This is a genomic window from Pseudonocardia xinjiangensis, assembly GCF_012911925.1.
Lineage (GTDB): Bacteria > Actinomycetota > Actinomycetes > Mycobacteriales > Pseudonocardiaceae > Pseudonocardia > Pseudonocardia xinjiangensis.
In genome coordinates this window covers 1-56162 of record NZ_JAAXKY010000031.1, presented here as the reverse complement: position 1 = coordinate 56162, position 56162 = coordinate 1, and the positions used below count along the sequence as shown (strand labels likewise).

Below are 56162 nucleotides of genomic sequence, written 5' to 3'. Positions count from 1 at the left end.
CAGAAACTCAGCACGCACCAGTACGGCAGAAAGAAGCAGAAGCGCGTCTACAAGACGTACGAGGAGGCCGGGCGCGCCCTGGTCGGATGGGTGCTCCAGAAGCCCGGCCGGCACGAGGAGAAGGAGTTCGCGAACCAGCTGATGGACGATCCCGACCTCGCCGCGGACCTCGACAGCGCGCTCACCAAGGTGCGGGCCTGGATCACCACTCTCGGCAGTGACCCGAGCAAACTGCACGACCCCACGATGACCGTGAACCCCGGCAGGATCTTGTCCGAGCTGACCAGCGGTCAGGGTGTGCTCAACCGCAACCCGAAGGCATTCGGCCGGTACCAGGAACACTTCGACAGACCCACCTCACCCAATCCGACGAGGTTCCAGGGCAACTTCCTCGCAGTTCTCGACCACCCGGACCAGTACCCCGTCCGGGACAAGATCATTGTCCTGCACGACCTGACGGACTACTTCAAACCCGAGAACACCAGCAGGAGAGACGAGGCGGAAACCGGAGGCCGCGGCGTACTGCCCGACACTCCGGACAACTCCAGGCTCCTGAGCACCCAGGAGATGAATCCCGACGGCACCCGCAAGGTCGCAGGGTCGGATCGCGGTTCCAAGACGACGGTGCGTGACGAGAACGCGCCGTCCACCCGGATGGCTCGCGAGAACCGCATCCCCGTGACCGCCGGACAGTCGTTCACGGCCGCCCGCCTCCTCCACCTCGGGAACGAGGCAGGTGCGACCGCCGACGAGCTCAACGCGATGGCCCTGAGCATCTTCGCCCTGTGGCGTATCGACTACGACCACACCGTCGACCTCGCCGCCCACACCCTGCACGAGGTGCTCGACATCGCCTCCAACTTCGGGCTCGCGTACAACATGAAGGTTCCCCAACGTGCGTCGAACCAGTACCCGCAGGTGGTGGCCAAGCGGGCGAAGCGCACCAACGAGAAGCTGCGGGCCCAGCTCTCGCCGCTCCGCAACGCGGTCGCGAACATGAAGAGCGACATCGAGTCGCGCTTCCTGGGGTCCAGGCGACAGACCGGACGCAAACGGCTGGCCGACAACCTCCTCGGCGAGTACACGGCGGAGCTCGCCCGGAGCGACCAGGCGCGCGCCGACCTGGAGAACGCCGACGCGACCACCGCTCCTCAGGTGGTGGAACAGCTCAAGACCGACTACTACGCCGCGCTGAGGCGCACCATCCAGATCTACCAACAGCTCTGTGACGTGGTGAAGGCCAAGCGCATCGAGGATCGCCTGACCGAGGACGACCGCGACGCCGTCGGCGCCAGTCGCATCCCCCTGACACCTCCGGCACACCCGTAGTGATCGCCGTCTCAGTTCATCGTATGAACTCTGCGACGCGCCTGCTCCGTGTACGCGCTGTCGGTTCCGAATCACCGGAACCGCTCACGCAACGGAGAATCCCATGCTGCGCAAGACCGTTCTGTCCCTCGCCACCTTCGGTGCCGTGGGAGCCGCACTCCTCACCGGAATCGGTGTCGCTCAGGCGGCCCCCGCTCCGGCGGGCGCCAGTGCGATCCTGGACTCCGGAACCAACTTCTCCGAACCCGACGGGTCGCAGGGAATCAGCGGCATGCCGGGTGAATGCATTGCGGTGCATCTCGGCACCACGGGGTCGATTCAGTTCGTCACCGGAACCATGACGCTGTTCACCGGCGCGAACTGCGACACCGGCAAGTCCCTGGTAGTCGACCACGATGTGGCCGACCTGAACGCGCTCGGCTTCGGAAAGACCGTCTCGATCCTCATCGGCGGCGACGACGCAGCCACTCAGGGCACACCGATCCCGGCCACGCCGGCCCCGACCACGGCGTCCTGACCGCTGCACCACCCCATCGGGTTTCGCCCGCGCACTCTGGGATGAAGGGGAGATCACCCCAGGGCTCGGCGGGACCACAGCAACGGCCCCCCATCACTCACCGGATGGGGGGCCGTTTCCGTGCATCCACCGGGATCCGGTGACCCCTCCGCCCGGGAGTCACTCGTCACACGACGATCGGTCCAGGCGGACCGGCGGATGGCGGAAATCGTCCGGCTGCGCATGGTCGCGCAGCCGGCGGGCGAGTTCCTCGAACTCGGCGGCGGCAGGCTCCACCACGAGCGTCGACCCCGGAGCCGGGTACCGACGCAGTACGACGAGGCGGGTTGCCGTGTCGGCCGCATCCTCCAGGTCGCCGATCAGCTGCGACCACCCGGCGACGCTGCGGCGGATCGGGCCCGGCTCGAACTGGCTGAACCTCAACGAGGTGCGCAGCTGCTCGACGAGCTGGTACATCGTCCGCCGGGCCACCTCGATCTGTGCCGCGTCCTGCGGCTCCCGGAAGCCGAGCCGCAGGAACCGGGCGAGCCCGTCCGCACACGCGGCGAGCCGGGCCGGCGTCTGCGGCCGCCATGTTCCCGGCCACGCCAGATAACCCAGCACCAGGACGACGGCGCAGCCCAGCACCGTGTTGACCAGCCGTTGCACCACGATGCCGAGACCGGCCGGGCCGCCGAAGTCGAGCAGGAGCAGGACTATCGGCGTGACCAGGGTGCTGAACATGCCGTAGTTGCGCCGGACGGTGTACGGAATTCCGGCGGACAGGACGGCGATGACCGGCAGCACCGCGTAGCCGACGGGAACCATCAACACGGCCACTCCGAGGACCCCGCCGACAACCGTGCCGAGTCCTCTCTGCAGGACGCGGGGCAGCACGGGCTGGAAGTCGGGTTTCAAGGTCAGCGCCGCGGTGAGCAGGATCCAGTAGCCGTGGCCCAGCGGGTCGATCTGCCGGAGGATCTCGGCGACGCCCATGCAGAGCATGAGCCGCAGCGTGAACGACCAGGTCGTCGCCCTGCGCAGGACAACCGCGACGGGGTCGTGCACGCGCAGAGCGGGGCGCGCGACCTCCGGGCCCGTCTCGCCCACCCGGATCGCCCGCGCCACGGCCGCGACGGAGTCGAGAACGGCGGTCCGCAGGGCCGTCTCCGCATCACCGGCTCCCGGGTCGGCCACGGACACGCGCCAGTCGTGGTCGTGCCGGGCGATCGCCTCGGCCAGCCCGTCCAGGGACCCGGCGAGCTCGCCGGCTGCCCGTCGATGGTCGCGACTCGTGGCGAGCGCGACGACGGACGCGACCAGAGCCGGCATCTCCGCGAGGAGCGCGATCACCGCGTTGACCTCCCGGCGGCGCCACGCGGAGCGCGGGCGAGCAGCGAGAACGAGGTCGTAGGCGGCTTCGAGCGCCGCTTCGGCCCCTGCCGGGCGCTCCTCTCCCGCCGCACGCAGCATCTGCGCCGAGCGGCGAACAACGTCCACGACGCCGGCCCGGTACTGCCCGTCGGTGTGTTCGAGGCTGCTCTGCATCCACGCTCCGGCGATCGCCCACACCCCTCCGCCGACGTAGACGAGTACCACCTGCCCCAGTGCGACGTCGGTGTGCAGGCCGCCGGCGATCGACATCTGCACCAGCAACTGCATTCCGGCGAAGGACAGCAGCGGGTGGACGGCACACAACACGCCGGAGACCAGCGCGAACCCGAGCACGACCAGAAGAGGAACGACGCCGATGCCGTAGGTGTACCGGCCGAGCACCATCGCCACGGTGCCCACCGCCAACGCCCCGGAGATCCGGGCCAGCCGCTGACCCGACGTCCCGCTGCGTTCGGCCAGGACACCCAGCAACGCACCCAGCGAGCCGAACAACCCGAGGGTGGGGCTGTCGAGCGCGATGCCGATCCCCAGGGGCACCGGCACCGTCAGCCCCGAACGGATGACGTCGTTCCACGGCACCGCGGTGGGCGTAGGCACGAGCGTGCGGCGGAGCCAGTCAGGTATCTCGAGGCCCACTGCGGCCGTTCCCTCCGGTCACGTCAGGGCGCCGCCCGGCACCCGGCCGATGCTCGGCACGTCCTTCCGGACGGTAAGGGGAGCCGCCCGGCCCGCCCTCCGTCATTCGACTGGCCATCGCGACGTGCTCTCAGTCACCTCCGCGGAGGGGCAGGGCCGTGGTGCGCACCGTCCACCGGTCCGGACCGCCCCGCAGATCGGTGAGCGTCATCGGCGCCACGTCCACCCGCCAGAACGCCGAGGGCGGCGCGTCCAGCACCGAGACGACCGCGCCACGTACGAACGCCGGGTCGCACACGACCAGGGTGTGCCCGGCGGGCAGGGCCGCCAGCCACTGCCGGACGCGGGCCAGCAGCACGGTGAGCGCCTCGCCACCGTGGGGCGTGGCGGTCGGGTCGGTCAGCCAGGCCGACACGTCGTCGGGCCGGTCGGCGGCGAGGTCATCGAGCCTGCGACCCGCCCACCGCCCGACGTCCCAGCCGCGCAGCGACCGATCGACGTCGCCGGTCAGGCCGAGGATCTCGCAGGTCTGCCGGGCGGCCCGCTCCGGCGCGTGGCGGACCCGGTCGACCCGCGGGACGCGTCCGCGCCCGGCGGCGGCCCACGCCCGGCCCCGTGCGTCCAGCGGTTCGTCGGCGGAGAAGGCCGCCGACGCCGTCGCCGCGGTCGGGGCGGAGGTGAGCAGCGTGACACGACCGCTCACGTCGTCGTCACCTTGACACCTCCGGGTACGGACAGAACACTCACCTGAGCAGTTCATCAGATGTGCAGGTGTGTGGCCGAGGAGTGTTGATGTCGCAGGCAGCTGTCGAGTCCCCGATCGCCGGTATCGCTCCCACTCCGATCCCCCTGCGCGAGATCGCGCCATGGGCGGTCTTCGCCGGGGTCGTCCTGCTGGCCCTGCTGTACCTGGTGGGCATGGACCAGGGCGCCACCTCCGTGTTCTCGGGGGAGATGCTGCACGAGTTCGTCCACGACGGCCGGCACCTGCTCGGCTTCCCCTGCCACTGAGCGGGGCACCCACGATGGTGAGATCACTGCTGGTCCGCGGGATGATCGCCGGACTGGTCGCCGGCCTGGTCGCGTTCGTCTTCGCCCGGGTGTTCGGCGAGCCCGCCCTCGAAGGCGGCATCGCCTACGAGGACATGGTCTCGGCCGCCTCCGGTGAGACCGGTGGCCCCGCGCTGGTGAGCCGGGGCGTGCAGAGCAGCATCGGGCTCGCGGTGGGCTACCTGATCTACGGCGTCGCCGTCGGCGGCATCCTCGCGCTGGTCCACGCCACGGCGCAGGGCCGGCTCGGGCGGCTCGGGGTGCGCGGCACCGCTGTCGTCGTGGCACTCGTCGGGTTCACCTCCGCGGTGCTGGTGCCGTTCCTCAAGTACCCCGCCAACCCGCCGGCATCGAGCCTCGACGACACCATCGGCGAGCGCACCGGCCTCTTCGTCGTCATGATCGTGATCTCGGTGGCAGGGGCGGTGGCCGCCACCGCTCTGTGCCGGCGGCTGGCCGACCGGCTCGGCTGGTGGAACGCGGTGCTCAGCGCGGCGGGCGGCTACGTCGTGCTCGTCGGCCTGGCCGCCTTCCTGCTCCCCGCGATCTCCGAGACCCCCCGCGACTTCCCGGCCGCCGTGCTCTACGACTTCCGACTGGCCTCGCTCGGCGGTCACGTCGTGCTCTGGACCGCGCTGACGCTCGTGTTCGCCACCCTCGCCGACCGTGCCACCCGGCCGTCCGCCCTGGCCGGGGCGGTCCCCACCCGGGCGAGCTGACCGGCCTCGTGGGCCCGGCCGTGCGGGGAGCAGCCGGGCTCCTCCTGGCGCTGCTGTTCCTGCCGCTCGGCGCCGGGGTCGCGGCGGCCCACGGTGGAGGCGCCGCGGCGCCCGGCACCAGCATCCCCCGCGTCCTCGCCGTCGAGCCCGCCGTCCCGGGCCTCGCGCTCGTCGTTATCGAGGGCGGCACGAGGTTGCGGCTGGACAACCACACCGGGGAGACGGTGGCCGTCCTGCCGCCGCCGGACTCCCCCCGCGGTCAGGAGCCCCTCGTCCCCACCGGCAGCAGCGCCGCGTGGGCCGACTCCCGGCTGGCCGGAGCCCCGGCGGCACCACCCCGGGACGGCACGTCGGCCTGGCTGGTCCCGCTCCTCGTCGGAGACCAGCAGGTCGTGGTGCACGGCGACCGGACGTGGCCGGCCCCTCCCCTTGCGGTGCCGTGGTGGTCGGTCACGGTGGCCGCGGCCCTCGGCACCTTCAGCCTCGGCGCCGCCGCTGCGGAACGCGGCAGGCACAGCACGGCGGCGACCGCCGTGGCGGGCGTGACCGTCCTGGTGGTGGGGGCGCACGTGCTGCACGTGATCGGCTCGTCGCTGGTGCTGGACCGGCCCGCCTCCGTCGGCGTCGTCCTCGCCGCCGCGGGCATCGGCGTCCTCTGCTGGGCTCTCGGCGGGCTGGGGGTCGCCCTGACCCTCGCCAGGCACCCGATGGGGCCGGCCACCTGCGCGTCCGCCGGCACCCTCGCCGCACTCGTCACGGTCTTCGACGTCGCGGGCTTCCACAGCGCCGTGCTGACGTTCGGCTGGGCCTTCGACCTCGACCGCGCCACCACCGTCGTCACCGTCGGGGGCGGCGTCGGCCTGTTCCTCACCGGCTGCGCGGTGCTCTCCGCGACCGCACCGGCGCCCCTCGTTGCAGCAAAGCCACTTTCAGGCAACGACGTTGCGTGAAAGTGGCTTTGCTGCAACGTCGGTCGGGGCGGGACGGCTCGGCCGGACCAGGACGAACACCGCGGCCGCCCCCACCACGGCGATGACGCCGGCCACCGTGTAGCTGGTGTTGAGGGCGGTCGCGACGGACGCGGCGCTGCCGGTGACGCCGCCGGGCGCCGCGGACGAGAACACGGCACCGAGCACCGCCACTCCGACCGCCAGACCGAGCTGCCGGGCCGAGTTCAGCGCGCCGCCCGCCATTCCGGCCCGCTCGCCGGGCACCGCACCCATCACCGCGGACGAGAGCGGGGGGATGGACAGGCCCGCGCCGAGGCCGATGCACAACATCCCCGGGATCAGAACGGCCGCCGTGGAGTCGGCCTGCACCCTGGCCTGCAGGAACGAGCCTGCGGCGATGAACAGCAGCCCCACCGTCACCGAGTACCGCGGCGCGATCGCGTGCCCGAACCTCCCCATGACCAGCGGCACCACGAACGAGACGACGGACATCGGCATGATCACCAGCCCGGTGGCCACCGGTCCGAGGCCGAGCCGGCTCTGCATCCACAGCGACGCGTACGGGAACATCGACCAGGCCGCCAGCGACAGCAGCGCGCCACCGATCACCAGGCCCACGAACGTCCGGTGCCGGAAGAGCGCGAGATCCAGCATCGGCGACGCCGAGCGCCGCTCGATCACCACGAACGCCGCGAGAGCCACGGCGGCCACCGCCACCGGCCCCCAGACGCCCGGATCGCCCCAGGGAGCCTCCCCGCTGCGGATGAGGCCGTAGGTCAGGCCCGCGGCCGACACCGTGAACGCGACCATTCCCGGCAGGTCGAAGCGGCGGTAGCGGGACGCGTGGTCCGGCGCGATGGTGCGCCAGGTGATCACGACGGCGACGACCGCGACCGGCACGTTCACCGCGAAGATCCATTCCCAGCCGAGGTGCTGGGTGAGCAACCCGCCGATGATCGGCCCCGCCGCGGCGGCAGCGCCGTTGACCGATCCCCAGACGCCGAACGCCACGGCGCGGTCCCGGCCCTGGTAGGTGGTGCTGAGCAGCGCGAGCGTGGCCGCGAACATCGCCGCCGCCCCGACGCCCTGCACGGCCCGGCCGATGATCAGCAGCTCCGTCGACGGCGCCAGCGCGCAGCCGAGCGACGCCAGCCCGAACAGCGTGAGCCCACCGATGTAGACGCGGCGATGTCCGAACCGGTCGGCGATCGTCCCCGTGCCCAGCAGCAGCGCGGCCAGCGTCAATGCGTAGATGTCGACGACCCACTGCAGGCCGCTGAACGACGCGCCGAGGTCGGTGGCCATGTCCGGCAGCGCGACGTTGACGATCGTGACGTCGATGAGCAGCATGAACGCGCCCAGGCCGACCGCGACCAGTGGCCACCACCTACGCATCACATGCTCCCGAGAGGTCGACGGTCCCCGCCCCGCCGTGCACGGGCGTCCCGGCGATGGTGAGACATCTCGGGAGTTGCGGTGGAAGCGCACATCGGGGCGGCATCGGCCCTACGGCGCACCCCGTCATCCTGCCCCGCTTCCGCTCCGGCCGCGCCGCGTGGGGCCGCCCGGCACGCCTCAGCCGGCGAGGCGCGCCAGGTCGGCGACGATCCCCTCGAAGCCACCGACCACCAGTGACAGGTGACCCTCCTCGGGTGACAGGTGCGCCTCCGCGCCGGCCACGTGCTCGGCGAGCCACCGGCCGTGGGCGTAGGGCACCATGCGGTCCTCGCCGCCCTGCCAGACCGCGACCGGCACCCGGCCGTCGCCGAGCCCGAAACCCCAGCCCGTGACGAAGGCGAGGTCGTCGTCACGCCAGCCCCCGATGCCGGAACGCAACGCCGCACGGAACGACTCGGCCAGGTAGTCGGCGAACTCGCCGGTGAGCTGGGCCCGGTCGATCCCGGACACCAGGTCGCCGAGCGCGGCACCGAGCGCGGCGGCCTGCGCCGTGGCGAACGCGGGGCCCTGCTCGTTCAGGTAGGAGGTGAGCGCGGCCTCTCCCTCGAGCGCAGCGCCGAACTCCTCGAGGTTCTCGGTGCCCATGCCGCTGAGGAAGTCCAGTCCGGTGACGCCGTACGGCCCGACCCCCGCGATCAGGGCAGCGGCCCCGCACCGGTCCGGCAGCAACCGCGCACACGCCAGGGCGTGCGGACCCCCGCCCGACCAGCCGACCGTCACGAAGCGCCCGGCTCCCAGCGCGTCCAGCACGGCCGCGACGTCGCCTGCCGCGTCGGCGACGGTGCGCCCTGGCCGTGGGCTGGAGCCTGCGTACCCGGGGCGGGAGTACATCACGAGGCGGAACCCGTGCTTCGCCGCCGCCTCCGCCCAGGGCTCGAAGACCACCGCCGCCGAGGGCGTCCCGTGGTGCAACACCAGCGGAACCCCGTCGGCCGGGCCCACGGTGACGTACTCCAGCGTCCTACCGTCGGGCAGACCGACCTCCGTCATGATCGCGAACCTACCGCCCCGGTGACCCCACCCGTCACTTGCTGTTCACGGCGTCCAGGATGAATGCGGAGATCGTCTTCGGATGGGTGATGAACGAGAGATGTCCCGATGCGACCTCGATGGTCTTCGCCTTCATCCGCTTCGCGAGAAACCGCTGGAGCTCGGGGTTGGTCGTGCGGTCCTCGGTGGTGATCACGTATCTGGTCGGCTTCGACGTCCAGGCCGCCGCGGACGTCTTGGTGGTGAACAACGTCTGAGCGATGCGGCCCTGCGCCGCGTAGAGCACCCGGGCCCGCTCCGCCGGCACGCCATTGGCGAAGTCGTCCAGGAAGGCTTTCTCCGTGAGCTGCCCGAAGCCGTTCTCATACACCAGGCCGGCGTTCGCGGGCGGAGCGGGGAACTTCTTGGAAAGGGCCGCGTAGTCCTCACCCGCCTCGGGTGCGCGGGCCGACAGGTAGACCAGCGAGCGCACCTTGGGGTGGTCGCCCGCCTGGCTGATCACGGTGCCGCCGTACGAATGGGCCACGAGCACCGTGGGCCCGGTCTGCAGGTCGAGGATGCGGCGAACCGCAGCGACATCGTCGGCCACCGAGGTCAGCGGGTTCTGCACCGACGTGACCGTGACGCCGGCCGTCTGCAGGTGGGGGATGACGTCGGAGAAGCAGGAGCCGTCGGCGTAGGCGCCGTGCACCAGCACCACCCTGCGGCCGCCTTCCGACGCCCCGGCAGCGGCGTCGGTGGTGGCGGCAGCGGACCGACCGGTGGCAGCCGATGCCACGGAGGTCGATGCCGCCCCGATCGTCGCTGCCATCCCCGTGGACGCCACGATTTTTCCGAACGTACGTCGATTCAGCATGAAAAGAACACCTCGGGAGCGAGTGCCGGAGAACATGAACGGGGCGAAAGATCCGCCCGGCCGACGCTACCGAAGCCGACAGATCAGCTCCAACTTGATTCTCCACACACCAGATCCGTAAGGGATCCGTATGATCTCAGCGGTGCGTAGCGACGTGAATCCGGCAGGTGTCGCCCGCGGCCTGGATCTGCAGGTCCGAGAAGCTCCTCGATCCGGATTTCGGATCTGCCCGAAAAACACATGTCAGCAATTTTGCCTGATTCGTGCCGTCAGCGGGCGGCGATCCTCCGCAGCCAGCCGGCGAGGTCCTCGGTGCCGGTCTCCGGCGGATCGTCGCTGCGCCGCACGAGACCGACCTGGACCCTGATCAACGGACCCACCGCCGCCAGCGCCACGAGATCGGCGTCCACCGGGCCCGGACGCGTCGGCAGGAAGGTCGCGATCACGCCCAGACCGGCTGCGGCAGCGAGGAACCTGGTCTGCATACCCCCGACCTCGAGCACCGAACGCACCCGCGTCATGCCGAACTCGTGGAGGGCCGCACGGTAGAAGTTCTCCTCGTCGCCCGTCAGGGGCGCCGTGATGAGACCCGCTTCGGCGATCTCGTCACCCGTGACGGACTCCTGGTCGGCCAGTCGATGGGTGCGGGCCGCCAGGAAGGTCAGCTGCACCTCCTGGAGCGGCTCGAAGCGCGCTTCGGCCGGCAGGTGCCACCGGATCACGTAGGCGAGGTCCAGCTCGCGGTCCAGCACGGCCTGCGCCTCCCGCGCGCTGTGCCCGAAGCGCACCGCGAGCAACGTCTCCCCGTGGGACCGGCTGAACGGCGCGATCACCTCGTCGAAGAACCATCTCTGTTCGAACGCCATGCTGACGCCCAGCCGCACCCGGCCCTGGCGGCCCTGCCTGAGGTCCTCCAGCGAGTCCTGCAGGCGGTTCTGCTCCGTGAGCATCGCGATCGCGCTCAGGTAGACCTCCCGGCCCGCGGGGGTGAGGTGGACGGCCCTCTCGTGGTAGCGCAGGAGTTCGGTGCCGCAGGCCCGCTCCAGCTCGCTGACGTGATGGGACACCGTGGACTGGCTGAGGTTGAGCCGGCGGGCCGCCGCCGAGTACCCGTTGCGATCGACGACGGCGACGAAGACCGAGAGGCGGTACAGATCGAGGTTCACACGCCACACCCCTCATCGAGGCGAGTGCCTCTGCGACGGCGGCTCCCGTCGGGCTCAGCCCGACCGGCCGGTCAGACGAGGACGACGCCGTCGAACGTCGACTCGTTCCCGAGCCGCGGGTCCAGGAGGTCGTGGGCACTCATCCACCGCTGGGTGGTCTCGTACATCTCCCGAGTGTAGGGCTCGAACACGATCCGCTCGCCCGGGCCGAAGCGGCGGACGTCGACGAGGGCCGCGATGTCCTCCGGCATCTCGCGGTTCCAGTACCGCAGGTAGCTCTGCGGCTGGAGGTCGATGTCCCGCTGAGCCTTGCGCAGGGCCCGGAAGTACTTCTTCGTCTCCTCGGGATCGGCGCCCTCGGCAACCAGGAAGCCGACGGCGAAGGTGGCGTCGACCAGTTTGCGGTAGCCCAGTTGCTCCGCGACGTAGAACTGCTGGCCGAACAGCGTCGCGGCCTGCACATCGCCGCGGAGAAGCCGCCGCAGGCGGTCGTTCGGCAGCCCCTGGAACGTGAGTGTGAGCTGGTCGGATGGCAGGAAGGGCTCCAGCGCCTGGATCGTCGCGTAGTGGCTGCCCGAGTGGTAGCCCACGGCCACCTCGACCCCGGCGAGGTCCTCGGGGCGAGTCAGGTCGGAGCCGGGAGCGACGAAAACCGCGGCCGGAGTGATCGAGTAGGCGCTGCCCCACATCTTTCCAGCACCCGCCGCGGCCACCGCGTTCACCGCCCAGTGGCAGGCCGCCGAGATGTCACAGGACCGCTTGGCCGACATGTCCTCGAACGCCCCGGACCGGACCTCCTCCGGGACACTGTCCGCCGAGCGGACCGCCGATGTCGTGCGCGAGCCACCGGACAGGCCGTTGGCCTGGAATTCGTAGTCGAGGCCCTCGGCCGCAAAATAGCCGTGCTCCTCCGCCACCCACTCCTGAAGCCGCGTGTGGGGCTGGATCACATACTTCCCCATTGCCGATCTCCCGCCGGATCGTCCGAATTGTTTTCCGACCTCCACGCTATGTTCCACGAAAGACCCGGGCAACGGACCCCGATCGATGGCACCATCGCGCTTTCCTATGGGGCAAAAGGGAAAAGCCGCCGAGCCCGACCCCACGGGTGCACGGGGCTCGAACGACCCAGCCGACCCCAGCCGGGCCGCCCAGGTGCCGGTCAGCCCGGCGGCCGCTCGACCTGCCTCGTCAGCGTCATCGGTGCGCGGGCGCAGAAGCTCTCCGTGATCAGCTCCGCGACCTCGTTCCAGTCGATGTTCGGGCCGAGCACCATCCCGACCACTTCGGGCCCCCACGGCGGCCCGAAGAACGGCGGCCCCGAGCGACGCAGCACGTCGAGCTCAGGGCCCTCCGAGCGGAACGTCAGTATCGTGCACGGGCCCTCGGTGCCCGCCGCGCGCGCGAATGCCGCGGGCCGACCCCCCTCAACGGTCAGGACATGGGCGAAGGTCCGTGTGCGAACCCGCCAGCGGACGCCGACCCACGCCACCTCCTCGTACGCCTCCGGCAGCCCGAGGCAGATCCCCCGCAGCCGACCGAGCACACCAGCGGGAACGTCCACCGGCGCATTGAAGCCCCTACCAAAAGTTCAGGAAAGCCACTTTCAGGCCCTCTCAGGGCAGGAAAGTGGCTTTCCTGAACCCGCGGGGTCACCACCGGGTCGCGGGCCGTGCCAACCCGGTCAGACCTCGACCCACGCCCGGAAGGGCAGGCCGGTGCGGTCCGACTCCTCGAACACCAGGCGCACCAGCTCGACGATGCCCACGTAGTCGTCGACGTCGAGGACGAACTCCAGGTCCTCCGGCGGTTGCGCCGCGAACGTCCGGCGCTCGGCGAGGCGGGCACCGAGGCCGGTGAGGAGCCGGACGAGGGCGGCCAGCTCCTCGTGGTCGAGCGAGAAGTCGGGGTCGGAGTCGTAGGCGAAGTCGCCGGAGACCCGCCTGAGCTCGGCCGCGGACTGCGGGTCCAGCAGTGCGGCCTCGGCCACGACCAGCCGCCACTGCGGCGCGGGCAGGACGACGGCGCGCCCCGCGAGCCACGGCAGGTCGGTGACGGTCAGGGCGTCCTCGTCCGGCCCGGGCGCCACGAACACCTGCGTCGCGCCGGCCATCGCACACCTCCCGTGCCTGGGCATTCTTCCCCCCGCCGCCGCTCAGCCCTCCCCGGACTCGATCGCGGCGATGCGACGGCCGATGCCGGCGATGACCGCGTCGACCAGCTCGTCGCGCGTGACGTCGATGTGGTGACCTCTGGCCTTCGGTCCCGCAGGGGTCATCATCTCGATCGCGACATCGCTCGCGTCGACGCCACGCACCCGGAGACGGCGGAACTCGGCCAGCGGGATCGCTCCGTCGGAGCCGCTCCAGGAGACCTCGACGCCGACGATGTTCGCCAGCGTGGCCGGGTTCAGCCGCAGGTAGGACAGGTACGCCCGCAATGCCTCCGGGGACTCGGTCGGGATCTCGGAGAACAGCTTCGCGAGCTTGGCGCGGTCCGCTCCCGGCGCGAACGTCTTCGGGTTGGCCTTCGCGCTGACGTACCGGACCGGTCCGGAGTCGTCCAGGAACAGGAAGTCGAACTCGACGAGGTCACCGGTGCTCCCCGACCCGTTGACCAGGCGCGCCACCACGTTCTTCAGCACCTGCTCGCCGCGCTCCGTGGCCAGCCGCTCCATCACCGGAGCGGCCAGGCCCTCCAGCACGTCGCCGACGACGGCCGCCACCCAGCTCGCCTCGCGCGCGTACCGGTGGGGGTCCCGCTGGAACTTGATGCGGGTCTGCGGGGTCTTCACGAGCTGATGCCCGTGCCTGAGCACCTCGCGGTCGATGATCTCGAGCTGCTGCGCGGTCAGGGGAGGCGCCGCGTCGGCGTCGCCGGTGCCGGCGCGCACCGGACCTGCGCCCGGGGGGATCGACGCGGTGACGCCGGGCGGGCCGAGGCGAACGGCCGCCGTGGCGGTCACGCCCGTGGGCGCGGGGATCTCCGACGCAGCGCGGCCCCGCTCGACCAGGTACCAGCGGCCCGGGGTCCCGTCCGCCCGGGTGCCGAGGGAGACCCGGGCCGGCGCGGTGGCCGTCGCGGGGTGGACGAGCACCACGGCGTCTGCTCCCGCCACCGGCACGCCGAGGGTGGCGGCGAGGCTGCGCAGCGCCGCCTCGGTGTCCACGGCGATCTCGCACCCGCAGACGACCAGCCGGCCGGTCCCGTCCGTCCGGGAGTAGCGCCAGGCCGTGAACTCGGGGATGTCCGTCAGCAGCTGTGCGAGCTGGTCGTGGCCGATGCGGACGTCCGGGCCGGCTGCCGGGTAGCGGACCCCGCCGCGATCGGCGTGGGCGACCAGGGTGAAGTCACGCGGGTCGACCGGCAGGTCGAGCGCGTGCTCGCGCAGCGGGTCGGCAGGTGGGGCGAGGATGGCGCCGTGGCCGTCCGGGTGGACGGTCATCTCGGCCGCCACCCGACGCAGGTCCTCGCTGGTCGCCGGGCGGGACCCGGTGATCGGCGGGCCGTGGCGCGTGAAGAGCCGCGCCATCCGCCGCACGACGGCCGGTCCCGGCGAGGTCGGGTTCAGCTGGAGCCGGTTGATGTAGATCGGCGTGTCCCAGTCGATCGCCGATCCGGGGTCGTCCGCCCGCCTGATCAGCTCGTACCGCCGGTGGTTGCCCTGCAGGAGGATGCCCGGCGCGCTCGGATGGATCGCGAGGAACTGGCCGTCGGCCGGGGCGAACACCGACGTCAGCAGCTCCTCGTCCGAACGAGCCGAGGACCTCGTGACCTTGAACCCCCGTAGCGGGTTCCCCGGCGCCAGATCGACGAGATCGCCGACGACCGCGTTGGGCACCGGCGACGTGCCGGCGCTGCGGAGCGCCATCGCGCGGTTGGCGACCCAGGACCGGGCGAGCGCGAGCAGCCGCGTGGCGGTCCGGGTGCCGGTCGGACCCGTGGCGGCCGGTGGCGCCCTGGCCTGACGCGGCGTCCACCACCCGCGCAGCCTGAGCACGAGCCCGACCGCGACCGTCACCCCGGCCACCGTGAGACCCGTCGCGCCGTCCCACCAGCCGCCGGTCACAGTGCCGCCGGCATCGGCGGTGCCGACCCGGGTTCCGGCCTGGGCGGCAGCGGCGCCGATCCAGTCCGAGGCCACCGCGCCCGCGGTGAGGAGGCCGACCACCACCGGCGCGCGCCCGAGCAGCCGCAGCGCTGCCCGCAGCCGCTTCGCCCGCCCCACCGGCGCCGGGGGTACCAGCGCGTCCACCCCGGCCACGGCCGCGTCCACGCGGGCGACCAGGTCGTCGATCCGGTACGCACCCGGCCGCGGTCCGCCACTCACCGCCCAGGCGTCCACGCCGAGCTGACCCAGCTCGGCGTGCAGCCGCCGCCCGGCCCTCGACTGCTCGGCGGTCCACCCGGCCCGCGACGCGCCGGCGAGCCGCTCACGCGCTCGAGCGATCCGCGCCGACTCCACGACCGCGCGCTGCCGCTCGCCCACTCCGAGCAGGGCGAACCGCAGCCAGCCCAGCGACGACACGACAACCGGGCGCAGTGCATCCAGCCCGTTCCACAGTGCGGTGCGCGCCGGACCGATGCGGTCCGCGAGTGCGCGGGCCGCATCCCCGACGGCGTGTCCGACCAGGCTCCCGGGCCCGGTCATCACCACGATCCCGGTGACGACCACGCCCAGGCCGAGCACGGCCGGGCCTGCGGTCAGCCCGAGAGCGGCCGTGGTGGTCATCGCACCGAGTCCGAGGGCGAGGGGTACGACGGCTCCGGACCGCGCAGTCCCGGGCCTGCCGGTGCCTCCGCCCGCGCTCGGTCCGCCCGAGGGGCCGGAGCTGACGGATGTCGGGTTCCCGGGAGCACCGGAGGACGGTGGGCCCCTCGTCCGCCGGCTGCGCCAGGTGTCGAACGCCGACAGCGCCCAGGTTCCGACGAGCAGGACCCCGGCACCGATGCCGAGCCCGACCACCTGGTCGGGGAGCATGCTCATCACCCCGAACGCCAGCAGGCTGCCGAAGAGAACGGCGTTCGCGCCTGCGCCCCGGCGGGGGGCGGGACGGCCGTGGCCCAGCTCGATGGTGATGCCCAGTGCGGAGAGGTAACCGCCTGCCGCGGTCAGCCCGAGCGCCGGCAGCACCAGGATGCTGTTGTCGATCACGCCGGTCTGGATGGTCAGCAGCAGGCTCCCCACCGTCACCGCGGGGATCGCCCCGAGGTGCACGACCCTGCGCAGCAGCGGGTGGCTGCTGAAGTCGATGCCGGCCCACCCCATGACCGTCACGGACAGCGCCTGCGCCAGGAACAGCACCGACGAGAGTGCGAACGCGCCGTTGACCCAGACGGCGAGGCCGGTCCCGTTCGCCATTGCCGCCACCTGCACGGCCAGGTTGACCAGGTACGTGCCGGCCAGCACGGTGTTGACCACCCGGCCCAGCAGTCCGGCGTTCGGGGCGAAGCCCTGGAAGGACTGCGCCTGGGCGCCCAGCTCGACAGCCGCCTTGTCGAGGAAGAGCGAGAACTCCTTCAGCGCCGCGTGCTGGCGCCCCTGCGCGGTCTGGCCCGGCCGCAGCGGGGAGAAGACCAGAGCGTGCGCGATCACCAGGAACTCGTTGGCGACCTCGTCGAAACGCGCCAGCTGCTTCGGGGTCGACCCGTCGAGCGCTGCGTACTTGCGCATCACGCTGATCAGCACGCGGATGGTGCCGATGTCGAACTGGCCGCGTTCCATGATCGACTCGACCAGGACCCGCAGCTCCTGGTTGTAGGCGGTGCGGTGCAGGCCCAGCGCACCACGGACGGCGAACGCGGCGTAGTGCGCCGACGCCGCCATGGGCAGCAACGCCCACGGAGCGACCGTCGCCGCGACCGCGCCGAGCCCGACCATCACAGCGGCAGCGACGATCGCCTTCGCCGTGTAGGCCCCGCGCAGCTCCTTCCGCCCGGCGGCGTCCCGGGTCTGCGCGAGCTGGGTGCGCTGCACCTCGCCCAACACCCACGCGGCCCTGGCCTGGTCCCCCATCGCCCCGCTGGTCTGGTGAGCGGCGACCAGCGCCTCCAACGTGTAGGCGTTGCCGTCGGCATCGCGGAGACCCAGGGCGGCGGTGTCCGTGGTGCCGCCCAGACCGGCTTCGGCGCGGGCCGCCTGCTTCGCCGCGTGCCGATCGGCCCGGTCGCCGCGGCGGTCCGCCCAGATCGCACGCAGCGACGCCACGACCATGCGGGGGGTCAGCCTGCGTCCGTCCACCACTGCGAGGGTCACCGCGTTGTGCCAGCGGACCAGGCTGTGCATCTGCCGGGCGGCGGGACCCGTCTCCTCCCACCACCGGCCCGGGTCGGGCCTGCCGAGCTCGGCCAGGGTGCGCCGCAGCCCGTCGCCCTGCTCCAGCTCGTAGCGCTCACGCCAGTCGTCCACGATCCGGTTGCGCTCCGCGGAGAACGCAGCCCGGCGCCACGCGTCGAGCCCCGCGGCGTTCTGCTGCGCGTAGGCCCACGCCTGCACGTCCCGCTCCGCAGCGGCCAGTCGCCGCTCCAGGTTGGCGTGCCGCACATCGTGGAACGCGTCGTGGCCGACCTCGTCCCGGATGCGGACGAAGATCGGCTCCATGTCGTGGGCGTGCCGGGAGTTCTGGGCGACGCTTGCCGGGAACACCCCGTCGGACCCGTAGATGAGCCGGTCCGGGTGGTCGCGGACCAGCTGGATGAACCGGTCGGTGATCGCCTTGTCGGCCAGCAGGTGCCGGGCCACATCGTTCCAGGAGATGTCGAAACTGATGTGGCTGTAGCGCGGGTTCGAGAGGATCTCGTCGATCACGTCCAGGTGCTCCACCGACATCCGGGTGTACTTACCCACGCCCAGGTGCGCCAGGACGATCTTCGCCGTCGGGTACTCGGCCAGCAGGTTCAGCAGCGGCATCCCGAACCGCTCGTCCGGCGTCGTCTCGCCGACCCGGGCGTTGGCCAGGATCCGGGCCAACCCGAAGTCGTTGTGCAGCACCACGGCCAACCCGATCTCCTCGACCGCAGCCAGCAGCTCCCGCAGGTGCGCGTTGAAGACGTCGAGCTTGCTCTGCTCCGCGGCCGAGAGCAGACGCTTCGCGGCGGCACCGTGCCCCGTCCGCTCCAGCAGCGTCTTGATGTCGTCGACATGACCCAGCAACGCCGGCAGCAACGCGACGGCCACGCGCTCCGGGTCGGTACGCGGACCTGTCACCACCTCGGCCAGCCCCGCGGGCAGATCCGCCGCGGTCAACGCCACGTCGGGATCCGCGACGGCGGTCCGCAACAGGCCGGCCCCGGCGACCAGGCGCTCGATCTGCTCCAACCACCTCGGGTTGATCGTGTGGATCCCCTGCTCTCCCAGCAGGACGCGGACCAGTTCCTTCGCGATCGTGGTCTCCCCGATCAGCTTCACCAGGTCCGGGTTCATCACCGCCAGCAGACGCAGGTAGTTCAACGCGCCCGGAATGTCCATCCGGGCCCCGACCGACCCCATCACCGCGCGCCACCGCAGATCCGGTGGCAGCCGGCGGATCGTGTCCAGCATCCGGACGTCCGGGAACTGGCCCCACATCTCGAGGATCCGGACGTTGTAGACCAGCCCGAGGGTCACCACGTTGACGATCCCGTAGTAGAACGCCCCGCCCGAGCCGGCCAGACCCTTACCGCGCTGCGGGATCGGGTGGAACGTGATCACACCCTGGTGCCCGGAGTCGGCCAGCTTCCGCAGGTGCCCCTCGATGTAGGCCCCGCCCCGCGGGTCGTCGTAGCCGATGGGATGGAAATGCCCGTCCGACAGGTCGAACACCGCCAGCCGGTCGCCGCTGACCAAGGCCACGACCCGGCCGTCCTTCAGCAGCGCCAGCGCCGCGTCACCGCCGGTGCCGAACTGCTCGGCCAGCCACGCCGAGGTCACCCGCCGCCCGTCGGGCAGGATCAGCTCGGCGGGCGGGTGCACCACACCCCACTGCCGCACCCACCACTCGCGCAGCGCGTCCACCCGTACCAGCCGCTCACGAGAGTCCGGCTCCCAGCTCTTCGCGAGCTCGGCGATCGTCCCCTGCGGGAGGCCGGTCCCTCGTTCGATGACCCGCTGCGGCACGCCGTCCCGCGCGGCCTTCTCCATCGCGGGGGTGACCGCCGTCACGAAGGCGGCGCGGGCGACGTCCCGAGCCGTCAGTGCGGCCGCCACCCGTTCGTTCGCGGGGGCCAGCCCGGCCAGGACCGCCGGGGCCCCGGCTCCGGCCATGATCGCCACCAGGCCACCGGCCTGCTGCTCGAGTCCCTCCCGCAGCAGACGACGCGCCGCCAGCGCAGCCTCAGCGTCCCGCTCCGCCACCTGCCAGCGCCGCCACGCCTCGACCTGCTCTGCCACGGCCGTCCGCAGCGTCCGGCCGGCGCCGTACCGACCGGCCCAGCCCATGTCCGGCGGCCCCCGGATCGGGTCGCCGGTCCGCTGAACCGCGCCGCGGGCTGCGGTGTTCGGGCGCGCCACCGCACCACCGCGTGCCAGACCGGTCGCCGGCGGAGGGACCGTCAGCGCCCCGATCCCGCCGCCGCCGGTCACCGGGCCCGCGGGACCACCACCGCCGGCGATCGCTCGCACGTCCGCGGCGCCCAACCCCGTCGCCCCGGCGACAGCGACCACCGGAGCACCCACACCCACCGCCGCACGCACGGCCACCGCCAGCTCGTCCCGATGGGTGGCCAGCGCGTCGTACCAGTCCCGGACCGCCTGGTCCCGCTTGCGCTCGGCCCGCGTCAGCCGCTCCTGCGCCTGGGTGATCGTGCTGAACACCAGCGCGAGATCGGTCTCGAACTCCCGGTGCCGATCCGGGTGGCCTCCCAGCGCATCCGGGTAGGCGGCGATGCCCGGGTCGTTCTCGACCGCGTCCAGCCACGCCCGGGGCAGCCCCAGGGACGCGAGCTCCTCCGCGACCCGCGCCCGGTGCGCCTCACCACGCACCTCGCCCCGCCGCTGCGCCTCCGGCGGGTTCAACAACCAGCGAACCCCGGAGCGCGCCGTGTGCTCGACCTCCGCGCGGTAGCGGTGCACCCACCGCTCGGCGCGCGCCACCTGGTCACGAGCCGCCTCCACCGGCGCACCCATCGCGGCGACCACGTGGCGGTGGACGGACACCACCGGGCTCACGAGCCCCCACAGGGCACCCCACCGCGACGCCCGGCCGGTCGGCACCACCAGGGCGGTCCGGACGTCACCGGTCAGGACCCGCACCTCGTCCGGGCTGCGACCCAACGCCCGCGCGATCCGCCGGTCCGACACACCGAGCCGGACCGCGTCCCACACCGCCTGGCCCGCCGCGACCTCGACGGCCTGCCGCGCCTGCACACGGGCCTGCTCACGCGCCTGCACCGTCCCGGCCACCGCCGGATCCCGCTCCGCCTGCTGCCGCGCCTCGCGCCATGCCCGATCGGCAGCGACCAGCGCAGTCAGCGCCGCTTCTCCCGGGCCGGTCGCGAACGCGTTCACGATCCTGGCCACAGCCACCCGAGCACTACCGGCCACCGGACGCTCGTGCGCATCCGTCACGGCCGTCCGCACGCGGTCGCGGATCTGGAGCACGATGGCCCTGCCCGCGTGCAACGCGGTCAGCCCGCCCACCACGATCAACGTTCCGCGGCCCCACCCGAGGTCCAGCACCGGGAGCCAGAGCTCACCCGCTGCACCTGCGACGCCGTGCATCTGCGCAGGCGGGACGGAGCCGATCACGGTAGGCACAGCGAGCACGGTCAGGAGCACCGCCGCCGTCACCGCCCGGCGCACCGTGCCCGGCCGACCCGGCATCGTGGCGATCTGCGCCTGCGCAGCCCCGCGCAACGTCACCTTCGCCGCGGCACCGACCAGCGCGCCGACCCCGGCCGCCACGATCATCGGGACCGAGGCGTCCGCCACCGCCAGCAGGGCGAGCAGCACTCCCGCCGGTCCGGCGGAGGCGATCCTCGTCCCGAGCGCTGCGCTGCCTGTGCGGGCACCACGCGGCGTACCGAACACCGCCGAGCCGACGAGCGCCGTGACCGCCCCTGCGATCACCGCGACGCTGTCTCCGGCGCCAAGGGTGGCGAACCCACCACCCAGAACGGCCGACCCGCCGACGGCGAGGTAGGCCTTCACCAGCGCCGGAGGCCCGCGCGCCCGGACCGGACCGAAGGCGGTCATCACGGCGGCCGCGGCGGCCATGGCCAGTCCCGTGGCAGCGACCACGAGGGGCACCGGCGCTGCGTGGAGCACTCCCAGAGCTCCACCGCCTGCGGCAGCCATCGCAGGAACGGCCAGCCCGAGGCGGGCTGCGGGACCAGGTCGGGGGCGGCCCTGCCCGATCGCCGCCGCCAGTGGCCCGTGCCGCGCGCGGAGTTGCCCGTGGAGCACGGCCAGGGCTCGCCCGCGGTCGGCCCCCTCGGACAGGCCGACCCCGAGTGCCTGACGGACCAGCGCCTCCATCGTGGGCCGGCCGAGCGCGCCGTCCCGAGCGGGCGCCAAGGCTCCGGCCACCGCCGACAGGCCGTCCTGCGGCAGCACCGAACGCAGCGCCGCGACGGTCGCCGCACTCACGCCGGCCTCGGCGAGCCGGGCGTCGCTGGTCGTCGCCAGTTCGCGCACGGAGACGATCCGGGCTGCGATCAGCTCGCGGTAGGCCTGGGACCGCCGCGGTGGCGACAACCGGTCGAGCCATTCCTCGATGCGGTCCGCCGTGTTCCACAGCGCGTCCCGCTCGGCGGGATCGAGGCCGGCCTCGATCCCGCGGAGCCGGTTGCGCACCTGCCACACACCGCTCCGCGCACCGCTCGCGAACTGCGCGGCGGCCTCGGCTCTGGTGCCGGCCTCCGTGGCCGGGAGCCGTCCGCCGTCGCGGCCGAGCTTCTCGACGGCCAGGTCCAGCGATCTCTTCACCTCGGCCCGTCTCAGCCCGAGGTCGGCCGCGATGCGGCCCAGCGAACGCCCACTCCCGTAGGAAGCGAGTACCTGCAGCTCCTGTGGCTGCAGCCGGTCGAGCCGCAGGACGTCCACCGGTTCCGGACCGGCCCGCGGGACCGCCGCGCCCGCCTGCAGCCGCTGCAACGCCACGCGCACCACGTCCACCACCTGCCCGGCGGTGAGACCGGTGCGGTCCGCCAGCCTGCTGATCCCGGTGGCCTCCGTCAGCCTGTGGTGCTGCGCCGCGCCCTGCTCGTCGCGGGCTCCGGGGGCGACCCGGGAGCCGCCACCGTGACCCATGACGCGTTCGGTCGGAGCCCGCCAGCCGAGCTTCGACACCTCGCGCAGCGCGTCGGCCACCTCACCCCGCTGGTCGGCCGTCCAGACCAGTTGGTGGCGGCCGGTGAACAGATCGACGGCCGCGCGGGACTGGTCCGGGGACGGCAACCATCCACTCTGCAGCAACGTCTCGACCTCGGGCGGCGTCATCGAGCCCGTGTCCAGCCGCCGGAACAGGTCGCCGATCACCATGTCCTTGGTCCGGGTCGAGGAGGGCAGGTATGCGTCGGCGGCGGCGACAGCGGAGAACATCGCCCGCCGGCCGGCCGCCTCGGCCGCGAGCTCGTACGCCAAGGGCCAGCCTCCGACCCCCTTGGCCTGCTGGGCGAAGGACTGGCCGAGGTCGTGCCAGAACCTGGCCTTCTCGACCGGGCCGGCGACCTCCCACTCCCGCGCCGACACCCCACGCGGGGCGCGCAACCGGCTCAGCGCCCGATTCGTCACCGGCACCATCCGCATGGCACCCAACCGACCGTTCGCGAGATCCCGCTCCAGACCGGGCGTGATCGCGATCACCGGCCCGACCTCGGGCGCGGGCCGAGGGGACGGGGCGGACCCGCCCCGCGCCGAGCCCTCGGCGGACGTGCCGAACGAGCCGAGCTCGAACCCGGACTGCTTCGCGGCGTGGGTGACCGCCGGTGCGGGCTGGTGGGGAGCGGGAGCGACCGCTCCGACCACGTCGGGTGCGAGCACGTGGGTGGCGAGCAGCACGGTCACCCCGATCACCTGCCGGGTCTCCCCGCCGCGTCGCGTCAGGTGGTCCAGCGCCGCCTCGGCCAGCGGCGACGTGGGCTTCGACCGGTAGGTCTCGACGAACTTGGTGGCCGGCAGCTCGTTCGCGACCGGGTACTGCCATGCCGGGCGCTCACTGACCGGCCTCGTCGTGACGTTCCAGCCGCCGTCGGGTCGTGCCGTGACGATGTAGTCGACGGGCGGCCCGTCCGGCGCCGTCCCGGCAGGCCGCTCGGGGGTCCGGAAACCGATGGTCCCGTCCGCGTTGCGCACGGCGGTGACGGTGGGGCGCGCCGGCACCTCACTCTCGGCGCCACGTCCGGGTCTGCCCGACGCGGCCGGCTCGGCGCGGCCGGCTCCGGCTCCGATCGCGGGGGTCGCCGCGGGTGCCCGCACGACGACCTCGGCTCCGGTCGTGGGCTCCTGCGCCAGCTGGTACCGCCCTTGCCCGCGGGCCCCGGGGGTGGCCGTACTCAGCGCGTCACGTACTGCGGCGGGGCTCGTGTTCAGGTGGTCGGCGAGGGTGGCGATGTCGACCGCCTGGTTGCGCACCATCACTTCGTCGACGCGGTCGATCAACGGCCGCTTGACGCCGCTCGCCACCTCCGGGCGCAGGGGGACGTCGACGGTGCCCCGAGCGGATCCGCTCGGTGGCCGTGACACGGCACCGGAAGCGATGGCACCGCCCATCCCGAGCCCCAGCCATCCCATACCCACACCCGCGGCGGTCCAGGCCTTCCTCTCGCCCCCCATGACGTCCCAGTCCCGGACCAGCTGCGCGGTGGCGTTGATGTTCTCGTAGCCGAAGGCTGCGACGGAGCCGATGTTCGCGACCTTCGCCACGCCTTCGGTGCCTGCGCGCACACCCGCGGCCCGGTTCATCCCGGCGCGCAGAACCGCGGCCCTGCCGGCGCCGGCGGGCACAGCCGCGGCTCTCGCTGCGGCCGCGCCCGCCATCTTCGCGCCGGCCCGGGCGCCCAGTTTCGCCACTGCGCCACCGGCGAACGGCAGCACCGAGGCGCCGAGAACGAGGTAGTCGGAACGGGCGGCCGGGTTGGACCAGCTGTTGGACTGACCGTGCGCGCTGCGCTGGTAGATGTTGTGAACCGCGTTGCCGGCGAAGTAGGCCGCCCCGGCGCCTGCCGCGATCGCGCCCCCGGTCCACAGGGCCGGGGCGGCCGGGGGAACGAAGACGCCGGCCACGAACATCGCCCCGACCCCGACGAACGTGGCGACGCCCGCGCCGCGGTCCATCCACTTCTTGGTGGTGGAGACGTACTTGCCCGACGTCGTCCTCACGTCGAAGTTGCCGACGTCCTTGCTCAGGTCGGCCGGCGCGAGGAGCTTCGTCTCCTCGTTGAAGAGCTCGTTGTGTTCGCGGAAGTCCTTCAGGTCGCCGTAGTGGGCGCCCTTGACGTCGATGTACCGCGTGTCGCCGTCGGGGTTCGCCACCTTGTACAGCGGCATGTACCGGAGTTCCTTCGACTCCGGGTCCTGGAAGATCGTCATGATCTCGTCGTGCTCCGCACCCTTGTCGGCGAACTCGCCGATGGAGTCCTTGACCGAGCCGTCGAGGCTTGCGAGCTGTTCGGCGGTCAGGCGCGCCGACATCGAGTTCAGTACCTCCTGCGGGGTGCCCCTCGCGGCGAACTCCGCACGCCGATCTGCTGCGGTCGCGCCCATGAAGGGGTCGCCGTCATAGCCGTCGTAGGCCTTGACGCCCTCGTCGAAGAACTTCCTCTGCACCGGGTCGGAGACACCGTCGTACAGGTGCTTGCCTGCGGCCGACTTGACCGTGAAGAAGATGTCCGGCCGCCCGCTCGATGGCAGCGGGAACGCCCCCAGGCTGCTGCCTGCGGCCCGCGAGCCCTGATCTCGCGCGAGCGTGTTGTAGTTCAGCTCGCTGACCCCGCTCAGCTGCTGGAACTTTTCCACGAACGGCTTCTGTCCGGGGTCACCTGACCCCTTCATCTGCTGGGCCAGCGCCGCGGCATCCTTCTGGAGTGCGTTCCAGTCCGTCAGGCGGTCGGCCAGCACCGGGTCCTTGGCCGCCTCGGTGAAGAGGACGTCCCACCGACGTTGGGTCCCGGTGTCCGGGGCAACACCCTGCGGCAGCCCCATCGCACCGATCCGCTTCTCCACCCCTCCGATCGACGCGACCTCGGCGTTGATGTCGGCCCTGCGCTTGTCCATCCGCGCGACGTCCAGCGGCGTGGCGTTCCCGCTCTGCTCGAGCGCTGCGACGTCCCGTTCGTAGGCGGCCTTCTGTGCCTGGAGCGTCTCGATGCGCGGAACCAGGCTCAGACCCGCGATCTGGGCGGCGTTCGCCTTCGCCTTGTCCGCGGCACTCAGCTCGGCGAGGGGCTCACCCTTGGCGTTGCGGCCGTACGCCCCGAAGCCCTCCTGGTGACCGGGCAGGGTGGGGTCGGCACCCATCTTCTGCGCCGCGGCGTCCACGTTCGGCCGGGTGTAGGCGATTCCGGTGATGCCGTCGATCAGGGCGCGCCCGTTGCGGAAGTCCTGGTCCATGGCGATCGCCTCGTCGATCACCTTCTGCTGCGGCTTCAGCGCCTTGATCTCACCGGGGGTGAGACCGCCCTTGACAGCAGCCCGGTAGTCCCCGACGGCGTCCCTGAGGCCCTCGATCTTCCCCTCGAGCTTGTCGCTGCGGTTCTGCAGCATGCTCAGGGTGCTGGTCACCTTCAGCGAGGCGCCGTCGCGCTGCGCCGTCGACAGCTCCGGCAGGGCCTTCCGGTACTCGTCGGCCAGGTTCGTGCCCTGCTTCTCGTCCTGCTCCTCCAGGTCGGCGAGCCCGGCACGGTTCAGCGGCGGCAGCGGGTCACCTTCCTTGAGCCCGAGTGCCTTCGCAAGCTCCTTGTCCACCGCGGTGTCCTGCGACGGGCGCACGTAGTCCGCGTCGATACCGGCCATCCAGGACTCGTCCGGGTCGCCGAGCCAGCCCAGGTTCTCGACATTGCTCTCGCAGGCCCCGCGGCAGGCCACGCCGACGTTGTCCGTGCCGTTCTTGCCGGGGTAGAGCAGCACACCCTCACCCTTGAGGTACTGGCCCTTGGCGTTGGTGCCGCTGCAGGCCTTGCCGTGGCAGACCGCACCACCACCGGGGCCGTACTGCATGGTGATCCGGCAGCCGTCAGGCCCGTCGGCCTTGCACTCGTGCTGGTTGCCGTACGGGTCGACCCACTCCCGCTTCTTGTCGTCGATGCCCTTGTAGGTCATCTGACCGAGCTCGCTCGGGGTCTCACCCTTCTTGGCAAGCGGCTCGAAGATCTCGCAGTTCAGACACACCGGGGTCGGCGTCATTCCCGCAGGCCGGGTGAGGCCGCAGTCGCCGACGCAGGTGATCGAGCCGCCCTTGCCCTGACCGTTCGGCGTGACCACGGTGATCCCGTTGTTCGCGCCGGTGGTGATGGAGTCGGGCAGATGGCCGCCTGCGGCCAGCATGTCGAGCTTCTCCTTGTCGGAGAAGGTGTAGACCGCTCCGGCGCGGGTCTGGTCGATCCGCCAGCCCTCGATCAGCTGGACGCTGCCGGTCTGACCTCCGGTGATCTGGAAACGGCCGGAGTTCCCGAAGGCGTCCCGGGTGGTGGCGTAGGTCCATTCCTTGTCGAGATTCAGGCCGTCGCCGTTGGCGGTGATGACGTCACCCTCGGCCGTCGTGATCTTGCCCTTCCCCTGGAAGTCCAAGGTGGCCGCGTGACCGGCTCCGTCCCGTCCGACGAGGACGTTCGGGGTGCCGGCGAGGTCGATGTGGTCGGTGCTGCCCTTGCCGTTGCTGATCTCGCCCGTGCAGCCGCCGCGACAGGTGGTGGTGAACGGGGAGCCGTCCCGGTTCGCGAAGTGGCCCTCGTTCGTCACCGGACCCGACGTCGAGGAGGTCGGCCGGGAGTCCTTGTACTCGATCCTCGAACCACTGTTGCCGTCGCGGACCTCGCCCTTGCCCTTGACCCAGTACTCGCCATTGCCTGCCTTGTCGACGGCCACTCCGCACCCCTCGGAGCTCCCGCAGGTGTGGGCCCGCTTGCCCGTGGCCGACGGACCTGAGGTCGTCACACCGTCGTCGGTGACCTCGACCCGCCGACCGTCGGCGCCGACCACCTTCGAGCCGGGCGAGCCGGGCTTGCAGGGAGCCGGGCACGTGGTGTCCACCGGCTTGCCCTTCGCATCCTTGCTGGTGATCGTGATGCTGCCGTCGTCGTTGCGCTTCCACCCGATGCCGCTCTTGCCCTCACCCAGCTCCTTCACCCCGGCGGTGGGGTCCTGAGGCTTCGTGGCGGCAGGCGGGGGGACCTTGCGGGTGAGGACGTTGCTCCCGCCCTGGGTGAAGTTCGCGCAGTTCCCGCTGCAGGTGCCGTACCCGCCCTGTTCGCCGCCCTTCGGGCCGGCCACCGCGACCGCGGTGACCCCGCACCCGCCGTTGCCGCTACCCGAGCAGCCGGCCCAGTGCTCCGCGTCCCAGGAGCCGTCCGCGGTCTCCAGGTGCGCGGTGTCGCGGGCGTGGGCCGAGTAGGTGGCCGTGCAGTTCCGCGCGCCCGAGCACGACGCCGACGCGTAGGCCTGGTTGCCCTTCGCGAAGGCCTGCGCGGACACCGCCACGCCGCCACCGCCCATGCCACCGCCGCCGGAGCCGTGCGCGTACGCCTCCGCATGCGAACCGGTCTTCGGGTCCCGTGCCTCCGCCGACGACGTCGCCTCGTAGGAGTGGCTGCATCGCGTGCCCGAGCTGCCCGTGCACGACGCCGACGCCTGCGCCCAACCCGGCCCGGCCGATGCCGACGCGGTGACGGAAACCCCGCCGCCGCCGATACCGCCGCCCCCGGAACCACTGGCCGACGCCCGTGCCGACGACCTACCGTTACCGGCCGCTGCCGACACGCTCGCCGAGTACGAGTGCCGGCAACTCACACCCGCACTCCCCGTGCAGGACGCCGACGCGCTCGCGAACCCCGGGCCGGCCTGCGCCTGCGCGGTGACGGCGACCCCGCCGCCACCCATGCCGCCACCGCCGGACCCGCTGGCACTGGCCCGCGCAGCACCGCCACCGGCGATGGCAGCGGCCCGTGCCGAGTACGAGTGGCTGCAGCGGGTGCCCGCCGAGCCGGTGCAGGACGCCGAGGCCTGTGCGCTGCCCGGCCCGGCGACGGCGGCCGCGGTGGTGGCCGCCTGGCCGCCGCCGAAGCGCCCGGAGCCCGAGCCGGTCGCGCTGGCGCGAGCGCGCGTGCCGGGGCCGGTGTCGGCGGCACTGCTGTGCGCCCGGTAGCTGAAGGAGCAGCCCGAGCCCGGGCTGCCCTGGCATGCCGCGGCCGCCAGCGCGCTGCCCGTGCCCGTCCGGGCGACAGCGCTGGTGGCGCACCAGCCGTTGCCGGCGCCCCCGGCGGCGCCGCAGCGGGCGTTCGCCGTTGCGGTGCTGCCGCTGCTGCGGTCGGAGGCTGCGCTGCGGGCGGAGTAGCGGTGCGCGCAGTCGGCGCCCGCGGTGCCGGCGCAGGAGGCGGAGACCTCGGCGCCGGTGGGGGTGGCGCCCACCCGGCCGGTGCCCTGGCAGACGCCGTCGGCACCGGCGGTGCAGGCTGAGCGGGCAGTCGCACTGTTGCCCCCGTAGCGGGCCTCGCCCTGGATCGCGGTGCGGCAGCCGGTGCCGGCGCAGGTGGCGGCGACCTCGGCCACGTTGTCGGAGGCGAACCCGTTGGTCGCCGACTCGCACGGCCCGCTCGCGGAGCAGGTGGCCGTCGCCACCGCCGTGGCGGTGCGGGCCCGCGCACCGGCCGTGCCGCTGCTCTGCGTGGCGGCGAGCGCGGCGGGGTCGTCGGTGCCGGTGCTCGTGGACCGGGTCGTGGTGGGGCAGGCGCCGGTCGCGGTCCGGCAGTCGGCGGACACCGAGGCCGAGGTGGTGCCGAACCGGCCGGCCGCGGCGGCACCCCTACCCGGGTGGACCGCGACGCTCGAGCCGGTGGTGATGCCGGCCTGGCAGCCGCCCTCCTGGCCGGTGCAGCTCGCCGCGCCGTGCGAGGTGGAGAGGCTGACCGGGTCGATCCCGGCGCCGTTGCTCTTCCCCGTCGTCGTCGCGGCGGCCCGCGCGGCACCGATGGCGGCGGCGCTGCCCCCGTCGGGGCTCGCCGCTGCGGCCGAGTCGCCGGTGACGGTGCCCGTGCAGGTGCTGTCGGGGCAGTGGATGGTGGAGCTCGCCCGGGTGGTGCCGGACCGGCCGGGGACCATCGGCGACGTCGCCTCGGCACCGGAAGCCATGCCGGTGTGACGTTCGGTGGTGGCCGTCGCGCTGCTGCCGACCGTGCAGCCGGACCCGCTGCTGCGGCACTCCCCGCCGCTGCGCGAGGTGCTGGTGCCTGCCGGGTCCTTCTCGGCCCCGAGGGCCGCCGTCACGGTCGCGGTACCGGTGGTGGCCGCGTCGCACGAGCCGTCGCCTGCCGCGCACTGCGCGGAGGAGCTCGACTCCGACAGCGTTGCCGGGGCGTTCTTCACCGGCGCCGCAGCCAGCTTCGCGGCATCCGTTGCCGCCTTGCGGGCCTGCGTGGCGACCGAGGCCGCGTCGGTGGCCGCCTTCTTCTCCTCGGCGGTCGCCCCGTCGCGTGCCGCGGTGTCGCGGGCCTGCTCGGCGATCTGCTGTGCCTGCTCGGCCTGCTGTGCGGCCTGCTCGGCGGTCTCGTTCCGGGTCTCGGTGATGATGTCGGCCACGACCTGGCCCGACCCGGCGGTGGAGCTGGTGGCGGCCTGGCAGTTGCTCTCGCTGGTGGTGCAGCTGCCGCTGGAGGACGACTGGCCGCCCGGTGGGCCACGCGCACCCGCGCCGCCGGTGGTGGTGCTCGGGCCGTCGTCGCCGGCAGCCGAGCTGCGGGCCGTGCCCGAGCAGCCGCCCGGGGAACCGGAGCAGTCCAGCGTGGCCGAGGCACTCGTCCAGCTCGACGCACCCGGCACGGTCGGCGCACCCGAGGCGGCGGACGAGCCCGGCGCTGTCGGGGCAGGCGGAGTGGCGGGCTGGTCCGGTCCCGGCCGGTCCTGCGGCGCGTCGGCCGGCGTCCGGGCCTGCCCGTCCTCGCCGACCGTGGCACTGCTGACGGTCGCGTTGGACGTCGAGGTGGCCCGCACGAGCGGCCGGATGCTGCTCGCGTCGGGTCCGCTGGAGGCCCCCGAGTTCGTGACGGCCTGGCACCGGCCGCCCGACACGCCGTCACACGAGCCCGTGCCGTGCGAGCCGCGAGGGTCCGGCGAGGTGGAGGGGTCGGTGGCAGTGGCAGAGCTGGTGACCTTGCCGTCGCAGGCGGTCTGCCCGTCGCAGTCCAGCACCGCACCGGACGCCGACGCAGCCGAGGGGCCGGCGGGGCGCCGGGCGGGGTTCACCACCGGGTTCGCCCCGGCCTGGTCCGCCCCGGCCTGGTCCCCGCGGGCCTGGTTCGCGTCACTGGCCTGAGTCGTACCGGGCAACGCCTGGACGGCACCCGGCGCGGTCAGAGCCACGGATGTGGTCTCGGCCCGGCAGGCCCCACCGCCGGCCTCGCAGGTGGCTGAGCCGGCCGACGTGCGCGGCTTCCCAGCGGCCACGGCACCGTCCCACGCAGCCGAGCCGGTGTGCGCTGTGCCCGAGCAGGCGGCCCCGGCCGAGCAGTCCACCGAGGCGCTCGCCGACGAGATGCTGGACGGCCCGCTGGTGGGCTGACCCTTCACCGGCTGCCCGGTCGCCGCGTCGAGCTGGACGTAGTCCGGGGCGCTCGACGCGGCCGAGCTGGTCTCGCCGCTGCAGCCGCCACCCGACACCGTGCAGTCCGCGCTGCTGGAGGAACCCCTCCGCTGCGGCGACACGGCGGTGTCGAGCGCGCTGGTGGAGCTGGCCGCGGTGCCGCCGCACGACCCGCTCCCGCCCGAGCAGTCGACCCGGGCGCCGGCGTTCGAGACGCTGACCGGACCCGAGACCTGCGAGCCCGACGCGCCCGCCGCGGGGTCGCGGTCCTCGACGGTGGTGTCGCTGCCGGCCGAGCAGGTGCCGCCCGCGCCGTGCGCCGAGCACGAGGCCGAACCCGAGCTGTCGCGGACACCCGTGATGTCGCCCGACGCCGAGCCGGTGGTCGCCGACTTCGCGGTGCCCGTGCACGCCGCGCTCCCGCAGTCGACCTCGGAACCGGCGGTGCTGGTGGCCGCCAGCTTCACGGGGCTGACCGTGGCAGCCGCCGCGACGTCGTTCCACGCATCGCGGCCGCTGTCGGTGCGGGCGGCGGCGTTCGACGTGGAGTCGGCCGAGCAGCCGCCCGCGGTGGCGGTGCAGGACGAGGAGCCGCTCGTCGTGCGGACGGCGGCCGTCTCGCCCGTCCCGCTCGAGACCGTGGCGTTCGTGGTGGTGGTGCCCGTGCCGGAGCAACCGGCGGCGCCGTCGCACCCGATCCGCGTGTCGGCGCGTGCCGTGCCGGTCGACCCGCCGTTGCCGTAGCCGTCGTCGGTGCTGTTGCCGGAGCCGCTGCTGGTGTCGCAACCACCGGCGGTGACCGAGCACGTGGCGGAGCTCGTGGTCTTGTGGGTGATCGTGCGGGTCGCAGCCGCCGCAGCCGTCGTCGCCGTCGCCGCGGTCGCCGGCTTCGCGGCGGCGGCCTGCTCCGTGGTGGTCGAGGTGGTGGTGGCGCCGGTGCTGCTCGACGCCGTGCCGGAGCATCCGGTGGCGCCCCGCTCGCACTGCACGTCGGCGTTCGACTGCGGGCGGCCGGCGGAGTAGCCGTCCTCGGTCTCCGCGTCCGTGTCCCACGAGCTCTGGCGGGACCAGCGGTCCGAGCCGTCGTTCCCGAGGTCGGTGCTGCTGGAGGTGCGGCAGCCGCCTGCGGTGGCCGTGCAGTGCGCGGCGCCCGTGGCGGTCGCGGCCTCGCTCGTCTTCGTCGTCGTCTTCGCCGCCGCCGGTTCGACGACGGCCGCGGCGCCCGTGCCGCCGGTGGGCGTACCGCGGGTCGTGCCGGAGCTGGTGGTGTCGCAGGTGCCGTTGCCGGTCCGGCAGTCGGCGCTCGCGTCACGGGCACTCGCCACGGTGCTGATCGCGCACTCGCGCTCACACGTGCCGCTCGCCGTCGACGTGTCGCCGTCCTGCGAAGCGGTGCCTGGAGCGGAGCTGGTGCTCGACGACCGGCATCCGTTCGCGCCCTCACAGGCGGACGCGGCCCGGGTGCTGCCGGTGGTGCTCGAGCTGCTGCAGCCGTCGGGCCCGGTGGCACACGAGGCGGTGGCCGACTTCTTCCCCGTCGTGGCGCTGGTCTCGCAGCCCTGCTTCGCGCCGGACATCGTGCACGTCCCCGAGGCCTTGTTCTCCCCGGAGCCCGCCGAGACGCTACAGCCGGACGACAGGCCGGCCAGACCGATGCACCGCTCACCGCGCTGCTCATCGGAGCCGCGTTCTCCCGCGGCGGCGCTGCACTCGAAGAACACGCCGCTCGAGTCACAGGCGGCCTTCGCCCCGCGCGAGCCCGCGGCCTGCACATCGGAACCCTCGTGGCCCGTAGCGGCGCGCAGCTCGTCGGTGGCCTCGTAGACCTCGTCCCTGGTCGCCTCGTACTTGGCGACGTTGGCCTCGTGGACCGCGGCCTTGACCGTCCCGGCCTTGACCTTCTTCTGCTCTGCCGCCAACGCCGTCTCGGTCTTCGCCAGCGCACGGTGCCCGTCGACGACCTCGTCCACCAGCTCGGCCCGATCGGGCGACAGCTCGGCACGGTCGGCCTCGACCGTCTTCACCAGCTTCTTGTGCGCGGCCTCGTGCTTGGCGTAGGTCGCCTTGCTCACCGCGCCGGAGGCGACCTTCTTCTTCTCGGCCGCAAGGGCCTTCGCGCTCTTGTCCACCTTGATCTCGCCGTCGAGCACACGCTCGGTCTGCTCCTGCACGTCCTCATCGGACTGCCACTGCCCCGCGCGGCTCGCCCGGCCATCACGCGGGGGCCCGCGCGGATCCGCAGCCGAGGCCATCCCGGCGCGCAGCGCGGCGGCATCGCCGGTGACCGGCAGGACCTTCCCAGCAGCGGAGGTCGCCCTCGCCGCAGCCGTCTTCGCCGCGGTCGCCGCCTTCGCGGCAGCCGCCTTGGCCGCGGTCGCCTTGGTCGCGGCGGTCTTCGCGACGGTCGCCGCCTTCGCCGCGGCCTTCTTCGCCGCCGGAGTCTTCGCCGTCGCCGCCTTCGCGGCGGCCGACTTCGCCTTCGCCGCGGCCTCCTTGGCGGTGGTCGCCGTCCTGGCCGCAGTCACCTTCGCGGCAGCCGCCGCCTTCGACGCGGCCGCGGTGGTCTTCGCGTCCGCGGTCGCCTTGGCTGCAGTCGTCCTGGCCGCAGTCGTCTTGGTCTTCGCAGGCCTCGCATCGGGGGCGGTCGGCTCCCCTGCCGCCTTCGTCGCTGCCGTCTTCGCGGCAGTTGCCGCCTTCACCGCTTTCGCCTTCGCGGCGGCTGCCACCTTCGTCGCAGCCGACTTCGCGCTCGTCGTTCTCGCAGCGGTCACCTTCTCAGCAGCCGACTTCGCCCTGGCCGCTGCGGCCTTCGCCACAGCCGCCGTCTTCGTAGCCGCCGACTTCGCCGCAGCCGCTTTCACCGGCGTCAGTTTCTCCGCGGCGGCTCGCACGGCCGTCCGCTTCGCCTTGGCCGCAACCGTTCCGGTGGCGGTCGAACCCTTCGCCGGCTTGTCAGCCGATGCCTTGTTCGTCGATGCCTTGTTAGTCGATGCCTTGCCGGCCGAAGCCTTCTCGGTCGATGTCTTAGCCTTGCTCGTCGAATCCTTGCCTGCCGATGCCTTGTCAGCCGAAGCCTTGTCAGCCGAAGCCTTGCCGGCCGAAGCAGCCTTGTTCGCCGAGGCCTTCTCGGCCGATGTCTTGTTCGGCGAAGCCTTGTTCGCCGAGGCCTTCTCGGCCGGAGCCTTCTTGGCCTTCTCAGGCGGCGCTTTCTTGGCCGGTTCCTTCTTCGCCGGCTCCTTCTTCGCCGGCTCCTTCTTCGCCGGCTCCTTCTTCGCCGGCTCCTTGCTCTTCTTGCTCTCGGTGGCGGACTTCGCGTCACTTCCGCCACCGCCACTGCCACTGCTTCCTGCGGGCTTCTCCTTGCCTCCCTTCTGCGCGCCCTGAGCAGTTGTGGTGACCGGCACGGTGGCGGCGGCCGCAGTCGGCGCCGCGAGGAACGCCGCACCCACCCACAGCACGACGACCGCGACGGCAACCCCCACCACCCACCGCATCAACCGCACCAACATCTGCACCGGGGACGGTCGCAGGCGCACGGCGGCATCAGCACGCACGACGGGGCCCATGGCCTCGCCGTCGTGAGCTGGATGCGCGTGCATCTGGAGTGCTCCCTGGAGTCGCAGAGAAGAGGGGATGACGTGGAACGAGGGGGATGACCAGCGAAAACGAGTTCGCGGACTGTCACACACGGCCCACGAGGACGCCACGGGCCATACACGTCGCGCCTGGGGCAGCGACCTGCGTCCGGACGGTTGTCGTCACGCCCGGAAACCCTGCGGCGGCAACCCCACCCTGTTGCGCGACGTCAGCAACCGAGAGGACCACCACCACAGCCCTGACCCGAAGATCAAGACCTCGGGCAGATTAGCAGGGCATCGCGGGGTTGACCAGAGACGTCCTCGCAGAGTGGGTGCGCTCCTCGCAGATGCCGTAGACCCTGCGAGGAACACACCGCCTCTGCGAGGACGCCGTCACACCGCCAGGGCGAGCGCCGTCGTCGATGCCGTGCACAGGACGGTGCGCACGTGGTTCCACGCCGTCCAGCGGACGAGGTACTCGCTCCAGGTGCCGGCGGCGGCGTCGGGATCCACGGCGTCGAGGCGAATGTTCAGGGGGACGTTCCATACCGCCGTCACGAGGAATGAGCCGACCACGTGGAGAACGGCACCGACGACGATCCACGCGGTTGCGTGCTGCGCCGAGAACGGTGCCGCCACCGCCAGCAGGACGCACAGCACGGTCGTTCCCCCGAACACCACGCCGAACAGGGGATTGAGGATCGCCCTGTTGACCGACTGCATTGCCGCCGCGCCCGCGGCAGGTGGCAGCCGCCGCAGAGCCGGCATCACGGCCACGGAGAAGGCGAAGAAGAGCCCCGCCATCAGACCGGATCCGACTGTGGCGACCAGAATGGCGCTGGGCAGCAACGCGTCGATCATCATGCCACCGGATCCTGGACGAGTTCGGCGACGACCGCCTCGAACGGGGTCGGGGTCGTCGTCGCGGCATTCCGGCGCTCGCGCGGAACGATCGTGCCGTCGGAGAGCGCCCGCCCCATCTCCACGTGCAATGTCGCGGTATCGGGCGAGAATCCGGCCTCCACGAGGGCCCTCACCATCTCCGTATCGGGCAGCCGGACGTACTCGAGCGCGGGCCGGCCGATCGCCGCACCGAGAATTGCGGTGGCCTGGGCATAGGTGAGATCGCGCTGTCCGTGCAGTTCGCGCACCTGCACCCCCGACCAGTCGCGGGCGAGAAGTGCTGCGGCCGCCGCCTCGGCGACATCCCTGGTGGCGATCATGGGCACCGGCACGTCGGGGGCCACCGCGTCGGCGTTGACGCCCAACGCACGCACCAGGTCCACCGCGGCCGCGATGCTCTCGAAGAACACGCCGGGCCGCAGGACGAGCAGGTCGAGCCCGGGCACCCGGCGCAGCCGCTGCTCCTGCTCGTGCAGGCTGGCGATGAACCCGGTGCCCTCCGGGAGGTCCGCCCCGAGGCTGCTCAGCGCCACGACGCGGCGGACCCCGGCCGCCTGCACGGCGGTGACAATCGCCTCACCGAGACGCTGCTGCTCCGCGCCGAAGTCGGGCCAGGTCGGGTCGTAGGGCAGCAGGGTGTGCACGGCGTCGGCCCCGCGGAAGGCACGGGTCAGGAACGCGGCGTCGGCCGCATCGCCTGCCCACGTCCCGGCGCCGGCGGCGGCGAGCGCGGCCAGCACGTGCGGGTTGCGGCCGATCGCGCGGACCGGTTCCCCCGCGTCCAGCAGTCGCTGCGTGATCTGCCGGCCGACGTGGCCGGTCGCGCCCATCACCGTGATCATGGCGTTCCTCCGAAGGTCCGTGGTGTCGTGTTCGTCCACCATCGGACCGATCGGCCGGACCTTCCATGCCCGGGAGTCGCCGGTTCATGCTCGTTCGTCCCGATCCTCTGGACGCCGGCGACATCGGCATCCAGACTCGGCTCGTGTCGGTCACAGACCAGTTCCACTCCGAGGATCCGCTCGGGGAGGCGCTGCACTTCCTGCGCGTCACCGGCAGCTTCTACTGCCGTTCGGAGCTCACTGCGCCGTGGGGCCTCACCGTGCCTCCGTGGGAGGACTGCCTCTGGTTCCACATCGTCACGGCGGGCCGGTGCCGTCTCCACGTCGACGGGGCGGAGCCGCGCTGGATCCAGCAGGGTGACCTCGCGCTCGTGCCGCACGGCCGGGGGCACGTGCTCGGCAGCGGGCCCGACGTCATCGCTCCGGACGTGACCGGCCTCGAGCACGAGTTCCAGAACCGGTACGCGATCCTGCGCCACGGTGGCGGAGGGGCGGCGACCACGCTGGTGTGCGGCGCGGTGCGGCTCGACCACCCGGCCGCGCACCACATCCTCCCGCTGCTGCCGGTGGTGATCCACATGGAGCCCGCGGGGTCACCGCAGGCGGAGTGGATGCAGAGCACGCTACGGCTGGTGGCCGCCGAGGCCGCCGAGATGCGCCCGGGCGGCGAGGCCGTCATCACGCGGCTCTCGGACATCCTGGTGATCCAGGCGCTGCGGGCGTGGATCGAGACCGACCCCGCGGCGCAACGAGGGTGGCTCGGCGCGCTGCGGGACCGGCAGATCGGACGCGCCATCTCGCTGATCCACCGTGACCCCGCCCGCGACTGGACGGTGGCGTCGCTGGCGAACGAGCTGGCCATGTCGCGCTCGGCCTTCGCGGCCCGCTTCACCGAGCTCGTCGACGAGCCGGCGATGCGGTACCTCACGCGCTGGCGGATGCAGACCGCCCGCACCCTCCTCACCGAGGACGGCGCGACGGTGGCGGAGGTCGCGAGCCGGATGGGCTACCGGTCCGAGGCCGCGTTCAGCCGCGCGTTCAAACGGATCATCGGGCTCCCGCCCGGCGCGTCGTCCCGTGCCACCGCCACCACCGCCCCCGCGCCCGTGGCACCGGCGCTCGTCAGCGGACCCTGAACTCCGGGAGACGCTTCTCCAGGAACGCGCTGACGCCCTCTCGGTAGTCGTCGCTGGAGACGGCGTCGATCGGCAGCTCGGTGGCCTCGGTGTCGGGTACGTCCAGGCCCGCCATGATCTTCTGGATGAGCCGCTTGCTGCCCCGGACGGAGACCTGCGAGCGCGCACCGATGGTGCGGGCGAAGTCGGTTGTCGTCTTCTCCAGCGCGTCGGGCTCGACGAGCTCGTCGATGAGGCGCACCCGCAGCGCGTCCTGCGCGGTGATCCGGTTGGCCGAGAAGAGCAGGTACTTGGCGAACGCCGGCCCGATCACGGAGACGAGCTGTCGCGTGGAGGTGAAGCCGTAGACGATGCCGAGCTTCGCCGGCGTGATGGCGAACTGCGCGGTGGTGTCGGCGAACCGGAGGTCACAGGCCAACGCGAGCTCACAGCCACCGCCGATGCAGTAGCCCTGGATCATCGCGATGGACGGCTTACGCATCTCCGCCAGCGCGTGTGCGGCCTGCTCGACACGGTCGCCGTACCCGCGTGCCGCATCGGCCGTGGAGCGTCGGGTGCCGAACTCGCTGATGTCGGCACCGGCACAGAAGTGCGCTCCGGCACCGCGCACCACCAGCACCTTCACCGACTCGTCGGCGTCGACCTCGGCGGCCAGTGCGGGCAGCGACCCCCACATCTCGTAGGACATCGCGTTGCGCTTCTCCTGGCGGTCGATCACCAGCTCGGCGATGTCGCCGTGCCGGTCGATCCGGAGTGCGGGCATCCGTTCACCTCTCCACAAGTGCCGACGTCACCTCTCATTCTCGGGGGAAACCTCGCCCGGGCGGTCAGAGCGTCCTCTGCGTCTCCAGCACGACACGCAGCGCACGCAGGGCGTGGTGGGTGCGTGACTTCACGGTGCCGGTCGGGACGCCCAGCCGGCGGGCCGCATCCGCAACGGTGCGGTCCTCGAGGTAGACCACGGTCAGGGCCTCACGGTGATGCGGCTCGAGGCGGCGGAGGGCCGCGGCGAGGTCCCAGCACTGCACAGCCCTCTCGAACTGGTCGTTCGCCGGCACGGCGCTCACAACGTCGTCGTCGCTGACGATGACCGGCCGCGTGAGGTCGGAGCGCCACAGGTCGATGATGAGGTTGCGGGCGACCCGGAACAACCACGGGCGCGGCGTGGGGGCTCCGCGCGCCGACGCGGCGTGCCGCCACGCACGCAGCAGTGTCTCCTGCACGACATCCTCGGCCCGCTCAGTGTTGCCCGTCAGCCGCAGGGCGAAGCAGAACAGCGGGCCGGCCGCGTCGTTCACAGTGCGGACGAATGCTTCGGACGCATCCTCCTCCTTGTCGTCATCGGTGGGGCCCAGAAGTTGGTCGGCGTCGTTCATCGAATGGTGATCACGGAGTGCTGGTCCGGCACGATTCGAACCTGTGTGAGGTCCACATCAAGAGAATGGGGCGGAGATGTCGAGGTCGCGCCCGGATACGGACCCTGGTCCTGTCCCTGGGGGCCCCCGGGGACAGCTCGGGGACTCAGAGACCGAGCTGCGTGCGTGAGGTGATGCCCAGCTTCTGGAAGACCTTCCGCAGGTGCCACTCGACGGTTCGGGCGCTGATGAAGAGCCGGCCGGCGATCTCGGGGTTGGTGAGGCCCTGGCCGGCGAGCCGGGCGACCTGGGCTTCCTGGGCGGTGAGCTCGCCACTGACCTCGATGTCCCGTTTGCGGACCTGTTCGCCGGTGGCCCGCAGCTCGCGATCCGCGCGCGCGGCGAACGCCTCGGCGCCCATCGTCGTGAACATCTGGTGGGCGGTGCGGAGCTGCTCGCGGGCATCCACGCGGCGGTGTTCGCGGCGCAGCCACTCGCCGTAGAGGAGATGGGCGCGGGCGAGCTCGCTACGGATGCGGGTTCGGCCCAGCCGGTCGATCGCCTCCCGATAGGCGGTCTCGGCGGCCTGGCCGTCGAGCACCAGGGCACGCGAGCGCGCCGCGACGCCCAACGCCCAGTCGGTGCCGCAGGCGTGGCTCACCTCGGTGAGCCGGCGAACAGCGGTGGTGGCGCGCTCGGGCCGCCCGCAGCGGACCGCTCCCTCGACCAGCTCGGCCAGCGCCCCCCGGGTCGCGGTCGGCAGCCCGATCCCCTCCGTGGCCTCTGCGGCCCTCGTGGCCAGGGCCAGCGCCTCCTCGGACCGGCCCACGCTGTTCTGCAGGAGGGCCTGCGCCCAGCCCATCATGGCCAGCCCGCCACCCTCGCCGCGGCGCAGAACTCCCGCATTGGCGGTATCGACAAGGTCGGCGACCTCGGCCTCGCGCCCCTGCCATGCCGCGAGCGTCACGGCACCGTGCGGCGCAGGCGGGCAGCCGGTCGCTTCGGTCACCGCCGCGAGCTCGGCGCGCAACGACGCGGCCGCGGCCAGCTCACCGGCGAGCACGTGCGTGGTGATGCGCGCGGTCAGCGCGAGGGGGAGCTCACCCAGCGCCCCGGCCTCCCGGGCCAGCTGGACGTAACGGGTGGCCAGCACGTCCCAGCTCTCGTCGTCCCCCAGGATCCCGGCGGTGACATGAGCCTGCCGGAACCAGCGCAGCCCGTCCTCTGCGCTGATGTCCGGGCTGCGGAAGGCGAGAAGCGCCCGCTTCAGCTCCGCCACCCCGGCGGCTGGACCCTCCGTGCACCACATCGCCAGACCGTCCAGCAGGAGATCGACCGGCCGGGGCGGCTGCGGCGCAGGAGGCGCCGCCCGTGCGGCCTCGACCACCTCCCGCACGCTGGCACAAGTGGCCAACGAGCCGGCGAACACGGCGGCAGAGAGTGCATCCAGGTAGGTGTCGCGTGCCGACCGGATGTCGAGTGGCTCGAGCTGCCTGGCCGCCTTGAGCAGCAACGGAGGTGCTTCGCTGCCGCGGTTGGTGGTGAACGCGATCTGGGCGCGCAGCACGTCGGCCTGAGCGCGCTGCAGTGGGTCGAGCGGGCCCGTCACCGCGACGGACAGCAGTCCCAGAGCATCCTCGGAGGCGCCTGCCTGGTGGGTGGCCTGCGCGGCAGCCATCGCCCGCCCGGCCCGGCGGCCGGGTTCGAGGGTGAGCTGGGCGGCCCGTTCCAGGAACGCCGCAGCAGCGGCCAGGCCACCGCGCGCCCGCGCCCGTCCGGCGGAGCGTTCGAGATCCGCGGCGACGTCCTCGTCGAGCCCGTATGTCGCCTCGGCCCGGTGCCAGGCGCGGCGATCCGGGTCGGCGCGGGGATCGATGGCCTCGGCCAGTGCCCGGTGCGCGATGCGCCGCTGCTCGGCGGAGCCCGCCCGGTAGACCGTCGAGCGCAGCAACGGGTGTCGGAACCGGACTCGCGTGTCGATCTCGACGAGCCCGGCCGCAGTTGCCGGTGCGGCCGCATCGGGCTTGATGCCGAGCAGTCCGGCGGCTCGCCACACGAGCAGCGGGTCTCCGAGCGGTTCCGCCGCGGCGACCAGCAACAGCTGCCGGGTGGGCGTCGGCAGTGGCGCAAGCTGCCTGCGGAAGCTCTCCTCGATCCGCCGCTGCACCGGCGCGCGGGACGGCGACCCGAACCCGCCGGCGAGCTCCGCGAGTGTCAGCCCCCGGGGCAGCTCCAGCAGTGCCAGCGGGTTGCCGCGGGTCTCGGTGACGATCCGGTCACACACCCGCTCGTTCACGAGCCCCGGTAGCGCGGAGCGCAGCAACTCCCGCGCGTCGGCGTCGGACAGGCCCGCGACCACCAGCTCCGGCAAGCCGGTCGACGGCTCGTCCTCCGACTCCAGCCGTGATGCGAACACCACCGACACCGACTCGGCCACCAGCCGTCGCGCAGCGAACGTCAACACCTCCGCGGAGGCCCGGTCGAGCCACTGGGCATCGTCGACCACACAGACCAGCGGCCGCTCCCGGGCGACCTCGGCGAGCAGGCCGAGCACGGCCAGCCCGACCAGCAAGCGATCCGGCGCCCGCCCGGCCGCCAGCCCGAACGTCGTGCGCAGCGCGTCGCACTGCGGCTCGGGCAACCGCCCGAGCCGCCCCAGCATCGGCGCGCACAGCTGGTGCAGCCCGGCGAAGGCCATCTCCATCTCCGACTGGACGCCCGCGATGCGCTCCACCCGGCAGCCGGACGCCTGTGCCACCACGTACTCCAGCAGAGCCGTCTTGCCCACACCGGGCTCGCCGCGCACCACCAGCGCTCGACTCCGACCTGCCCGAGCGGCCTTCAACAGCCGGTCGAGCACCTCACGCTCATCGTGCCGGTTCCGCAGCATCGGACAGGACCTCGACTGTGCAGCTCGTCACGCCCCACAACTCGCCCGAAGGCGACGATAACCCCAGGTGTACACCGCTGCACCGGTGCTCGACACCGACGATCGGCCCCCTCTGCTCCGGCAAGAGCGCGATTACCACCGCGAAGACGGCGGTCGGCGCGGCTTGCGTGACGGACAACGGGCCGGCGATCAGCACGGGTCCTTCTCGCAAATGATCTCTCGACGTATCCTCCTGACGGGCGACGAAGATCATTCCAAACAGGAGGAAACAGAGACGTGAGCCATTCCCGACGCTCCTTCTTGATCGGTGTCCCCACCGTCGCCGCCGCGGCGATGGTGGCGTCGTCCGCCTCGACGGCCGTGGCCGCCCCGGCGAAGGCCGCGGCGACCCCGTCCCACCAGAGCCCGATCGACATCCGGTCGCGGTCGGCCGTCGACGCCCCCAAGCTGCCCGAGCTCGTGGTCGACTACCCGCAGCACGTCGACCTGCACGTCCACTACATCAGCAAGGACGCCCCCGGCGACGCCGCGGGCTGCACGGTGCGCGGCCCGGAGGAGACCGTGGAGGCGGAGGTCCCGGCCGGCACTGCTGCCGTGCACGTCGGCGGCGTCCGCTACGAGCTCGTGCAGTTCCACTTCCACACCCATTCCGAGCACGAGCTCGACGGCCACCGGTTCCCCCTCGAGCAGCACTTCGTCCACCGTGGACCGCAGGGGCAGACCCTCGTCGTCGGACTCTTCCTCACCGGCGGTGGACCTGGGGGCACCCTGCAGGACGAGGTCCTCCGTGCCCGCGTCGAGGAGTGCGGGCCGACGAAGGAGGTCACCACGGACCTGCGTGCCGCGCTGCCCCACGACCTCTCCACGTTCCGCTACGACGGCTCGCTGACCACCGCCCCGTACACCGAGGGGGTGTCCTGGCTGGTGCTGCGCCAGCACCAGGCCATCTCCGACTCCGCCGTCGCGGACTTCCAGAAGCTCTTCCCCAAGGGCAACGCACGCGCACTGCAGCCGTTGAACGACCGGACCGTGCAGTACCGCCGGCAGCGCTGAACACCCTGAACCGTTCTATCGTTCCCCGGTGACCACCGCCGGCCCGCCCGCCGCCTACAAGGACCTCTGCCTCGATGCGGAGGACGCCGCGCGGGTGGGCCGGTTCTGGTCGGCGGCGCTCGGCCTGGAGCTCGACACGCACCGCGGGACGGTCGTCCGGCTCTCCGGCCCGACGCCGCAGGAAACCCTGTGGGTCAACGAGGTTCCCGAGCCGAAGGTCGCGAAGAACCGCCTGCACCTCGACATCCACACCGGATCGGTCGAGGAGCTCGTGGAGCTCGGTGCCTCCGTGCTGGACGACACGCTGCCGTGGACGCTGATGGCAGATCCGGACGGGGGCGAGTTCTGCGCGTTCGTCCGCGAGACCCCGCCCGACCAGCTGCTCTACGAGCTGGTGCTGGACGCGCACGACCCCCGCGCTACCGCGAGGTGGTGGGCGGAGCTGCTCGGCGGCCACCTCGTGTCGGAGGACGAGAAGGTGTGGGCGGTGGGTGACATCCCCGGGGCGCCCTTCGAGTGGTTCGTCGTCAGCCCCACCGAGGACGAGAAGGTCGGCAAGAATCGCGTGCACATCGACGTCACCGCCGAGGACCTCGACCGCGTGCTCGCCCACGGGGCGCGACTGCTGCGCCCCCGCGGCGACGACATCGGCTGGCACGTCCTCGCCGACCCCGAGGGCAACGAGTTCTGCGCGTTCACGCCCTGAGCGCCGGCACCCCCTGAGCCGAGCGGGCGATACCGCGCCGCTCGCCGCTGCTCGCCGCACTTTCATCCCATTGGGCACCGCTGAGACGCACAAGTCCGGCCCGGGTTGCCTACGTTCGCTCTCGGATCAGTGACGGCACGGTCACGAACAGGACACGGGACTCCCCACCCGCCGGCTCCCCCGACCGGACGTCCAGCCGAAGCCGTCGATCCGGAGGCAGGTCGTGGCTCGGCATCGCTCCCCCCGGGGCCGGCGCGCGCACCAGAACTCATCGGGGATGGCCACCGGCCATCCCGCGGTGGGACGCAGCGCGCACCGGTCCGTACCCACCCCGATCTATCGGGGTGCCGCCGTCGTCGCCGTCGCGGGTGGCGCGTTCTCCCTGGTCGGAGCCGCGTCCCCACTACCGGTGACGGCGGCGCCCGCCGCGCTGGCCGTCCCGGTCCAGAGCGCCGACGTGCTGCTGCGCGCCGCCGTGGAGCCGGTCGTGCCGGATCCGGACGTGGTCGACGCCGGCGATCTCGTGAAGGCCGTGCAGCTCGCCGAGCAGCAGATCGCCCGGGTCGCGGCCGAGCGTGCCGCCGACGAGGAGCGCGCCGCGCAGGCACGGAGGAAGGCCGAGGAGGAGAAGGTCTCGTCCGCCGGGCTGTCGTCGCCGGACTGCGGCCTGGACACCTCGGGCCTCGGCGCGGTGAAGTCCTACGTCCGCGCGGCCGCCGAGGTCCTCGGTTGCCGGTTCGGCGAGCCCACGATGCACGGTGTGGCCGGCCGAGCAGGCACCTCCGACCACCCGTCCGGCAAGGCGATCGACTTCATGGTCGACCGGGCCACCGGCGACAAGCTGGCGGCATGCGCGCTGCGCAACCAGGACGCGCTCGGCATCTCGTACGTGATCTGGGAACAGCAGATCAACCACGGCAACGGCTGGCAGCCGATGGAGGACCGCGGCGGCGTGACCGCCAACCATTTCGACCACGTCCACGTCTCCTTCGGCTCCGGCAAGGGCAGCGGAGAACTCCGGGGCTGCTGATGGTCGCTGCGACACGCCCGCTCGTCGCACGCCACGCCACGTCCGTCTCACTTTGAGTAAGCGGATTGTTTCGGAGCGTGATCACTGGTTATCGTCGGTGCCGACCAGTCAGTGACCCGGCTCCCCCAGCGGACACGGATTCCCCGTCCACCGGTTCCCCAGCCGGACGCCCGCCCGGGTCACGAGGTCTGGAAGGCAGGTCGTGTCTCGGCACCGCTCCCCCAGCGGCCGGTACGCGCACCCGCGACCCGCAACCGGGGTCGCGTTCCCCGGTGCGCTCACCGAACCGCCCCGTCGTTCCGGCGCACGCCACCGCGTCGCCACTCCCACCGCCGTGCGCAACGGCATGAACGCGGCCGCCGCCGCGGGCGGCGTGCTCGCCGTCGTGGTGCCCGGGGTCGGGATGGCCACCGCCCCCGTTTCGGGGGCCGTGGCGGACGAGTCGTCGCTGATCCGGCTCGCCTCCGACGAACAGCCGGTCGACGGCGACGCAGACCCGAACCTCCGCACGCGCACCGGCGTCGTCCTGGTGTCCAGCGCGCCCGACGAGCCCGAGCCCCCCCAGGTCGACGTCGCCGGGCTCGTCAAGGCCGCAGGCCTCGCCGACGTGGCACGCCGGATCGAGGACGAGCGCGCGGCCCGGGCGGCCAGTGCGAACTGCGACGCCGACCTCGACGGCCTCGGCCGCGTGAAGCCGTGGGTACGCGACGCCGCCGCCTTCCTCAGCTGCCTCTACGACGAGCCGCGCCTGGGCGGCGTGGCTCAGCGCAGCCGCAGCTCCGACCACCCGAGCGGGCACGCCCTCGACCTGATGGTCCGCGGCGAACGCGGCGACCGGATCGCCGAGTGCGCGCTCGCCAACCAGGACGAGCTCGGGATCACCTACGTGCTCTGGGAGCAGCGGGCGAACTACGGCGACGGCTGGGAACGCATGTCCGACCGCGGCAGCGACACCGAGAACCACAACGACCACGTGCACATCTCGTTCGAGCGCAGCGCCCCCGACGAGGGCGAGCCGCTGGCCGAGCGCTGCGACTAGCTGTAATGCCCAGGTGGGTTGTTGACTCGGCTGATGGGTGGTTGGCCGCCGAGGGCGGTGTGGCCGCGGTGGTGGTTGTAGGTGTGTAGCCAGGTGGGTAGGGCTGCGGCCGCGGTCGGTGTTGCTGGTGAAGGGGCGTTGCTAGGCCCATTCTTCGAGCAGGGTGCGGTTGAACCGTTCGGCTTTGCCGTTGGTCTGTGGTCGGTAGCGGCGGGTGAACCGGGCGGTGGCGCCGAAGTCGGCCAGGGTGTCGCGCCAGGTCTGGGAGCGGCGGTAGGCCAGTGCGTTGTCGGTCATTACGCGTTCGATCCGGTCGATGCCGTGGTCGGCGAGGGCGGTGGCGGCGCGGCGGAGGAACCCGGCGCAGGTGTCGGTTTTCTCGTCGGGGTGGATCTCGGCGTAGGCCAGGCGGGTGTGATCGGCGATCGCGGCGTGGATGTAGTCGAATCCGACCCGAGGTCCGGAGCGGGAGCGGCGGCGTTCGTGGCTGTCACGGCCGCGGACGCGCCAGCCGCCGCCGTCGCGGAGCCGGCCGAGTTTCTTCACATCCACGTGCACGAGTTCGCCGGGGTGGGCGCGTTCGTAGCGGCGGATCAGTGTGCCGGTGGGGCGGTCGAGCCAGGCGAGGCGGGCCAGTCGGTGGCGGGTCAGGACCGCGTGCACGGTCGAGGTGGGCAGCCCGACCAGCGGGGCGATGCGGGCGGGTCCGAGCTTGCGCTCGACTCGCAGCGCCACGATCTGCTGCTCGAGTGCTGGCGCGGTCCGGTTGTGGATCCGGTGTGCTCGACTGGGGCGGTCGTGCAGCCCGGCCGGGCCCTCGCTGCGCCAGCGTGACAGCCATTTGTAGCCGGTGGCTCGTGAGATACCGAGTTCAGCAGCGACGTGCGCGACCGGGCGCCCGGACAAGACCCGCTGAATCAGCACCATCCGGCCGTGCACGGTCAGACGAGCATTACGGTGGGCCATGAGACCTCCGTGCAGGTGGTGAGCGTCGACAACTCACACCTCGCCCGGAGGTCTCGCCATGTTCAAGCCGACACGCCGTCAACAACGCTCATGGGCACTACACCTAGCTGTACCCCGCCGACACGGGCTACTGGCCGATCCGGCCGGGACCTCCGTCGTCGCCTTCCCTCCAGATGTTCACCACCGACGGGCGCGGCTGGCTGCCGGGGCCGTCCGGGAACAGCGACGCAGGCGCCTCCGGGCTCGCGTCGTCGAGGTCGCCCGGATGCTGCGCCGAGATCAGCACGAACTCGTCGCCGATCACCGGGCCGCAGCACTCCGCGCCCACCGGGACGGTGGCGAAGAGGGTGGTCCGCCCCCGCGTCGGACCCTCCAGCGACACGCCGTACAGCCCGTCGTTGATGCCCAGCGCCCGGCCGGAGTCGGTGGCGAGCCACAGGTTGCCGTGGCCGTCGAACGCGATGTTGTCCGGTGAGCTGATCGGGCTGACCTGGCTCTTGTCGGACCCGCCGAAGTAGGTGGCCGGGTCGTTCGGGTCGCCGCAGAGCAGCAGGATCGACCACCCGAACGTCGTCGCCGTGGCGTCGTTCCCCGCCTCGACCAGTTCGATGACGTGCCCGTGGGTGTTGACGGTGCGCGGGTTGGGTTCGTCGGCGGGAGCGGTGCGGGCCGCTCCGGCCTTGCCGCGGTCGGTGTTGTTGGTGAGCGCCAGGTAGACCTTGCCGGTGTGCGGGTGGGGCTCGACGTCCTCCGGCCGGTCCATCTTCGTGGCGCCCACCCTGTCGGCGGCCAGTCGCGTGAAGACGTAGACCTCCTCGGCCGTCATCCCGTCGACGAACGACTCGTCCCCCGAGGCCAGCCTGATCCACTCGCCGCCACCGTCGAACGCGTGGTCGGCCGGGAGGGTCCCGGTGCCGTCGATCTCCGCAGGCGGGCTGTCACCGGTGAACCTCGCGACGTAGAGCGTGCCCGAGGCGAGCAGGCTCCGGTTGTGCTCCCGGTCCCGGCGGCTGTTGCCGTTCTTCATGGCCTTGTCGGAGACGAACTTGTAGACGTACTCGAAGCGCTCGTCGTCTCCCATGTAGGCGACCGCGTGGCCGTTGCGGGTGAGCCGGATGTTGGCGCCCTCGTGCTTGAAGCGGCCGAGCGCGGTGTGCTTGACCGGCCGCGCCTTCGGGTCGTACGGGTCGACCTCGACGATCCACCCGAAGCGGTTGGGTTCGTTGGGTTCCTGTGCGATGTCGAAGCGGGGGTCGAACCGCTCCCACTTGCGCTCCGAGGCGCCCTTGGTCAGGCCGTAGCGCGCGGCGCGCTCCTGTCCGGCCGGGTCGGTGACGGCGGCGGCGTTCGCGAAGTACTGGTTGACGTTCTCCTCGCCGGTCAGGAACGTGCCCCACGGCGTGACGCCGCCCGCGCAGTTGTTGAGCGTCCCGAGGACCACGGTCCCCGTCTCGTCGGCCGAGGTCTTCAGCAGGTCGGACCCGGCCGCCGGGCCGTCGACCACGAACTCGGCGCTGCCGCTGTAGCGACGGTTGTAGGTCTTGTCGGGCACGGGGGTGATCTGCCCGGTGCGCCGGTCGCGCTCCACCACCAGCACCGAGAGCCCGTGCGCCTCGATACCGATCCGGACCTGCTCCTCCGTCGGGTTCTCCGCGTCGTAGCCGCGGAACATCAGCGGCTCGATCGTGTACTCGTGGTTGTTGAACATCAGGTACGACTCGCCGCCCCCGCGGCGCAGCGGCACGAGCCCGCAGAAGTCGTTGTTGTAGCCGAACTGGCCGGCCTGCGCCACGGCGCTCTGGTTCTCGAAGTCGAACTCGGGCGCGCCGGGCACCACGGGATCGCCCCAGCGGATCACCACCTGGCTGCGGTAACCCGGCGACACCGTGACCGCGTCGACGGTGTTGGGCGCCACCGGCTCGAAGTCGAGCCCTCGCGGAGCTCCCCCGGGTGCGCCGCCGGGCGCGGCGGCCGGGGACGCCGCTGCGGTGCCGGCGAACACCGTGCTCGCACCGGCGGCGACGGTGAGCACCGCGCCCGCCCGCAGCACGCCGCGGCGGCTCACCGAGCGGGCGAGCACATCGGCGAAGTACTCGTTGCCCGACGGGTTCGGCTCGTCGTGCGCGCAGGCGTTGCCACACCGGTAGAGGCAGGTGAGGCCGTGGCGTCGCGGGTGGTCGGTGAGCATCGGCAGAGCGACGGGGCCGGGGCGGGCGCCGGCATGATCCGGGCAGGGCTGAGCCACGGTCATCCTCCTGGGTTCCGGACAAACGCGACGAACGTAAGTGATCAGCCCCAGTGCTGGGAAGAGCGAAGATGACCAGGAGGTGGCGGGCTCATGTGCTGTCGGGAGCAGGCTCATGCCCCGGACGGCCGTGGGTGCGCCGCCGCTGCTTCATCTCGGCCTCGAACACGTGCCGGCGGCCCAGCATGGTCTCGTCGCGCACCCGCTTCTCGAGCGCTGTGAAGGCGGCGTAGTAGCCGTCGTCGAACTCCTCGACGATCTGGAACGTCCACCGGCCGGGGAGCACGTTGGCGCCGAGCAGCTCGTCGTGGACCTGCGTGGCCAGATCGTCGTGTCCCGTGGCCCGCAGGCCGTCCACGACCTCGTCGAGCAGCAGGTCGGCGTGGCCGATGAGCTGGTGCAACGAGTAGAGGTGCCCGCGGGCGCGCTCGATGTACTCGACGGCCTCACCGAACTTGCCGACCGCCTCCACCAGCTCGTCGCTCGCGTCTGGGGGACGTTCGTGGGCCCCGTCGACGGACCGTGCGTCATCCTGCACGCCGCGCAGTACCCCACCCGGCCCGGTGTCCAAACCAGCATCTCGCTGAGCGAACAGCACCCGCCGAGAGCGAACAGAGCTCCTCCGCCGGGCGCGCCGGCCCTACCGTCGGGGCTCACGCATTCGGGAGGAACCATCGTGTCGATCCAGCCCCTGCACCACCGAGCGGGTCCGCCGCCTCACCCCCGCCCCGTGCCCGAACCTCCCGGCCGGCCGGCGCCGCCGGCACCCCAACCGCTGCCCCCTGCGCTGCGCGGCCCCGTGCTGCGAGCCGCACCGCAGGCCGGCCCCGGGGTCGACCCGGTGCTCGACCGCCTCCTGGAGGAGCGCATCGTGTTCCTCGGCCGCGAGGTCGACGACGAGATCGCCAACCGGATCACCGCGCAGCTGCTGCTGCTGACCGCACAGGACCCGGACCGCGACATCACGCTGTACATCAACTCCCCCGGCGGCTCGGTCACCGCGGGAATGGCCATCTACGACACGATGCAGCTGATCACCCCGGACGTCGCCACGTGGGCCGTCGGGTTCGCGGCGTCGATGGGGCAGTTCCTGCTCTCGGCGGGGACGCCGGGGAAGCGGTATGCGCTGCCGCACGCGCGGATCCTCATGCACCAGCCCTCGGCCGGGGTCGGCGGGAACGCCACCGACATCGCCATCCGGGCCGGGGTGTTCGGCCAGATGAAGCGCGAGATCGCCGAGCTCACCGCCCACCACACCGGGCAGTCCGTCGAGACCATCACGGCGGACGCGGACCGGGACCGCTGGTTCACCGCGCAGGAGGCACGCGACTACGGGCTGGTGGACCAGGTCGCCTAGGAGGTTCGCCCTCGTAGCGTCCGGGGTACGACGGCGCAGTGCCCCCGAACCGGCCCCGGCCGCCGCTGCCACTGCTGATCGCCGTACTCGTCGCACTTCCGGGCACCTGCCTAGGGGGTGCGTTCTACCTCGGGCTCCCCCACCCGGTGCTACCGCCGCCGCTGGCCGCGGCCGTCTACGGGGTCGCGATCATCGGCGCTGCGTTCGTGCTGTCGTGGGCCGCAGAGGCCGCACAGGTCGACATCAGCGCCGGGTTCGCGCTCGCGTTGCTCGCACTGCTGGCCGTGCTGCCCGAGTACGCAGTCGACTTCGTCTTCAGCCTGCGGGCGGGGCACGTCTACGCCGAGCACGGAACCTGCCTGCCCGAACCCGGCGGGGCCAACCCGTGCTCGCTGGCCCTGGCCAACATGACCGGCGCCAACCGGGTACTGGTCGGCGTCGGCTGGCCGCTGGTCGTCCTCGTGGCCACGCTCGCCGCGGTGCGCGCCCGGCGCGCGGGTCGCCACAGCAGCGCCTCGACGGCCCCCGGCCGGGTCACGATGCAGCGCTCGATGTCGGCGGAGATCGTCTTCCTCGGCATCGCCACCCTCTACTCCCTGCACCTGCCGCTGCGCACGTCACTCACGCTGCTCGACGCCGTGGTGCTCATCGGGATCTTCGTGGTGTACGCGGTGCGGCTGGCCGGGGCACCGGCGACCGAACCGGACCTCATCGGCACCTCGGCCTGGGTCGCGGACCTCGGCCGCACCCCCCGACGCACCACGTACATCGCCATGTTCGTCGTGGCCGCCGTGGTCATCCTGACCTGCGCGGAGCACTTCGCCGAGGGCCTGGTGCAGACCGGCAGCCAGTTGGGCGTGGACCAGTTCCTGCTCGTGCAGTGGGTCGCCCCCCTGGCCAGCGAGGCACCGGAGCTGATCGTCGCGTGCCTCTATGCGGCCCGGCTCAAGGCGAGCGACTCGCTGGGCACGCTGCTGTCGAGCAAGGTCAACCAGTGGACGTTGCTGGTGGGCACGATCCCGATCGTCTTCGCGGTCGCGTCCCGCTCGACGAGCGGGCTCCCGCTCGACACCCAGCAACGCCTCGAACTGCTGCTGACCGCTGCGCAGTCGCTGTTCGCGGTGAGCCTGCTCGTCACGTTGGGGCTCACCGCCAGGGGCGCGATCACGCTGTTCGTGCTGTTCGCCGTGCAGTTCGTCGCCAGCATCACGCTGCCCACCGACGCCGACCGGCTGCTCGTCGTCGTCCTGGCGGGGGTGTATCTGCTCCTCGCACTCGCACAGCTGCTCCTGCACCGCCGTGACCTGCTACGGACGACCCGGGACGGGTTGGTCACCCCGTACGACGAGCTGGAGGAGGCGGACCGGGCGACCGCGGGACAATGACCACGGGTGCGACTAGCGTGTCCTCGACCTGAGCTTCTGCATCGATGGAGAGCCCATGCGTGTCGGCGTACTCACCGGTGGCGGCGACTGCCCCGGACTCAACGCGGTCATCCGGGCGGTCGTCCGAAAGGGCGTCCCGGAGTACGGCTACTCGTTCCTCGGGTTCCGGGACGGCTGGCGGGGGCCGCTCGAAGCGCTCACGAAACCGCTCGACATCCCCGCGGTGCGCGGCCTGCTCCCGCGCGGCGGCACGATCCTCGGCTCCTCACGCACCAACCCGTTCGCGCTCGAGGGTGGCGTCGAGAAGATCCGGCGCAACCTGCAGAACCTCGGCGTGGACGCGCTGATCGCGATCGGGGGTGAGGACACGCTCGGCGTTGCCACGAAGCTGCACGAGATGGGCGTCAACGTCGTCGGTGTCCCCAAGACGATCGACAACGACCTGTCCGGCACCGACTACACGTTCGGCTTCGACACCGCGGTCAACATCGCCACCGAGGCCATCGACCGGCTGCACACCACCGCCGAGTCGCACCACCGCGCGCTGATCGTCGAGGTGATGGGGCGCCACGCCGGCTGGATCGCGCTGCACTCCGGCATGGCGGGCGGGGCCAACGCGATCCTCATCCCCGAGATCCGCTTCGACATCGAGCAGGTCTGCAAGTGGGTCGAGTCGCGGTTCCAGCTCGACTACGCGCCGATCATCGTCGTCTCCGAGGGCGCCAAGCCGAAGGACGGCGACGAGGTGCTGCGCACGGGCGAGAAGGACGCGTTCGGCCACGTCCGGCTGGGCGGCATCGGCGACTACCTGGCCCGGGAGATCGAGGCGCGCACGGGCAAGGAGGCCCGCACGACCGTGCTCGGGCACGTCCAGCGCGGTGGCACCCCCACCGCCCGCGACCGCTGGCTCGCCACCCGGTTCGGGCTGCACGCCATCGACGCGGTCCACGACGGCAAGTGGGGCATGATGACCGCCCTGCGCGGCACCGAGATCGAACTGGTGCCCCTCTCGGAGGCCACCAAGGAGCTGAAGCTCGTGGACCCGGCCCTGTACGCGGAGGCCGAGGTCTTCTTCGGCTGACCATCCGCTCCCGGGTTCACCTCCACGCAACATCACCGCAACCGGGGTGAACGGCTGGATCGGTCAGCATCGGAGGGACCGTTCCTACCCGGGAGGCCTCCGTGTCGCGATCGCACCAGCCCGAGCGGCTCACCCGGCTCGCCTGCCACGGGCAGTGCCGCCCTGACCCGGCGCGCCATGTCCACCACGACCAGCTGTTGCGCGTGGAGAGCGACCCGGACGCCATGGTCGACCTGTTCGAGACGGCCGTGACCTGGGCCGAGCTGGAGTACCCCACCGACACCACGATCGCGCCGCACGAGTGGCTCGACTTCGCCCAGCGGCACCGCTGGCACGACCCGGAGCGGATGCTGCGGATCTTCGGGTTGGCCACCGACATCGCCCTGCGCGCGGCGCCCGCCCCCACGCCCGCAGCGCTGGACATGGCCATGGCGGCCGGCTCCGGCATCTGCCCGGCCCTCGACCCGGTCGAACCGCCGCGGCGACGCCTGCGAGTCGCCAGCCCCTGACCGCAGCTACCGCGGCAGCCCGGTCACCCGGAACTCGTCGAGCCGCAGGACGGTGGCCCGCTCCGCGCCAGAGCGGAGCGCGAGCTCGCCCGTGTCGTCCAGCACCCCGACCACGGCCGCGGCGAGGTCGCGGCCGGAGAACGCGGCCAGGCACTCGTCCTCGCGCCCGGGTGGCACGCAGAGCAGGAACCCGAAGCTCGGGAAGCAGTTCAACCAGCGGGTGAGCGCGACACCGGCCGGGGCGGGCACGGCGTCGAGGTCGACCGTGACGCCCAGGCCGTCGCACTCCAGGAGCATGGCGAGCGACCCGACGAGCCCCGCCATGCTGATGTCCTTCGCGGCCACGCACGTGCCGGCCCGGGCGAGCGCGCCGAGCAGCCGGACGTCGCCCGCGCACCGCTCGCCCCGGCTCCGGAACGCGGGGAAGAACGGGAAGTCCTCCCGCATCTCGCCGTCGAGCGCGGCCGCGACCACGAGCGACTGACCCGGCGCAGCGCGGGTGACCGACAGCGGGACCGCCGCGTGCCCCACCCCGAACGCCGACACCGCGGGTGGCCCGTCGTGGACGGTGAGGTGACCCCCGACGATCGGCACCCGGTAGAGCAGCGCGGCCTCCCGCATCCCGGCCAGCACCGCACGCGCCAGCGGTTCGGACGCCACCACCGTGTCGACGATGCCGAGCGGTTCGGCACCCATCGCGGCGAGGTCGTTGACGTTGGTGAGCACCGCGGCGAAACCCGCACCGTGGGGGTCGGCGCTGACGAACGGCGGGAAGATCGCCTCCCCGCACGCCACCACCTTGTTACCGGCCGCCTCGACCACCGCGCCGTCGTCACCGGGGCCGCCCAGCCAGTCGGTGCCCCCCGTCGCATCCGCGCCGAGGGCTTCGCCCACCAACCCGATCTCGGCCTTCGCCAGCAGCCCGGGATGGGCGAGCACGGCGTCCACGATCTCGGTGAGGGAGGCGGTCTCCGGTGCGCTCGTCACGACCGCACCGAGAACCAGACGGCCCGGGCAGGCGCTGCGTCGGTGTTGTGCCACTGGTGCGGGCGGTCCGTGGGGTAGTGCAACGAGTCCCCGGCGCTGAGCCGGTACCGCTCGCCCGCCACCTCCACCTGCAGCACGCCGTCCAGCACGAGCAGCACCTCCTCCCCCGGCCGCAGCGGCCTCGTGTCGCCACTGCCACCCCCGGGCTCGATCTCGGCCACCACACCGCTCGCGGGCAGGCGCGCCGTCGGAAGGGCGACCGCCGCCGCGGCCACCCCCTCGGCGGCGGGCGCCCACTCCGGCGGCGCGGCCGGCCGCTCGCCGGCCCGGATCAGCGTCGCCACCGGAGCGGGCGGGGCCCCGTCGTCGACGAAGTGCCCGATCGGCCTGCCCACCGCGGTCGCGAGCTTCAGCAGGGTGGTGATGGTGGGGACCATGTCGCCGCGCTCGACCTTGTGGATGGCCGCAGCCGACACGTCGGAGCGCGCCGCGAGCTGCTGCAGCGACAACCCGAGCTGCTGGCGTGCCTCACGGAGCTTGGGCCCGATCGCACCGACGATGGGCTCCCACGAACCACGCTCGGCCGGCTCCACGTCCAGCATCGTAAACGGCTACCACGCATGGTGGACAGGAAGACGGCCGCGCGAAGTTCAGGAAAGCCACTTTCCGGAACGGAGAGGGCAGGAAAGTGGCTTTCCTGAACTTTGCCGGCGCTAGACGATGCCCTGGCGCGTCGCCGTGTAGACGATCTCGGTGCGGCGGCGGACGTCGAGCTTGTCCCGCAGGTTGCGCACGTGGAACTTGACGGTGGCCTCGCTGATCACCAGCCGGCGCCCGATCTCCCGGTTGGACATGCCCACGGCCAGCAACCGGAGCACCTGGTTCTCGCGCTCGGTCAGCATCGCGGAGCCGAGTCCGCGAACCGGCGGCCGGTCGTCGTCCCGCGGGACGTCCGGGGAGACGACGCCGGCGCCGCTGCCCGAGTCGAACACGCTCTCGCCCCGCAGCAACGTGTGCACGGCCCGGAGGATGTCGGCGGTGTCGGCGCCCTTGCGCACGTACCCGTGCACTCCGAGACGGACGGCGCGCAGCATGATCTCCCGGTCGCGGCACCCGGTCAGCACGAGGATCCGCACTCCCCGGTGGCGTTCCAGCAGCGTCCGCGCGAGGTCGACGCCCGCCCCGTCGCCGCGGCCGAGGTCGACGTCGAGGATCACGAGGTCGGGCGGGCAGCGGTCGGCCACCACGAGCGCGTCGCGCGGTGTGGCCGCCTCGCCGATCAGCGCGAGGTGCGGGTCCGGGGCGAACAGCTGGCGTAGCCCGAAACGGACGATCCCCTCGGCGTCCACAACCAGGATCCGCGCCGTTCGGCGCGGCGCGGGGGGCCTCCCGGCCGCGCCTGGTTCCAGCACGGCGGGGCGGATGTCGAGCACGGCGTCCGTCGTCACAGGGAACCTCTCTGCCCTCGTCGTCGGATGGTGAGCCGAGGTTAGAACCGTTCACGTTGCCCGGACGTTGCACGCGCAACGGGCCGGTGTTGCTTGCAGGCGGATCACTGCGTGATGATGGGACGGTCCTGGGGCGATGACGCTCGGAGTGCTGATGACGACGCAAGAAGCGCACGACGCCGCCGAGCACGCCCGCCTGCTCCACAAGGTGTTCGACGATGTATTTGCCGGAGACGTGCCCAAAGTCCCGGCCCGCTCGCTGGTGTCCGAGTCATGGCGACGCAGCCTGGCCGCGCACGTCGATCCCGACCGGCGCACACCCCCCGTGGTGTTGCGCGACACCGACCTGCCCGACCTCCGTGCAGCGCACCCGCTCAACGCGGTGATGCCGCTGCTGCGCAGCACCCTGGTGAGCATCGCCGACGAGGCGATGCACGTGATGCTGGTGACCGACGCCGACGGCACCATCCTGTGGCGCGAGGGCGCGCTCAAGCTCCTGCACGCCGCCGACGGCGTCGGGCTCTCGCCGGGCACGCGGTGGACCGAGGACGCGATCGGCACCAATGCGATGGGCGTCACACTCGCCGTCGACGCGCCGGTGCAGATCCACTCAGCAGAACACCTCGTCCGTGCCTATCACACCTGGACGTGCGCAGCGGCCCCCGTCCACGACCCGGACACCGGCGACATCCTCGGTGCGATCGACATCAGCGGGGCGCTCGAATCCATGCACCCGGCGGTGGTGCAGCTCGTGTCGGCCACCGCCCAGCTCGCCGAGAACCAGCTTCGCGTGCGCCTCGCCATCGCCGACGAGCGGCTGCGCGTGCTCAACATGCCCCACCTCTCCAGCCTGCGTGGCGGCGCCGGCGCACTGGTCACGCCCACCGGACGCATCGTGGCG

At 72.3% G+C, this 56162-nt stretch carries 46 protein-coding genes and 1 pseudogene; 26 read left to right on the top strand and 21 right to left on the bottom strand.

All coding sequences use genetic code 11. The features are described 5' to 3' along the window. Together HF577_RS12330 and HF577_RS12325 are read left to right on the top strand one after the other, a co-directional pair. Window positions 1-1329: hypothetical protein (locus tag HF577_RS12330; protein ID WP_169395939.1), on the top strand; the 1329-nt coding region annotated here is incomplete at its 5' end. Window positions 1330-1432: 103 nt separating this feature from the next. After that, window positions 1433-1846: a hypothetical protein gene (locus tag HF577_RS12325; protein WP_169395938.1), complete on the top strand. Its 414-nt coding sequence runs from the start codon at window positions 1433-1435 to the stop codon at window positions 1844-1846. Window positions 1847-2005: 159 nt separating this feature from the next. Here HF577_RS12325 and HF577_RS39705 read toward each other — a convergent pair whose 3' ends face one another. Next, complete coding sequence (locus HF577_RS39705; RefSeq protein WP_169395937.1) at window positions 2006-3799, bottom strand: FUSC family protein; 1794 nt, start codon at window positions 3797-3799, stop codon at window positions 2006-2008. A gap of 187 nt (window positions 3800-3986) precedes the next feature. After that, on the bottom strand, window positions 3987-4559 hold the full coding sequence (locus tag HF577_RS12315; RefSeq protein ID WP_169395936.1) for a histidine phosphatase family protein: 573 nt from the start codon (window positions 4557-4559) through the stop codon (window positions 3987-3989). 89 nt (window positions 4560-4648) lie between these two features. Here HF577_RS12315 and HF577_RS12310 point away from each other — a divergent pair, with 89 nt between their 5' ends. Genes HF577_RS12310 through HF577_RS12300 form a run of 3 tightly spaced genes read left to right on the top strand, consistent with a single transcriptional unit; the run spans window position 4649 to window position 6575 of the window. Continuing rightward, window positions 4649-4867, top strand: a complete 219-nt coding sequence (locus tag HF577_RS12310; RefSeq protein WP_169395935.1) for a CbtB domain-containing protein — start codon at window positions 4649-4651, stop codon at window positions 4865-4867. Window positions 4868-4881: 14 nt separating this feature from the next. Beyond that, on the top strand, window positions 4882-5625 hold the full coding sequence (locus HF577_RS12305; protein ID WP_169395934.1) for a CbtA family protein: 744 nt from the start codon (window positions 4882-4884) through the stop codon (window positions 5623-5625). 8 nt (window positions 5626-5633) lie between these two features. Next, on the top strand, window positions 5634-6575 hold the full coding sequence (locus tag HF577_RS12300) for a hypothetical protein (protein WP_169395933.1): 942 nt from the start codon (window positions 5634-5636) through the stop codon (window positions 6573-6575). Here the strand turns inward: HF577_RS12300 and HF577_RS12295 are convergent. The 8 genes from HF577_RS12295 to HF577_RS12260 form a co-directional block, all read right to left on the bottom strand. Beyond that, window positions 6555-7970 (bottom strand): MFS transporter, encoded by a 1416-nt coding sequence (locus tag HF577_RS12295; RefSeq protein ID WP_169395932.1) that lies wholly within the window; start codon window positions 7968-7970, stop codon window positions 6555-6557. The two genes, HF577_RS12300 and HF577_RS12295, sit on opposite strands and share 21 nt — an antisense overlap. Window positions 7971-8150: 180 nt before the next feature. Then, window positions 8151-9023, bottom strand: coding sequence for an alpha/beta fold hydrolase (locus HF577_RS12290; protein ID WP_169395931.1), 873 nt, complete (start codon window positions 9021-9023; stop codon window positions 8151-8153). A 34-nt stretch (window positions 9024-9057) separates the two neighbouring features. Further along, window positions 9058-9879 carry an alpha/beta fold hydrolase gene (locus HF577_RS12285; protein ID WP_169395930.1) on the bottom strand — a complete coding sequence of 274 codons (822 nt, stop codon included), beginning with the start codon at window positions 9877-9879 and terminating at the stop codon, window positions 9058-9060. A gap of 269 nt (window positions 9880-10148) precedes the next feature. Further along, window positions 10149-11045 carry a LysR family transcriptional regulator gene (locus tag HF577_RS12280; protein ID WP_169395929.1) on the bottom strand — a complete coding sequence of 299 codons (897 nt, stop codon included), beginning with the start codon at window positions 11043-11045 and terminating at the stop codon, window positions 10149-10151. 71 nt (window positions 11046-11116) lie between these two features. Continuing rightward, window positions 11117-12007, bottom strand: a complete 891-nt coding sequence (locus HF577_RS12275) for an ABC transporter substrate-binding protein (RefSeq protein ID WP_169395928.1) — start codon at window positions 12005-12007, stop codon at window positions 11117-11119. A gap of 200 nt (window positions 12008-12207) precedes the next feature. Next, the gene (locus tag HF577_RS12270) at window positions 12208-12609 is read right to left on the bottom strand and encodes an MmcQ/YjbR family DNA-binding protein (RefSeq protein WP_169395927.1); all 402 of its coding nucleotides are present in this window, start codon (window positions 12607-12609) and stop codon (window positions 12208-12210) included. 120 nt (window positions 12610-12729) lie between these two features. Then, window positions 12730-13158, bottom strand: a complete 429-nt coding sequence (locus tag HF577_RS12265) for a hypothetical protein (protein WP_169395926.1) — start codon at window positions 13156-13158, stop codon at window positions 12730-12732. A gap of 42 nt (window positions 13159-13200) precedes the next feature. After that, entirely contained in the window at window positions 13201-27657 is a 14457-nt protein-coding gene (locus HF577_RS12260; RefSeq protein WP_169395925.1) for a DUF4781 domain-containing protein, read from the bottom strand. Window positions 27658-27775: 118 nt separating this feature from the next. Here HF577_RS12260 and HF577_RS12255 point away from each other — a divergent pair, with 118 nt between their 5' ends. The 10 genes from HF577_RS12255 to HF577_RS12215 all read left to right on the top strand — a co-directional run bounded on the left by HF577_RS12255 (window position 27776) and on the right by HF577_RS12215 (window position 34333). Further along, entirely contained in the window at window positions 27776-28321 is a 546-nt protein-coding gene (locus HF577_RS12255; protein ID WP_169395924.1) for a hypothetical protein, read from the top strand. Window positions 28322-28381: 60 nt separating this feature from the next. Next, window positions 28382-28510: a hypothetical protein gene (locus HF577_RS39225; protein ID WP_281359745.1), complete on the top strand. Its 129-nt coding sequence runs from the start codon at window positions 28382-28384 to the stop codon at window positions 28508-28510. 171 nt (window positions 28511-28681) lie between these two features. Then, entirely contained in the window at window positions 28682-29314 is a 633-nt protein-coding gene (locus HF577_RS12250; RefSeq protein ID WP_169395923.1) for a hypothetical protein, read from the top strand. A gap of 9 nt (window positions 29315-29323) precedes the next feature. After that, window positions 29324-30484, top strand: a complete 1161-nt coding sequence (locus HF577_RS12245) for a hypothetical protein (protein ID WP_169395922.1) — start codon at window positions 29324-29326, stop codon at window positions 30482-30484. A gap of 90 nt (window positions 30485-30574) precedes the next feature. Next, window positions 30575-30730, top strand: coding sequence for a hypothetical protein (locus HF577_RS12240; RefSeq protein ID WP_169395921.1), 156 nt, complete (start codon window positions 30575-30577; stop codon window positions 30728-30730). 99 nt (window positions 30731-30829) lie between these two features. Continuing rightward, entirely contained in the window at window positions 30830-31495 is a 666-nt protein-coding gene (locus HF577_RS12235; protein WP_169395920.1) for a hypothetical protein, read from the top strand. Window positions 31496-31504: 9 nt separating this feature from the next. After that, the gene (locus HF577_RS12230) at window positions 31505-31774 is read left to right on the top strand and encodes a hypothetical protein (protein ID WP_169395919.1); all 270 of its coding nucleotides are present in this window, start codon (window positions 31505-31507) and stop codon (window positions 31772-31774) included. A gap of 21 nt (window positions 31775-31795) precedes the next feature. After that, the gene (locus HF577_RS12225; protein ID WP_169395918.1) at window positions 31796-32575 is read left to right on the top strand and encodes a hypothetical protein; all 780 of its coding nucleotides are present in this window, start codon (window positions 31796-31798) and stop codon (window positions 32573-32575) included. Window positions 32576-32815: 240 nt separating this feature from the next. Then, window positions 32816-34135, top strand: coding sequence for a hypothetical protein (locus HF577_RS12220; protein WP_211174155.1), 1320 nt, complete (start codon window positions 32816-32818; stop codon window positions 34133-34135). Window positions 34136-34144: 9 nt separating this feature from the next. Next, window positions 34145-34333, top strand: coding sequence for a hypothetical protein (locus HF577_RS12215; protein WP_169395916.1), 189 nt, complete (start codon window positions 34145-34147; stop codon window positions 34331-34333). 389 nt (window positions 34334-34722) lie between these two features. On the opposite strand, the gene HF577_RS12210 is transcribed toward HF577_RS12215, so the two are convergent. Together HF577_RS12210 and HF577_RS12205 are read right to left on the bottom strand one after the other, a co-directional pair. Then, on the bottom strand, window positions 34723-35193 hold the full coding sequence (locus tag HF577_RS12210; RefSeq protein WP_211174154.1) for an anthrone oxygenase family protein: 471 nt from the start codon (window positions 35191-35193) through the stop codon (window positions 34723-34725). Continuing rightward, entirely contained in the window at window positions 35190-36074 is an 885-nt protein-coding gene (locus HF577_RS12205) for an NAD(P)H-binding protein (protein WP_169395915.1), read from the bottom strand. Before HF577_RS12205 ends, HF577_RS12210 begins: the two co-directional genes overlap by 4 nt. A gap of 143 nt (window positions 36075-36217) precedes the next feature. Here HF577_RS12205 and HF577_RS12200 point away from each other — a divergent pair, with 143 nt between their 5' ends. Next, the gene (locus HF577_RS12200) at window positions 36218-37210 is read left to right on the top strand and encodes an AraC family transcriptional regulator (protein WP_312859095.1); all 993 of its coding nucleotides are present in this window, start codon (window positions 36218-36220) and stop codon (window positions 37208-37210) included. Here HF577_RS12200 and HF577_RS12195 read toward each other — a convergent pair. From HF577_RS12195 to HF577_RS12185, 3 genes are all read right to left on the bottom strand, one after another. Further along, window positions 37197-37973, bottom strand: coding sequence for an enoyl-CoA hydratase/isomerase family protein (locus HF577_RS12195; RefSeq protein WP_169395913.1), 777 nt, complete (start codon window positions 37971-37973; stop codon window positions 37197-37199). The genes HF577_RS12200 and HF577_RS12195 overlap by 14 nt on opposite strands. A 64-nt stretch (window positions 37974-38037) precedes the next feature. Then, on the bottom strand, window positions 38038-38586 hold the full coding sequence (locus tag HF577_RS12190; RefSeq protein WP_169395912.1) for a sigma-70 family RNA polymerase sigma factor: 549 nt from the start codon (window positions 38584-38586) through the stop codon (window positions 38038-38040). Between the two features lie 145 nt (window positions 38587-38731). Next, the gene (locus HF577_RS12185) at window positions 38732-41455 is read right to left on the bottom strand and encodes an ATP-binding protein (RefSeq protein WP_169395911.1); all 2724 of its coding nucleotides are present in this window, start codon (window positions 41453-41455) and stop codon (window positions 38732-38734) included. Between the two features lie 67 nt (window positions 41456-41522). Here HF577_RS12185 and HF577_RS12180 point away from each other — a divergent pair, with 67 nt between their 5' ends. The 5 genes from HF577_RS12180 (at window position 41523) to HF577_RS12160 (ending at window position 45283) form a co-directional block, all read left to right on the top strand. Beyond that, the gene (locus HF577_RS12180; RefSeq protein ID WP_169395910.1) at window positions 41523-41735 is read left to right on the top strand and encodes a hypothetical protein; all 213 of its coding nucleotides are present in this window, start codon (window positions 41523-41525) and stop codon (window positions 41733-41735) included. Beyond that, a complete protein-coding gene (locus HF577_RS12175) occupies window positions 41732-42508 on the top strand; it encodes a carbonic anhydrase family protein (protein ID WP_169395909.1) in 777 nt (258 codons plus the stop codon). The genes HF577_RS12180 and HF577_RS12175 overlap by 4 nt, the downstream gene beginning before the upstream one ends. A gap of 28 nt (window positions 42509-42536) precedes the next feature. Next, window positions 42537-43214: a VOC family protein gene (locus HF577_RS39700; RefSeq protein ID WP_169395908.1), complete on the top strand. Its 678-nt coding sequence runs from the start codon at window positions 42537-42539 to the stop codon at window positions 43212-43214. Between the two features lie 277 nt (window positions 43215-43491). Beyond that, on the top strand, window positions 43492-44244 hold the full coding sequence (locus HF577_RS37440; protein ID WP_211174153.1) for a hypothetical protein: 753 nt from the start codon (window positions 43492-43494) through the stop codon (window positions 44242-44244). A 202-nt stretch (window positions 44245-44446) separates the two neighbouring features. Continuing rightward, on the top strand, window positions 44447-45283 hold the full coding sequence (locus tag HF577_RS12160; protein ID WP_169395907.1) for a hypothetical protein: 837 nt from the start codon (window positions 44447-44449) through the stop codon (window positions 45281-45283). On the opposite strand, the pseudogene HF577_RS12155 reads toward HF577_RS12160, so the two are convergent. The 3 genes and pseudogenes from HF577_RS12155 to HF577_RS12145 form a co-directional block, all read right to left on the bottom strand. Next, window positions 45280-46249 (bottom strand): annotated as a pseudogene (locus HF577_RS12155) (IS481 family transposase). The gene HF577_RS12160 and the pseudogene HF577_RS12155 sit on opposite strands and share 4 nt — an antisense overlap. Window positions 46250-46376: 127 nt before the next feature. Beyond that, entirely contained in the window at window positions 46377-48437 is a 2061-nt protein-coding gene (locus tag HF577_RS12150; RefSeq protein ID WP_169395943.1) for a PhoX family protein, read from the bottom strand. Between the two features lie 148 nt (window positions 48438-48585). Continuing rightward, entirely contained in the window at window positions 48586-49032 is a 447-nt protein-coding gene (locus HF577_RS12145) for a hypothetical protein (RefSeq protein WP_312859094.1), read from the bottom strand. 261 nt (window positions 49033-49293) lie between these two features. Here HF577_RS12145 and HF577_RS12140 point away from each other — a divergent pair, with 261 nt between their 5' ends. From HF577_RS12140 to HF577_RS12125, 4 genes are all read left to right on the top strand, one after another. Continuing rightward, a complete protein-coding gene (locus HF577_RS12140; protein ID WP_169395941.1) occupies window positions 49294-49851 on the top strand; it encodes an ATP-dependent Clp protease proteolytic subunit in 558 nt (185 codons plus the stop codon). Window positions 49852-49889: 38 nt separating this feature from the next. Then, window positions 49890-51236 carry a sodium:proton exchanger gene (locus HF577_RS12135; RefSeq protein WP_169395906.1) on the top strand — a complete coding sequence of 449 codons (1347 nt, stop codon included), beginning with the start codon at window positions 49890-49892 and terminating at the stop codon, window positions 51234-51236. 55 nt (window positions 51237-51291) lie between these two features. Then, window positions 51292-52317, top strand: coding sequence for a 6-phosphofructokinase (locus tag HF577_RS12130; RefSeq protein ID WP_169395905.1), 1026 nt, complete (start codon window positions 51292-51294; stop codon window positions 52315-52317). Between the two features lie 101 nt (window positions 52318-52418). Further along, entirely contained in the window at window positions 52419-52826 is a 408-nt protein-coding gene (locus HF577_RS12125; protein ID WP_169395904.1) for a hypothetical protein, read from the top strand. 6 nt (window positions 52827-52832) lie between these two features. Here HF577_RS12125 and HF577_RS12120 read toward each other — a convergent pair whose 3' ends face one another. The 3 genes from HF577_RS12120 to HF577_RS12110 form a co-directional block, all read right to left on the bottom strand. Beyond that, the gene (locus HF577_RS12120) at window positions 52833-53813 is read right to left on the bottom strand and encodes an AIR synthase related protein (RefSeq protein ID WP_169395903.1); all 981 of its coding nucleotides are present in this window, start codon (window positions 53811-53813) and stop codon (window positions 52833-52835) included. After that, window positions 53810-54415: a cupin domain-containing protein gene (locus HF577_RS12115; RefSeq protein ID WP_169395902.1), complete on the bottom strand. Its 606-nt coding sequence runs from the start codon at window positions 54413-54415 to the stop codon at window positions 53810-53812. The genes HF577_RS12120 and HF577_RS12115 overlap by 4 nt, the downstream gene beginning before the upstream one ends. A 111-nt stretch (window positions 54416-54526) precedes the next feature. Further along, entirely contained in the window at window positions 54527-55261 is a 735-nt protein-coding gene (locus HF577_RS12110; RefSeq protein ID WP_312859093.1) for a response regulator transcription factor, read from the bottom strand. A 154-nt stretch (window positions 55262-55415) separates the two neighbouring features. Between HF577_RS12110 and HF577_RS12105 the strand changes: the two genes are divergently transcribed. Beyond that, a partial coding sequence (locus HF577_RS12105; protein ID WP_211174151.1) for a GAF domain-containing protein occupies window positions 55416-56162 on the top strand: 747 nt, incomplete at its 3' end.

Coding starts and splice junctions, on each gene's coding strand:
- HF577_RS12265 (WP_169395926.1), bottom strand. CDS start 13,158: ATGGCCGGCGCGACGCAGGTGTTCGTGGCGCCCGGGCCGGACGAGGAC.
- HF577_RS12190 (WP_169395912.1), bottom strand. CDS start 38,586: ATGAACGACGCCGACCAACTTCTGGGCCCCACCGATGACGACAAGGAG.
- HF577_RS12205 (WP_169395915.1), bottom strand. CDS start 36,074: ATGATCACGGTGATGGGCGCGACCGGCCACGTCGGCCGGCAGATCACG.
- HF577_RS37440 (WP_211174153.1), top strand. CDS start 43,492: ATGGCCACCGGCCATCCCGCGGTGGGACGCAGCGCGCACCGGTCCGTA.
- HF577_RS12185 (WP_169395911.1), bottom strand. CDS start 41,455: ATGCTGCGGAACCGGCACGATGAGCGTGAGGTGCTCGACCGGCTGTTG.
- HF577_RS12285 (WP_169395930.1), bottom strand. CDS start 9,879: ATGCTGAATCGACGTACGTTCGGAAAAATCGTGGCGTCCACGGGGATG.
- HF577_RS12210 (WP_211174154.1), bottom strand. CDS start 35,193: ATGATGATCGACGCGTTGCTGCCCAGCGCCATTCTGGTCGCCACAGTC.
- HF577_RS12310 (WP_169395935.1), top strand. CDS start 4,649: ATGTCGCAGGCAGCTGTCGAGTCCCCGATCGCCGGTATCGCTCCCACT.
- HF577_RS12115 (WP_169395902.1), bottom strand. CDS start 54,415: ATGCTGGACGTGGAGCCGGCCGAGCGTGGTTCGTGGGAGCCCATCGTC.
- HF577_RS12290 (WP_169395931.1), bottom strand. CDS start 9,023: ATGACGGAGGTCGGTCTGCCCGACGGTAGGACGCTGGAGTACGTCACC.
- HF577_RS12295 (WP_169395932.1), bottom strand. CDS start 7,970: ATGCGTAGGTGGTGGCCACTGGTCGCGGTCGGCCTGGGCGCGTTCATG.
- HF577_RS12195 (WP_169395913.1), bottom strand. CDS start 37,973: ATGCCCGCACTCCGGATCGACCGGCACGGCGACATCGCCGAGCTGGTG.
- HF577_RS12305 (WP_169395934.1), top strand. CDS start 4,882: ATGGTGAGATCACTGCTGGTCCGCGGGATGATCGCCGGACTGGTCGCC.
- HF577_RS12275 (WP_169395928.1), bottom strand. CDS start 12,007: ATGGGGAAGTATGTGATCCAGCCCCACACGCGGCTTCAGGAGTGGGTG.
- HF577_RS12130 (WP_169395905.1), top strand. CDS start 51,292: ATGCGTGTCGGCGTACTCACCGGTGGCGGCGACTGCCCCGGACTCAAC.
- HF577_RS12150 (WP_169395943.1), bottom strand. CDS start 48,437: ATGCTCACCGACCACCCGCGACGCCACGGCCTCACCTGCCTCTACCGG.
- HF577_RS12325 (WP_169395938.1), top strand. CDS start 1,433: ATGCTGCGCAAGACCGTTCTGTCCCTCGCCACCTTCGGTGCCGTGGGA.